The organism is Actinacidiphila epipremni, from assembly GCF_012034175.1.
GTDB classification, from domain to species: Bacteria; Actinomycetota; Actinomycetes; order Streptomycetales; family Streptomycetaceae; genus Actinacidiphila; species Actinacidiphila epipremni.
In genome coordinates, this window is the sequence record NZ_JAATEJ010000018.1 from 57,672 (window position 1) to 114,701 (window position 57,030).

The 57,030-nt window shown below is 72.3% G+C and carries 51 protein-coding genes and 1 pseudogene (2 of these 52 running past the window's edge); 14 read left to right on the top strand and 38 right to left on the bottom strand.

Annotation, left to right across the window (positions count from 1 at the left end):
- The 3 genes from uca to HCN08_RS21315 form a co-directional block, all read left to right on the top strand.
- Positions 1–1,889 carry the 3' portion of an urea carboxylase gene (uca, locus tag HCN08_RS21305; RefSeq protein WP_167984781.1) on the top strand. The gene continues 1,672 nt to the left of window position 1, outside the view, so the window shows 1,889 of its 3,561 coding nt (coding positions 1,673–3,561); its start codon lies beyond the left edge, outside the window; the stop codon is at positions 1,887–1,889.
- 49 nt (positions 1,890–1,938) lie between these two features.
- Positions 1,939–3,570, top strand: a complete 1,632-nt coding sequence (locus HCN08_RS21310; protein ID WP_167984782.1) for an allophanate hydrolase — start codon at positions 1,939–1,941, stop codon at positions 3,568–3,570.
- A gap of 92 nt (positions 3,571–3,662) precedes the next feature.
- Positions 3,663–4,244 (top strand): hypothetical protein, encoded by a 582-nt coding sequence (locus HCN08_RS21315; protein ID WP_167984783.1) that lies wholly within the window; start codon positions 3,663–3,665, stop codon positions 4,242–4,244.
- 74 nt (positions 4,245–4,318) lie between these two features.
- On the opposite strand, the gene HCN08_RS21320 is transcribed toward HCN08_RS21315, so the two are convergent.
- The 12 genes from HCN08_RS21320 to HCN08_RS21375 all read right to left on the bottom strand — a co-directional run bounded on the left by HCN08_RS21320 (position 4,319) and on the right by HCN08_RS21375 (position 16,587).
- Entirely contained in the window at positions 4,319–7,147 is a 2,829-nt protein-coding gene (locus HCN08_RS21320) for a DEAD/DEAH box helicase (RefSeq protein ID WP_167984784.1), read from the bottom strand.
- 58 nt (positions 7,148–7,205) lie between these two features.
- Positions 7,206–8,093 carry a diacylglycerol kinase gene (locus HCN08_RS21325; RefSeq protein WP_167984785.1) on the bottom strand — a complete coding sequence of 296 codons (888 nt, stop codon included), beginning with the start codon at positions 8,091–8,093 and terminating at the stop codon, positions 7,206–7,208.
- A gap of 46 nt (positions 8,094–8,139) precedes the next feature.
- A complete protein-coding gene (gene tatC / locus HCN08_RS21330; protein WP_167984786.1) occupies positions 8,140–9,075 on the bottom strand; it encodes a twin-arginine translocase subunit TatC in 936 nt (311 codons plus the stop codon).
- Positions 9,076–9,146: 71 nt separating this feature from the next.
- Positions 9,147–9,425 carry a Sec-independent protein translocase subunit TatA gene (gene tatA / locus HCN08_RS21335; protein ID WP_167984787.1) on the bottom strand — a complete coding sequence of 93 codons (279 nt, stop codon included), beginning with the start codon at positions 9,423–9,425 and terminating at the stop codon, positions 9,147–9,149.
- A gap of 236 nt (positions 9,426–9,661) precedes the next feature.
- Positions 9,662–9,865: a hypothetical protein gene (locus tag HCN08_RS21340; protein ID WP_167984788.1), complete on the bottom strand. Its 204-nt coding sequence runs from the start codon at positions 9,863–9,865 to the stop codon at positions 9,662–9,664.
- Positions 9,866–9,876: 11 nt separating this feature from the next.
- Positions 9,877–10,137 carry a phage terminase large subunit family protein gene (locus HCN08_RS21345; RefSeq protein WP_240970298.1) on the bottom strand — a complete coding sequence of 87 codons (261 nt, stop codon included), beginning with the start codon at positions 10,135–10,137 and terminating at the stop codon, positions 9,877–9,879.
- Positions 10,138–10,211: 74 nt separating this feature from the next.
- A complete protein-coding gene (locus HCN08_RS21350; RefSeq protein WP_167984790.1) occupies positions 10,212–11,168 on the bottom strand; it encodes a helix-turn-helix transcriptional regulator in 957 nt (318 codons plus the stop codon).
- A 97-nt stretch (positions 11,169–11,265) separates the two neighbouring features.
- Positions 11,266–12,204: a helix-turn-helix transcriptional regulator gene (locus HCN08_RS21355; protein ID WP_167984791.1), complete on the bottom strand. Its 939-nt coding sequence runs from the start codon at positions 12,202–12,204 to the stop codon at positions 11,266–11,268.
- Between the two features lie 166 nt (positions 12,205–12,370).
- The gene (locus tag HCN08_RS21360; RefSeq protein WP_167984792.1) at positions 12,371–12,739 is read right to left on the bottom strand and encodes an FKBP-type peptidyl-prolyl cis-trans isomerase; all 369 of its coding nucleotides are present in this window, start codon (positions 12,737–12,739) and stop codon (positions 12,371–12,373) included.
- A 67-nt stretch (positions 12,740–12,806) separates the two neighbouring features.
- On the bottom strand, positions 12,807–13,811 hold the full coding sequence (locus HCN08_RS21365) for an FKBP-type peptidyl-prolyl cis-trans isomerase (RefSeq protein WP_167984793.1): 1,005 nt from the start codon (positions 13,809–13,811) through the stop codon (positions 12,807–12,809).
- Positions 13,812–13,968: 157 nt separating this feature from the next.
- Complete coding sequence (pafA, locus tag HCN08_RS21370; RefSeq protein WP_167984794.1) at positions 13,969–15,330, bottom strand: Pup--protein ligase; 1,362 nt, start codon at positions 15,328–15,330, stop codon at positions 13,969–13,971.
- A 9-nt stretch (positions 15,331–15,339) separates the two neighbouring features.
- Positions 15,340–16,587 carry an MFS transporter gene (locus HCN08_RS21375; RefSeq protein WP_167984883.1) on the bottom strand — a complete coding sequence of 416 codons (1,248 nt, stop codon included), beginning with the start codon at positions 16,585–16,587 and terminating at the stop codon, positions 15,340–15,342.
- A gap of 55 nt (positions 16,588–16,642) precedes the next feature.
- On the opposite strand from HCN08_RS21375, the gene HCN08_RS21380 reads away from it, so the two are divergent.
- Positions 16,643–17,758, top strand: a complete 1,116-nt coding sequence (locus HCN08_RS21380) for a LacI family DNA-binding transcriptional regulator (RefSeq protein ID WP_167984795.1) — start codon at positions 16,643–16,645, stop codon at positions 17,756–17,758.
- Between the two features lie 54 nt (positions 17,759–17,812).
- On the opposite strand, the gene prcA is transcribed toward HCN08_RS21380, so the two are convergent.
- From prcA to arc, 6 genes are all read right to left on the bottom strand, one after another.
- Complete coding sequence (gene prcA, locus HCN08_RS21385) at positions 17,813–18,607, bottom strand: proteasome subunit alpha (RefSeq protein ID WP_167984796.1); 795 nt, start codon at positions 18,605–18,607, stop codon at positions 17,813–17,815.
- A gap of 65 nt (positions 18,608–18,672) precedes the next feature.
- Entirely contained in the window at positions 18,673–19,518 is an 846-nt protein-coding gene (gene prcB, locus HCN08_RS21390) for a proteasome subunit beta (RefSeq protein WP_167984797.1), read from the bottom strand.
- Positions 19,470–19,736 carry an endonuclease domain-containing protein gene (locus HCN08_RS36645; RefSeq protein WP_322974597.1) on the bottom strand — a complete coding sequence of 89 codons (267 nt, stop codon included), beginning with the start codon at positions 19,734–19,736 and terminating at the stop codon, positions 19,470–19,472. Before HCN08_RS36645 ends, prcB begins: the two co-directional genes overlap by 49 nt.
- Before the next feature lie 27 nt (positions 19,737–19,763).
- Positions 19,764–19,982 (bottom strand): ubiquitin-like protein Pup, encoded by a 219-nt coding sequence (locus tag HCN08_RS21400; RefSeq protein ID WP_167984798.1) that lies wholly within the window; start codon positions 19,980–19,982, stop codon positions 19,764–19,766.
- Between the two features lie 145 nt (positions 19,983–20,127).
- Positions 20,128–21,639: a depupylase/deamidase Dop gene (gene dop / locus HCN08_RS21405; protein ID WP_167984799.1), complete on the bottom strand. Its 1,512-nt coding sequence runs from the start codon at positions 21,637–21,639 to the stop codon at positions 20,128–20,130.
- Positions 21,640–21,732: 93 nt separating this feature from the next.
- The gene (gene arc, locus HCN08_RS21410; protein WP_167984800.1) at positions 21,733–23,499 is read right to left on the bottom strand and encodes a proteasome ATPase; all 1,767 of its coding nucleotides are present in this window, start codon (positions 23,497–23,499) and stop codon (positions 21,733–21,735) included.
- A gap of 241 nt (positions 23,500–23,740) precedes the next feature.
- Here arc and HCN08_RS21415 point away from each other — a divergent pair, with 241 nt between their 5' ends.
- Entirely contained in the window at positions 23,741–24,040 is a 300-nt protein-coding gene (locus HCN08_RS21415) for a ferredoxin (RefSeq protein ID WP_167984801.1), read from the top strand.
- A 22-nt stretch (positions 24,041–24,062) separates the two neighbouring features.
- On the opposite strand, the gene HCN08_RS21420 is transcribed toward HCN08_RS21415, so the two are convergent.
- From HCN08_RS21420 to HCN08_RS21430, 3 genes are all read right to left on the bottom strand, one after another.
- Positions 24,063–24,656 (bottom strand): hypothetical protein, encoded by a 594-nt coding sequence (locus HCN08_RS21420; RefSeq protein WP_167984802.1) that lies wholly within the window; start codon positions 24,654–24,656, stop codon positions 24,063–24,065.
- Positions 24,657–24,863: 207 nt separating this feature from the next.
- Positions 24,864–25,772, bottom strand: a complete 909-nt coding sequence (locus HCN08_RS21425; protein WP_167984803.1) for a tRNA (adenine-N1)-methyltransferase — start codon at positions 25,770–25,772, stop codon at positions 24,864–24,866.
- Positions 25,773–25,884: 112 nt separating this feature from the next.
- A complete protein-coding gene (locus HCN08_RS21430) occupies positions 25,885–27,102 on the bottom strand; it encodes a site-2 protease family protein (protein WP_167984804.1) in 1,218 nt (405 codons plus the stop codon).
- Positions 27,103–27,231: 129 nt separating this feature from the next.
- On the opposite strand from HCN08_RS21430, the gene HCN08_RS21435 reads away from it, so the two are divergent.
- Positions 27,232–28,122, top strand: coding sequence for a RecB family exonuclease (locus HCN08_RS21435; RefSeq protein WP_167984805.1), 891 nt, complete (start codon positions 27,232–27,234; stop codon positions 28,120–28,122).
- Positions 28,123–28,140: 18 nt separating this feature from the next.
- On the top strand, positions 28,141–28,812 hold the full coding sequence (locus tag HCN08_RS21440) for a response regulator (protein WP_167984806.1): 672 nt from the start codon (positions 28,141–28,143) through the stop codon (positions 28,810–28,812).
- A gap of 57 nt (positions 28,813–28,869) precedes the next feature.
- Here the strand turns inward: HCN08_RS21440 and HCN08_RS21445 are convergent, their stop codons facing one another.
- From HCN08_RS21445 to metH, 8 genes are all read right to left on the bottom strand, one after another.
- Entirely contained in the window at positions 28,870–30,459 is a 1,590-nt protein-coding gene (locus tag HCN08_RS21445) for an ABC transporter substrate-binding protein (protein WP_167984807.1), read from the bottom strand.
- Between the two features lie 114 nt (positions 30,460–30,573).
- Positions 30,574–31,929 (bottom strand): oligopeptide/dipeptide ABC transporter ATP-binding protein, encoded by a 1,356-nt coding sequence (locus HCN08_RS21450; RefSeq protein WP_167984808.1) that lies wholly within the window; start codon positions 31,927–31,929, stop codon positions 30,574–30,576.
- Complete coding sequence (locus HCN08_RS21455) at positions 31,913–32,974, bottom strand: ABC transporter ATP-binding protein (protein ID WP_167984809.1); 1,062 nt, start codon at positions 32,972–32,974, stop codon at positions 31,913–31,915. Before HCN08_RS21455 ends, HCN08_RS21450 begins: the two co-directional genes overlap by 17 nt.
- Positions 32,971–34,038, bottom strand: a complete 1,068-nt coding sequence (locus HCN08_RS21460; RefSeq protein ID WP_167984810.1) for an ABC transporter permease — start codon at positions 34,036–34,038, stop codon at positions 32,971–32,973. The genes HCN08_RS21455 and HCN08_RS21460 overlap by 4 nt, the downstream gene beginning before the upstream one ends.
- Positions 34,038–35,057, bottom strand: a complete 1,020-nt coding sequence (locus HCN08_RS21465) for an ABC transporter permease (protein ID WP_167984811.1) — start codon at positions 35,055–35,057, stop codon at positions 34,038–34,040. Before HCN08_RS21465 ends, HCN08_RS21460 begins: the two co-directional genes overlap by 1 nt.
- Positions 35,058–35,180: 123 nt before the next feature.
- Complete coding sequence (locus HCN08_RS21470) at positions 35,181–36,626, bottom strand: ABC transporter substrate-binding protein (protein WP_322974598.1); 1,446 nt, start codon at positions 36,624–36,626, stop codon at positions 35,181–35,183.
- A 447-nt stretch (positions 36,627–37,073) separates the two neighbouring features.
- Complete coding sequence (locus HCN08_RS21475) at positions 37,074–37,790, bottom strand: HAD family hydrolase (RefSeq protein ID WP_167984812.1); 717 nt, start codon at positions 37,788–37,790, stop codon at positions 37,074–37,076.
- A 226-nt stretch (positions 37,791–38,016) separates the two neighbouring features.
- Positions 38,017–41,535: a methionine synthase gene (metH, locus tag HCN08_RS21480; protein ID WP_167984813.1), complete on the bottom strand. Its 3,519-nt coding sequence runs from the start codon at positions 41,533–41,535 to the stop codon at positions 38,017–38,019.
- Between the two features lie 239 nt (positions 41,536–41,774).
- Here metH and HCN08_RS21485 point away from each other — a divergent pair, with 239 nt between their 5' ends.
- From HCN08_RS21485 to glpK, 3 genes are all read left to right on the top strand, one after another.
- A complete protein-coding gene (locus HCN08_RS21485) occupies positions 41,775–42,491 on the top strand; it encodes an IclR family transcriptional regulator (RefSeq protein ID WP_167984814.1) in 717 nt (238 codons plus the stop codon).
- Positions 42,492–42,613: 122 nt separating this feature from the next.
- Positions 42,614–43,402, top strand: coding sequence for an MIP/aquaporin family protein (locus HCN08_RS21490; RefSeq protein WP_167984815.1), 789 nt, complete (start codon positions 42,614–42,616; stop codon positions 43,400–43,402).
- A gap of 88 nt (positions 43,403–43,490) precedes the next feature.
- Positions 43,491–45,041, top strand: a complete 1,551-nt coding sequence (gene glpK / locus HCN08_RS21495; RefSeq protein ID WP_167984816.1) for a glycerol kinase GlpK — start codon at positions 43,491–43,493, stop codon at positions 45,039–45,041.
- On the opposite strand, the gene HCN08_RS21500 is transcribed toward glpK, so the two are convergent.
- Together HCN08_RS21500 and HCN08_RS21505 are read right to left on the bottom strand one after the other, a co-directional pair.
- On the bottom strand, positions 44,998–45,801 hold the full coding sequence (locus HCN08_RS21500; protein ID WP_167984817.1) for a nucleotidyltransferase domain-containing protein: 804 nt from the start codon (positions 45,799–45,801) through the stop codon (positions 44,998–45,000). The genes glpK and HCN08_RS21500 overlap by 44 nt on opposite strands.
- The gene (locus tag HCN08_RS21505) at positions 45,798–46,361 is read right to left on the bottom strand and encodes a TIGR03086 family metal-binding protein (RefSeq protein WP_167984818.1); all 564 of its coding nucleotides are present in this window, start codon (positions 46,359–46,361) and stop codon (positions 45,798–45,800) included. The genes HCN08_RS21500 and HCN08_RS21505 overlap by 4 nt, the downstream gene beginning before the upstream one ends.
- A 63-nt stretch (positions 46,362–46,424) precedes the next feature.
- Here HCN08_RS21505 and HCN08_RS21510 point away from each other — a divergent pair.
- Together HCN08_RS21510 and HCN08_RS21515 are read left to right on the top strand one after the other, a co-directional pair.
- Positions 46,425–46,574 (top strand): annotated as a pseudogene (locus HCN08_RS21510) (AraC family transcriptional regulator); the annotation flags it as partial.
- 99 nt (positions 46,575–46,673) lie between these two features.
- Positions 46,674–47,345: a FadR/GntR family transcriptional regulator gene (locus HCN08_RS21515; RefSeq protein ID WP_167984819.1), complete on the top strand. Its 672-nt coding sequence runs from the start codon at positions 46,674–46,676 to the stop codon at positions 47,343–47,345.
- 148 nt (positions 47,346–47,493) lie between these two features.
- On the opposite strand, the gene HCN08_RS21520 is transcribed toward HCN08_RS21515, so the two are convergent.
- The 7 genes from HCN08_RS21520 to HCN08_RS21550 all read right to left on the bottom strand — a co-directional run bounded on the left by HCN08_RS21520 (position 47,494) and on the right by HCN08_RS21550 (position 55,359).
- Positions 47,494–48,339, bottom strand: coding sequence for an amidohydrolase family protein (locus HCN08_RS21520; protein ID WP_167984820.1), 846 nt, complete (start codon positions 48,337–48,339; stop codon positions 47,494–47,496).
- 2 nt (positions 48,340–48,341) lie between these two features.
- A complete protein-coding gene (locus HCN08_RS21525; protein ID WP_167984821.1) occupies positions 48,342–49,355 on the bottom strand; it encodes an aldo/keto reductase in 1,014 nt (337 codons plus the stop codon).
- 111 nt (positions 49,356–49,466) lie between these two features.
- A complete protein-coding gene (locus HCN08_RS21530) occupies positions 49,467–50,504 on the bottom strand; it encodes an ABC transporter permease (RefSeq protein WP_167984822.1) in 1,038 nt (345 codons plus the stop codon).
- On the bottom strand, positions 50,501–52,069 hold the full coding sequence (locus HCN08_RS21535; RefSeq protein ID WP_167984823.1) for a sugar ABC transporter ATP-binding protein: 1,569 nt from the start codon (positions 52,067–52,069) through the stop codon (positions 50,501–50,503). The genes HCN08_RS21530 and HCN08_RS21535 overlap by 4 nt, the downstream gene beginning before the upstream one ends.
- Before the next feature lie 6 nt (positions 52,070–52,075).
- A complete protein-coding gene (locus HCN08_RS21540; protein ID WP_167984824.1) occupies positions 52,076–53,113 on the bottom strand; it encodes a sugar ABC transporter substrate-binding protein in 1,038 nt (345 codons plus the stop codon).
- Positions 53,114–53,233: 120 nt separating this feature from the next.
- The gene (locus tag HCN08_RS21545) at positions 53,234–54,037 is read right to left on the bottom strand and encodes an SDR family NAD(P)-dependent oxidoreductase (RefSeq protein ID WP_167984825.1); all 804 of its coding nucleotides are present in this window, start codon (positions 54,035–54,037) and stop codon (positions 53,234–53,236) included.
- On the bottom strand, positions 54,034–55,359 hold the full coding sequence (locus HCN08_RS21550; protein WP_167984826.1) for an L-fuconate dehydratase: 1,326 nt from the start codon (positions 55,357–55,359) through the stop codon (positions 54,034–54,036). Before HCN08_RS21550 ends, HCN08_RS21545 begins: the two co-directional genes overlap by 4 nt.
- Positions 55,360–55,545: 186 nt before the next feature.
- Between HCN08_RS21550 and HCN08_RS21555 the strand changes: the two genes are divergently transcribed.
- On the top strand, positions 55,546–56,505 hold the full coding sequence (locus HCN08_RS21555) for a hypothetical protein (RefSeq protein WP_322974599.1): 960 nt from the start codon (positions 55,546–55,548) through the stop codon (positions 56,503–56,505).
- A gap of 86 nt (positions 56,506–56,591) precedes the next feature.
- Positions 56,592–57,030: the 5' end (the start) of a PAC2 family protein gene (locus tag HCN08_RS21560; protein WP_167984828.1), read on the top strand. Its footprint extends 623 nt past the window's final position; only the first 439 of its 1,062 coding nucleotides appear in the window; its start codon is at positions 56,592–56,594; its stop codon lies off the right edge, out of view.

The following is a 57,030-nucleotide window of genomic DNA, read 5'->3' on the forward strand; positions in this document are numbered from 1 at the left end:
GCACGTACGTCCTGGTCGCCGGCGGGCTCGACGTGCCGCCGTACCTGGGCAGCGCCGCGACCTTCACGCTCGGGAAGTTCGGCGGCCACGGCGGGCGGGCGCTGCGTACCGCGGACGTCCTGCACGGCGGCACCACCACCGCCGCGGGCGCCCCCGTGCCGCCCGCCCGGCGCCCGGCCATCGGCGCCGCGTGGCAGATCGGCGCGGTCGAAGGACCGCACGCGGCACCGGAGTTCTTCACCGAGGACGACATCAGGGACTTCTACGCGGCCTCCTGGAGCGTGCACTTCAACTCCGCCCGCACCGGCGTGCGGCTCGTCGGCCCCAAACCGCGCTGGGCGCGCGCCGACGGCGGCGAGGCGGGCCTGCACCCCTCCAACATCCACGACACGCCCTACGCCGTCGGCGCCGTCGACTTCACCGGCGACATGCCGGTGCTGCTCGGCCCCGACGGGCCCTCGCTCGGCGGCTTCGTGTGCCCCGCGACCGTCGTGACCGGACAGCGCTGGAAACTCGGCCAGTTGCGGCCCGGCGACACCGTGCGCTTCGTGCCCGTCACCGAGGACGCCGCCGCGGCCCTGCGCGCCGCGCCCGCCACCCCGCCCGTCGCAAGCCGTCCAATGCTCGGCGACGGCGGCGTCCTCGGCCGCGCCGAACCCACCGGCGAGCGGCCCGCGGTGACCTACCGGCGCAGCGGCGACGACAACCTGCTCGTCGAATACGGGCCCATGCACCTCGACCTGGCCCTGCGGATGCGGGTGCACGCCCTCGCCGAGCACCTCGCCGCCCGCCGGCTGCCCGGTGTCGTCGACCTCACCCCGGGCATCCGCTCGCTCCAGATCCATGTCGACCCCGAACGGCTGCCCACCGGCAAGCTGCTGGACCTGGTGCGCGAGGCGGAGGAGCAACTGCCGCCCACCGAGCACCTGGTGGTGCCGAGCCGTACCGTGCACCTGCCGCTGTCCTGGGACGACCCGGCCACCCGCGAGGCCATCGCCCGCTACATGGCGGGCGTACGGGACGACGCGCCCTGGTGCCCGTGGAACATCGAGTTCATCCGCCGCGTCAACGGCCTGGACAGCGTGGACGACGTGCACCGCACCGTCTTCGACGCCGAATACCTCGTCCTCGGCCTCGGCGACGTCTACCTCGGCGCGCCCGTCGCCACCCCGCTGGACCCGCGGCACCGCCTGGTCACCACCAAGTACAACCCGGCGCGCACCTGGACTGCGGAGAATTCCGTCGGCATCGGCGGCGCCTACCTGTGCGTCTACGGCATGGAGGGGCCCGGCGGCTACCAGTTCGTCGGGCGGACGGTGCAGGTGTGGTCGGCGCGGAACGCCGCCGCGGGCGTACGGCAGCCGTGGCGCCTGCGGTTCTTCGACCGCATCCGGTGGTATCCGGTGGGCGCGGACGAACTCCTCGACCTGCGTGCCGACATGGCGGCCGGGCGGCTCGAACTCCACGTCGAAGAAGGCGAATTCGCGCTCGCCGACCACCAGCGCTTCCTCGCCGAGAACGCCGGGCCGATCGCCCGGTTCCGCGCCCGGCAGGCCGCCGCCTTCGCCGCCGAGCGCACCGCGTGGGAGGCGGCCGGCGAGTTCGCCCGCGCCGAGTCCGCGGCCCCCGGCGCCGCGCCCGCCCCCGACGCGGTGCCCGTGCCGCCCGGCGGCTGCGCGGTCGAGGCGGAGTTCGCGGCGGGCGTGTGGCGGCTCGCGGTGCGCCCCGGGGACACCGTCGCCGCGGGGCAGCACCTGCTCACCCTGGAGGCGATGAAGATGGAGTCCCCGGTGACCGCCCCTGTCGCCGGCCGCGTCGCCGGCATCCATGTCGCGCCCGGCGACCAGGTCTCCCCCGGCACGACCCTGCTCACCCTGGCCCCGCGCTGACGGCGGCCCCCGCCGCAGGCAGCCCGGCCCCTCGACGAACGGAAGCAGCATGACCAGAGCCCAGCAGCGGGTACGGGCGGCGTACGAGGCGATCGCCCGGGCCGGCCGGCCCGAGGTGTGGATCACCCTGCGCGACGAGCACGACGTCACCGCCGAGGCACGGCAGGTGGACGCGAGGGCCGCCGCCGGGCACGCGCTGCCGCTCGCCGGCACCCTGCTCGCCGTCAAGGGCAACATCGACGTCGCCGGGCTGCCGACCACCGCCGGCTGCCCCTCCTACGCCTACCGGCCGGCCCGCGACGCCCCCGCGGTGGCCGCCCTGCGGGCCGCCGGCGCGATCGTGCTGGGCACCACCGCCATGGACCAGTTCGCCACCGGCCTGACCGGCACCCGCAGCCCGCACGGAGCCGTCGCCAGCGCCCTCGCCCCGGACCGGATCGGCGGCGGCTCCAGCTCCGGCTCCGCGGCGGCCGTCGCGCTCGGCCTCGCCGACCTCGCCCTCGGCACCGACACCGCCGGCTCAGGACGCGTCCCCGCCGCCTTCCAGGGCGTCGTCGGCCTCAAGCCCGCCCCCGGCCTGATCCCCACCGAGGGCGTCGTCCCGGCGTGCGCGAGCCTGGACTGCGTGAGCGTCTTCGCCCGCACCCTCCCCGAGGCCCGCCGCGCCCTCACCCTGCTGGCCTCCCCCACCGCCCCGCCGCGCCGCCCCGGCCCCTGGCGGATCGCCGTGCCGCCCACCGCGCAGCTCGGCGAACTCGACGACGGCTGGGCCGCCGCGTACGAGGCCGCCGCGCGGCGCCTCGCCGCCGCCGGGGCCGAGCTGCGCCCGCTCGACCTCACGCCCTTCACCGAGACCGCCGAGCTGCTGTACGGCGGCGCGTTCGTCGCCGAGCGGTACGCCGCCGTAGGCGCGTTCGTCGACCGCGGCGGCCCCGACCTCGACCCGACCGTCGCCGGCATCATCCGGGCCGCCCGCGACATCCCCGCGCACCGGCTGGCCGCCGACCGCGAGCGGCTCGCGGTGCTGCGCGGGCGCGCCGCGGCGGAGCTGGGCGACGCGGACGCGCTGCTGCTGCCCACCACGCCGGGCCACCCCACGCTCGCCGAGGTCGCCGCGGACCCGGTCGGGACCAGCACCCGGCTCGGCCGTTTCACCAACAGCGCCAACCTCCTCGGCCTGTGCGCGGCGGCGGTCCCCGGCGGCAGCGTGGCCGGCCGGCCCTTCGGGGTGATGCTGCTGGGCCCGGCCGGCACCGACGAGCGCATCGCCGGGATCGCCGCGCTGCTGGAGCCGCCGCTGCGGCTCGCCGTGGTCGGCGCGCACCTGTCGGGCCAGCCGCTCAACCCGCAGCTGCTGGCCCTGGGCGCCCGGCTTGCGGCCACCACGGCGACGGCCCCGGCGTACCGCCTGTTCGCCCTGGACACCGTGCCGGCCAAGCCGGCCCTGGTGCGGGTCGCCGAGGGCGGCGCGGCGATCGAGGCCGAGGTGTGGGAGCTGCCGCCCGCCGCCCTCGGCGCCTTCGCCGCGGCGCTCCCCCGCCCCATGGCGCTCGGCCCGGTGACGCTGCGCGACGGCACGCAGGTCACCGGCTTCCTGTGCGAGCCGGCCGCCCTCCCCGGCGCGGCGGACATCACCGCGTACGGCGGCTGGCGCGGCTACCTGGCCCGCGCGGGCGGCTGACGCCCGGGGCGGCCACCTGAACCGCGGGGTTCGCGCGCCCCCTCCGTACACTGGCGCGGACCACCGATACACGGGGAGAGGACACCGGCCTCATGCGCCACCACCGCACCGCACTCACCGCGTCCATACTCGGCGCGGCGCTCGCCGCCAGTGTGCTCAGCGGCTGCTCGTCGGACTCCTCCGGCAAGAAGTCCGACGACGCCGAGTCCACCGCGTCCGCGCCCGCCACAACCGGCGCCGCGGCCACCGGCGGCGCGACCACCGCGCCCGGCAGCGCCTCCGCCACGCCCGACAAGCCGGCCGGCAAGTCCTCGGGCCACCTCGACTACTCCGGTGCCGCCACCGGCGGCGCCGACTTCACCGGCGGGGTGGCCTGCGAGGTCAAGAGCGGCAAGCTCATCGGGGTGACCACGCCGGACGTGCTGGCCAAGAAGCAGATCTTCCCGTCCTTCATCGCCACGACCGGCGACAGCCCCACCCAGGTCGCGCTGTTCAACACCCCCGACGGTGTCTCCTACTCCGGCCGGACGTCGCAGTCGCAGGGCGTCACGGCGAAGAAGGACGGCGACACCTGGACGGTGACCGTCGACGGCCTGAAGATCGCCAAGGAGTTCGGCGGCACCGGCCCCGAGATCACCCTCAAGGGCTCGCTGACCTGCACCCACCTGACCTGACCCGGCCCCGCGGGGCCGGACCGGGGCCGGGCGAGGGCCCGAAGGTCCGGGGCTGCTCGGGCCCGGGGGCCCGGTCAGCCCACCGACGAGTACGCCACGACGCCCCGCAGCAGCCCGTCCACGGCCTTGCGGGCGGTGCGCCGCACGGGGCTGCCCTCCGGCGCGGCCTCGCTGATCTGGCCCAGTACGTCGATGAGCTGCTTGCACCAGCGCACGAAGTCCCCGGCGGGCATGTCGGCGTCGCTCAGCACCGAGTCCAGGCTCTGCCCCGAGGCCCAGCGGTAGGCCGCCCACGCGAAGCCGAGGTCCGGCTCACGCTGGCCGACGCCCTCGGTCTGGTTGATCCGGTGGTCCTCCTCCAGCGCGTCCAGCCGGCCCCAGATCCGTACCATCTCGCCGAGCGCCGCCCGCGCGTTGCCGCTGGGCAGCTTGGGCGCGACCGCGTCGTCGGACTGCCGGGACTCGTAGACCAGCGCCGAGGCGCACGCGGCCAGCTCCGCGGGCCCCAGGCCGTCCCACACCCCGTCGCGCAGGCACTCGCTGGCCAGCAGGTCCAGCTCGCCGTAGAGCCGGGCGAGCCGGCGGCCGTCGGCGGTGACCTTGTCGCCTTCGAGATAGCCCAGCTCGGCCAGGACCGCGCACACCCGGTCGAAGGTGCGGGCGATGGTGTTGGTGCGGCCCTCGATGCGCCGCTCCAGCTGCTGGGTGTCGCGGCGCAGCCGCTGGTAGCGCTCGGCCCAGCGGGCGTGATCCTCGCGGTCGTCGCAGCCGTGGCAGGGGTGTGCACGGATGGCGGCGCGCAACCGCATGATCTCGGTGTCGTCGGCGGCGGCCGACCGCTCCTTGCGGCGGTGGTGCGTGGGCGCGGCCCAGCCGGCGGTGCCGGCCTTGGAGCGCATCGCCGAGGCGAGGTCGCGGCGGGACTGCGGGCTGCGCGGGTTGAACGACTTGGGGATGCGCATCCGGTCCAGCGCCTCGACCGGCACCGGGAAGTCCAGCTGGGCGAGCCGCTTGACCTGCCGCTCGGCGGTCAGCACCAGCGGGCGCGGCCCGTCGTGGTACTCGCCGTCGCGCGGGTGGCGCCCGCCGGCCCGGCCGGCCGGCAGCCCCGGCTCCAGCACCAGCGCGAGGCCCGCGTACTTGCCCGCGGGCACATGGATGATGTCGCCGGGCTTGAGCTTCTCCAGCGCGTCGGTCGCGGCGGCCCTGCGCTGGGCGGCGCCCTGCCGCGACAGGTTCGCCTCGCGGTCCTTCAGCTCGCGCCGCAGGTTCATGTACGCGTCGAAGTCGCCGAGGTGGCAGGTCATCGACGCGCGGTAGCCCTCCAGGCCCTCCTCGTTGCGCTGCACCTGCCGGGAGATCCCGACGACCGACCGGTCGGCCTGGAACTGCGCGAACGACGTCTCCAGCAGCTCGCGCGAGCGGTGCCGCCCGAACTGCCCCACGAGGTTGACCGCCATGTTGTACGACGGCTTGAACGACGACCGCAGCGGATACGTACGGGTGCCGGCCAGGCCCGCGACCGCGCCCGGGTCGAAGCCGCGCTGCCACAGCACGACGGCATGGCCCTCGACGTCGATGCCGCGGCGGCCGGCCCGGCCGGTGAGCTGGGTGTACTCGCCCGGGGTGATGTCGGCGTGCATCTCGCCGTTCCACTTCACGAGCTTTTCCAGTACCACCGAGCGGGCCGGCATGTTGATGCCGAGCGCCAGTGTCTCGGTGGCGAAGACCGCCTTGACCAGGCCGGCGGTGAACAGCTCCTCGACGACCTCCTTGAAGGCCGGCAGCATCCCCGCGTGGTGGGCGGCGATACCGCGCTCCAGGCCCTCCAGCCACTCGAAGTAGCCGAGGACGTGCAGGTCCTCGTCGGGGATGGCGCGGGTGCGCTCCTCGACGATCGCCCGCACCCGGGCGCGGGCCTCGTCGTTGTTGAGCCGCAGCCCGGCGTACAGGCACTGCTGGACGGCGGCCTCGCAGCCGGCGCGGCTGAAGATGAAGGTGATGGCGGGCAGCAGGCCCTCGTTGTCGAGCCGGTCGATGACCTCGGCGCGGCTGGGTGTCCACACCCGGCTGCGGGCCCGCCGCTCGCGCTCCCGGTCGGCCTCCCGGCCGCGCTTGGCCCGCGGGTGGTAGGTGCGCTGGTTCTCCATCCGGGCGAGCCGTTCGAGGTCGGCGTTGACCTCGCGGCGGCCCTGCGGGCCGGTGCCGTCGGCCTTCTCCTCGAACAGGTCGTACATCCGGCGGCCGGCGAGCACGTGCTGCCACAGCGGCACGGGCCGGTGCTCGGAGACGATGACGGCGGTGTCGCCGCGCACGGTGTCCAGCCAGTCGCCGAACTCCTCGGCGTTGGACACCGTCGCCGACAGCGAGACCAGCGTCACGGACTGCGGGAGGTGGATGATCACCTCTTCCCACACCGCGCCGCGGAAGCGGTCGGACAGGTAGTGGACCTCGTCCATGACCACGTAGCCGAGCCCGTCGAGGGCGGCGGAGCCGGCGTAGAGCATGTTGCGCAGCACCTCGGTGGTCATGACGATCACCGGCGCGTCCCCGTTGACGCTGTTGTCGCCGGTGAGCAGGCCGACCTTCGCCGCGCCGTACCGCTTGGCCAGGTCGCTGTACTTCTGGTTCGACAGGGCCTTGATGGGGGTGGTGTAGAAGCACTTGCGGCCCTCGGCGAGGGCGAGGTGGACGGCGAACTCGCCGACGATCGTCTTGCCGGAGCCGGTGGGCGCGGCGACCAGCACGCCGCTGCCGGCTTCCAGCGCCCGGCAGGCCTCTATCTGGAACGGGTCAAGCCCGAACTCGTACAGCTCGCGGAACTGTGCGAGTGCGGTGGCGTTCTCTGCGGCGCGGCGACGGCTGGCGGCGTAGCGTTCGGCCGGCGACATCTCATCTGTCATCTTGTCTCCGAGCCTACCCGGCGGCACCGACACACCGCGTGATCTTTATGCCCCGACCTCAGACCAGCAGCCGCAGCGCCCCGGGCACGGTCCGCGCGGTCAGCGGCAGCGGCCCGACCCGCTCGCCGTCGGCGTAGGCGGTCACGTCGGCCGCGGCCAGGCGCACCCGGGCGGCGCGGTGCACGGTGACGACCGGGTGGCGCGGGTGGGAGCCGCTGTAGACCAGCGGGAAGACCCGCAGCAGGGTGCGCCGGGTGCAGGGGCCGACGACGCAGATGTCGAACAGCCCGTCGTCCATCTCGGCGTCGGCGCACATCCGCATGCCGCCGCCGTACGAGGACCCGTTGCCGACCGCGATGAGGGTCGCGTCCAGCTCCCGCTCGGGAGCGTCGTCGAACTGCACCCGGTAGCGGATGGGGCGCAGCGCGGCGAGCTCGGCGAGCATGGCCATGTCGTAGCGGAAGCGGCCCTTGGGCCAGCGCATACGGTTGCCGCGGTCGTTGACGCGGGAGTCGAAGCCGGTGGCCATGACGGTGCAGAACCAGCGCTCGCCGATCCGGCCGAGGTCCAGCGCGCGGCTGCGTCCCTCGCGCAGCGCGCCGGCTATCGCGGTGCCGGCGGCGTGCGGGTCGCGCACCGGCAGCCCGCTGACCCGGGCGAAGTCGTTGCCGGTGCCGGCGGCGACCACGCCGAGCGGGGTGCCGGTGCCGGCGACGGCCTGCACGGCGAGCGAGACCATTCCGTCGCCGCCGACCGCGACCAGCGCGGCGGTCCCGCCGTCCACCGCCTTGCGGGCCTGCTCCAGCGCGTCGGCGGCGTCGGCGCCGACGACGGTACGGACGGTGTGCCCGGCCGCGCGCAGCGTGTCGGCGGCCGGGCGGGCGGCCCGGGCGCCCCGGCCGCGGCCGGAGACGGGGTTCACAAGGAGCGTGATGTCGCTGGTCACGGGCGGACCCTACCCCGCGTCACGGCCCCTGCGGTACGGCTGCGCGTCAGGTCGCGTCGTCGTAGCCGTCGCGCCCGGAGTCCTCGTCGTCCAGCGCCGAGGGGCCGCCGACCTGCTCGGGGATGTGGTCAAGGCTGGACGCCTCGTCGGGGTCGAGGCCGAAGTCCGGGTCGGCGGCGCGGCGGCGGGCCCGGCGGGCGTCGTTGAAGAAGCACACGCCCATCGCCAGGAAGTACAGCAGCACGATCGGCGAGGCCAGCAGCAGCATGGTGAGCGGGTCGCCGGTGGGCGTGGCGACGGCGGCGAAGACGGTGATGCCTATCACCATGCCGCGCCACCAGCCGAGCATCCGCTTGCCGCTGACCATCCCGGTGAAGTTCAGCAGCACCAGCACCAGGGGCAGTTCGAAGGCGAGGCCGAAGACGACGACGAGCCGGACGACGAGGTCGAGGAAGTCGTCGAGCGGCAGCAGGTTGGTGGTGTCGTCCGGCACGAAGCCGATCATGATCTTGGCGGTCTGCGGGAGGATCTCGTACGCCAGGACCGCGCCGCCCAGGAACAGCGGGACGCCCGCGCCGACGAAGCCGAGGGTGTAGCGCTTCTCGTTCTTGTGCAGGCCGGGGGCGAGGAATCCCCACAGCTGGTAGAGCCATACGGGCGAGGCGCCGACGATGCCGGCCATCAGCGAGACCTTCAGCGCGATGGAGAAGCCGCCCATCAGGCCGCTGACGGTCATCTGGGCGCACGCCTGCTTGTCCTCGGTGCCGGCGGCCCGGCCGGCCTTGGTCAGGCACTGCACGTCGTCCGGGATGCGCTGCTGCAGCAGGTGGATGATGTGCTTGTAGAAGAACGCTGCCACGATGGTGATGACGATGATCGCCAGCACCGACTTGAACAGCCGGTTGCGCAGCTCTCGCAGATGGTCCGCGAGCGGCATCCGCCCCTCGGGGTCCTTCTCCTGCTTGCGGGCAGTCTTGAGCACCCACGTCCTCGTCTCGTGCGGGCAGCCGTCGGCGGCGCGTGAAGGTCAGCCGGTAGCCGGCCGGTAGCCGGTCAGCCGGTGGTCGTGGTGCGGTCCTCGACCGGCCGGGCGCTGGCGGTGTCACCGGGCGCGGCCTGGATCGTACGGGCCGGCGCCTGCTCCTGGGCCGCGGTGCCGGACGGGGCCGGCGGCGTCGGGTCGTCGTTCTTCATCGCCTTGGCCTCGCTCTTGAGGATGCGGGCCGACTTGCCGAGCGACCGGGCCATGTCAGGCAGCTTCTTGGCGCCGAAGAGGAGGACGACGACGAGAAGGATCAGGAGGATCTCAAAGGGCTTGAGGTTGCCGAGCATGAGTGGTCTACCTTCTCACCGGGGGCGGCGTGGTCCGTGCGGTACGTCGTACGTGGCCGGTGGTCGGACGATTTCCGGCCATCACCCACGCAAGGATCGTAGCGTGCGGTGGTGAACGCCGGAATATGCCCCGGAATCCACCAGGTTGCGACGCCTGCCGCGGCCGTACCAGGTGGGGCGTGGCCGCGTCGGGTCGCCCGGGTCAGCGTACCTTCACCCGGCGCGCGGCGGCAGGTTCAGCGGCGGGTGATCTCGCCGGCGCGACCGGCCACCGGTGCCGCCGCGCGCTGCAGCCGGTCGCTCGCGGCGGCCAGCGCCCGATGGCTCGCGGCCACCTGCGCGGACAGCTCGCCGACCGCGCCGAACACCCGGGCGGCGAACACCGCGAGCACCAGCAGCCCGGCGGCGGCCAGGCCCACGCTCAGATAGATCCACCACATGGCCCGGCAGCCTACCGCTGGAGCCGCAGGGTGCGGACGCCGCCGCCGGTCAGCAGCTCCACGATCCGCTCGCCGGCGGGCTTGCGGACCGCCTCGCCGCACTCGGGGCAGGTGAAGGAGTAGAAGGTGGTGCGGGCGCTCGCGCCGACGGTCAGCCGCAGCTCGCCCGCGGCCAGCTCGAAGCTGGTGCGGCAGTGCGGGCAGCCGGCCCGGAAGACGGCCGGCCCGCCGCCGTCCGGGGCGCGGCCCACCGTCATGGGCGTCACCGGCATGGGCGCACCCTCGTACCCCGTGCCCGCACCCGCGCCTGCATGCGTACCCGCGTCCGCATGCGTACCCGTGCCCGTCATTCGCCGTATCCGGCCAGGGCCCGGGCCGCCGCGTCGCGCGCGTCGGCGGCCAGCGCCGCCGGCGCGACGATCCGGCCGTCGCGGCCCAGCCGCAGCGCGAGCCGGCGCAGCGACCCCGGGTCGGGGGTGCGCAGGGTGACCCGCAGCCCGCCGTCGGGCAGCTCCTCGGCGCTGTCGTGCGGGTAGTACTCGGCGACCCACCGCCCGCCGGGGCCGACCTCGACGACCACCTCGGGGTCGTCGCCGGCCGGCTGGACCAGGCCCTGCGACAGGTCGCGCGGCTCGATGCGCGGCGGGTCGGACGGCTCGTCCAGCAGCCGGATCTCGGCGACCCGGTCCAGCCGGAAGGTGCGCCGGTCCTCCGACAGCCGGCACCAGCCCTCGACGTAGGTGTGGCCCACCGCGAACAGCCGGATCGGGTCGACCTCGCGCTCGGTCAGCGCGTCGCGGGCCGGCGAGTAGTAGCGCATCCACAGCCGCCGCCGCTCGGTCAGGGCCCGGTCGACGGTGGCGAAGACGCTGCCCTCGGACTCGAACGTCACCGACATCTGGGCGCTGCCGCCGGCCGCCTCGCCCGCCGCGGCCTCCAGCTTCGCGCCGGCCCGCAGCAGCGCCTGCCGGTCGCTGTCGCGCAGGCCCGGCAGGTTCGCCACCGCGCGGGCCGCCACCAGCAGCGCGGTGGCCTCGTCGGCGGCCAGCCGCAGCGGCTGTGCGACGTCGTCGGCGGTGCCGGGGTTGTGCCACCAGATGCGCTCGCCGTCGGTGTCGATGTCGAGCAGGTCACCGCCGCGGAAGCTGGTCCCGCACAGCGGCAGTACGTTGAGGTCGCCGATCAGCTCGGCCTCGGTGACGCCGAAGGCCCGCGCCACCTCGCTGACCCGGGCCCCGGGCCGCTCGCGCAGATACGTCACCAGGGACAGCATCCTGCGGGTCTGGTCGATCGCGTTGCTCATGACGGCATCCTCTCCCCTGGCAGCCCCGCCGCCTCCGACGGCCCCGGCGCCCCTGGCACCTCTGGCACCCTTGCGGACCCTTCGCCCCTCGGCCCGCTCAGCCCTTGGCCACCGCGCGCAGCCGGTCCAGCACCTCGGAGCGCAGCTCCTCGGGCGCCAGCACGACCACGTCGGGGCCGAACTCGGCGAGCCAGGCGTCCAGGCCGTGCCCGTACGGGACCTCCAGCTCGTCCCAGTCGGCGTCGACCGGGGTGATGTCGACCGCGCGGGCCCGCAGCGGGTAGCCGCTGTCGCGCCGCAGCCGGATCGTCGCGGTGGTCGTCGCGCCCTCGCCGGCCCAGCGGGCGACGGTCTCGCGGACGTCCACATGCGCCGGGACCTCGGCGGTGAAGGCGCCGCGCGCCTTGACCCGGCCGCTGATCCGCGACAGCCGGAAGACCCGCACCGCACCGCGGTCCCGGTCGTAGCCGGCCAGGTACCAGTGGCCGCGCCAGCACTCCAGCGCCCACGGCTCGACCTGCCGGGGCTCGGGCCGCGCCGCGTTGGCCTTGCGGTAGTCGAAGCTGACCGCGCGCCGCTCCCGGGTGGCGAGCATGAGCGCCTCGAACGCCGGCTCCGGGGTGGGCACCCGCGGCTCCAGCGCGCTGTGCGCGTCCTCGTACGGCACGCCGGCCGCGCGCAGCTTCTGCAGCGCCCCGCTGGCGGCCTCGGCGAGCCTGGCCTGCTGCCACACCTTCGCCGCGAGCGCGAGGGCCGCGGCCTCCTCGGGGTCCAGCGCGATGTCGGGCAGCCGGTTGCGGTCCTGGCGGGCGAGGTAGCCGAAGTCGCCGTCCAGGTTCTCCACGGTGTCGATGACCAGGCCCAGCTCGCGCAGGTCGTCCTTGTCCCGCTCGAACATCCGGTTGAAGGAGTCGTCCGAGGTGACCTCGTGGTAGGCCTCGATGGACGCGCGCAGCTCGCGCTTGCTGAGCGGGCGGCGGGTGTTCATCAGGCACAGGGCCAGGTTCATCAGCCGTTCCGCTTTGGCGATAGCCATCGGTCACCCCCTGAAGTGTGTTCCCGCACCGTATCGCGTCGCCGGTGACGGAAGGTGGTCCCCCCTGCGCACCGCAGGGGGGACCACCGGGCGGTCCTGCCGGGCCCGCGCGCACGGGCCCGCATGCACGGGCCCCACGTGCTCGGGCCCCGTGTGCCGACCGCCGTCAGACCGAGACGAGGTCGCAGACGAAGATCAGCGTCTCGCCGGGCTTGATCGGGCCCGCGCCGCTGTCGCCGTAGGCCAGGCGCGCCGGGATGGTCAGCTGGCGGCGCCCGCCGACCTTCATGCCCTGCACGCCCTGGTCCCAGCCGGGGATGACCTGGCCGACGCCCAGCTGGAAGCGCAGCGGCGCGCCGCGGTTCCAGCTCGCGTCGAACTCCTCGCCGGAGGAGAAGGACACGCCGACGTAGTGGACGGAGACGGTGTCCCCGGCCTTGGCCTGCGGCCCGTCGCCCTCCCAGATGTCCTTGATCTCCAGGTCGGCCGGCGGCTCGCCGCCCGGGAAGTCGACCTCGGGCTTGTCGATGTTCACGTCCGTGCTCCTTGTGCGGTTGCAGGCAACCGGGACAGTCTTGCAGAGTCCGGCCGGAGCGGTCGGGCTAGAGCACCGCGATGATGTCGACGGTGAACACCAGCGTGGAGTTCGCCGGGATGGAGCCCTGCGCCTGGTCCTTGTAGGCCAGGTCCGGCGGGGTGACCAGCATGACCCGGCTGCCGACGTTCTTGCCGGTCAGGCCCTGCGTCCAGCCCGGGATGACACCGGTGAGCGGGAAGTCGGTGAGCTGCTTGCGGGAGTAGCTGGAGTCGAACTCCTTGCCGCCGTCCCACAGCACGCCCTTGTACTGCACCAGCAGCGTGTCGCTGCCCTTGACCGCCGGGCCGTCGCCCTTGATGACGTAGTTCGACACCAGCTTGGTGGGCGCCTTGCCCTTGGGCACGGTGATCGACGGGGCGAGCCCGTCGACGTTCGTGCCGACCTTGGGCAGGCTCGCGTCGGTCTGCGGCTGCGTCGTGCCCATGGCCGAGGAGCGGCCGGTGTAGACCTTCAGCACGTCGACGACGAAGACGAGCGTGTCGGTCGCGCCGATGCCCGCCTGCGGGTTGCCCGAGGGGCCGTAGCCCAGGGCCGGCGGGATGCCCAGCATGACCCTGCTGTTCGCCTTGGCGCCGATCAGGCCCTGGTCCCAGCCGGGGATGACCTTCTGCGCGCCGATCTGCGTGGTGTACGGCTGCTTGCCGAAGGAGGTGTCGAAGACCTTCGCGGTGTTCCACACCTGGCCCAGGTAATTCACCTGAACGTAGTCACCCGAGGCGACCGCGGGGCCGCTGCCGGGGATGAGCGTCTTGACGGCCAGGTCCGTGGAGGGGGTGCCGGTGCCCTTGGCGATCGTCGGCTTGGTGTTGAACTTCGTGCCCGCGGTGACGGCCGGCAGCGGCCCGTCGGTGGTCTTCGGGGTGGGCGTGCCGGTGGCCGACGCCGTCGGCGAATCCGAGGCCGAGGGGGATTTCGATGCCGCGGAGTCGCTGTTCTTGGAATCGTCGCCGCAGCCGGCGGCGGTGAGCAGAAGAGCGGGCACGGCGAGCAGGACGGAGCGTCGGCGCACGGATTCCTCGTTCGGGTCGGGGTGTGGGGGTCGTCAGGCACGGGGGTTGCCGCCCCACACCCTACGGTGTGCCACAGGCCCCGTACGAGTTCCGTACGGGGCCTGTGAGCCGTCTGTGCCGGGCGGGAACACGGTCCCCGCGGGTCCTGCATTCCGGCTACATTCCGGCGATCAGCTTTTCCACCCGGTCGTCCACCGACCGGAACGGGTCCTTGCACAGCACGGTGCGCTGCGCCTGGTCGTTGAGCTTGAGATGCACCCAGTCGACGGTGAAGTCGCGGCGCTGCTCCTGGGCGCGGCGGATGAAGTCGCCGCGCAGCCTGGCCCTGGTGGTCTGCGGCGGGACCGACTTGGCCTCGAAGATCCGCAGGTCGTCGCACACCCTGGCCGCCTGGCCCTTGCGCTCCAGCAGGTAGTACAGGCCGCGGCGGCGGTGGATGTCGTGGTAGGCGAGGTCTATCTGCGCGACCCGCGGATGCGACATGGTGATGTTGTCGCGGCTGCGGTAGCGCTCGATGAGCTGGTACTTCATGACCCAGTCGATCTCGGTGCCGATCCGGCCCAGGTCCCCGCTGCCGATCGACTCCAGGGCGCGGCCCCACAGCTCCAGGGCCTGCTCGGTCACGCCGCTGCGGATGCCGCGGCGCTCGCAGAACTCGACGGCCTTGGAGTAGTACTCCTGCTGGATGTCCAGCGCGGAGGCCTCGCGACCGGACGCGAGGCGGACCTTGCGCCGTCCCGTTATGTCATGGCTGACCTCGCGGATCGCCCGGATCGGGTTCTCCAGGGTGAGGTCGCGCATGACCGTGCCGGCCTCGATCATCCGCAGCACCAGGTCGGTGGCGCCGACCTTGAGCAGCATCGTCGTCTCCGACATGTTCGAGTCGCCGACGATGACGTGCAGCCTGCGGTAGCGCTCGGCGTCGGCGTGCGGCTCGTCGCGGGTGTTGATGATCGGCCGGGAGCGGGTGGTGGCCGAGCTCACCCCCTCCCAGATGTGCTCGGCGCGCTGGCTCACGCAGAACACGGCGCCGCGCGGGGTCTGCAGCACCTTGCCCGCGCCGCACAGCAGCTGCCGGGTGACGAGGAAGGGAATGAGGATGTCGGCCAGCCGGGAGAATTCCCCGTGCCGGGCCACCAGGTAATTCTCGTGGCATCCGTAGGAGTTGCCGGCGGAGTCCGTGTTGTTCTTGAACAGGTACACATCCCCGGCGATGCCCTCTTCGTGCAGCCGCCGTTCGGCGTCCACCAGAAGGCCTTCGAGGATCCGTTCACCGGCCTTGTCGTGCGTGACGAGTTCGGTGACGTTGTCGCACTCGGGAGTGGCGTACTCCGGGTGCGAGCCCACGTCGAGGTAGAGGCGGGCGCCATTGCGGAGGAAAACGTTGCTGCTCCGGCCCCATGACACGACACGGCGGAAGAGGTACCGCGCCACCTCGTCCGGGGACAGGCGTCGCTGTCCCCGGAACGTGCATGTGACGCCGTACTCGTTCTCCAGCCCGAAAATGCGGCGGTCCATGTCTGAACATTACGCCTGATGCGTGGTGCTGAAACGGGGTTCGACGGCACGGTTTGGATCTTTTTCCGCGGGTGAATCGAGGTTTGAGCCCGTCAGGAAACGCCCGGTCGCGAGCAGTACGGCCGTCGCGACCGCGCAACCGGCCGCCACCACGCCGAAACCGGCCGTGGCGCCGCCGTGCTGGGCGGCGGCGCCGGCCGCCGCGGTGCCGAGCGCGCCGCCCACGCCCACCGCCGTCACCACCCACGAGAAGGCCTCCGTCACGGTGCCCGCCGGGGCGTGCCGGTCCACGACCACGAAGCCGCAGGCCAGCGCCGGCGCCAGGAACACCCCCGAGAGCGCCGCCAGGGCCAGCATCCACGGCACCGAGGGGACAAGCAGCAGCGGCAGGTAGCAGGCCGCGAGCACCACCGCGAGCACCCGCAGCCGCCGCTCCGGCGCGCCCGGCCAGCTCCGCGAGCCGTAGGCGAGGCCGCCGGCGAGCGCGCCCACCCCGTTGGCGGCCAGCACGTACGAGGCGACCGGGCCGCCGCCGTGCGCGTCGCCGTACGCCACCGCGGCGAGCGCCAGGGCGCCCAGCGTGATGCCGAGGAAGAAGAAGGAGACCAGCAGCGCCGCGAGCCCCGCCGAGCGCAGCGCGCCGAGCCAGTGCGCCTCGCGCGCGGCGGCCCGCCAGCGCCGCGAGGGCGCCGACGTCACGACCACGGCGGTGCCGGCCACGCCCAGCAGCCCGGTGACGACCACCGCCGCCGCCCGGGAGGCCACCGCGACGACCAGCGTCACCAGCAGCGGCCCGACCACGAACAGCACCTCCTGCGCCGCCGCGTCCAGGGCGTAGACGCGCTGCACGCGGTCGCCGCCGCCCAGCACGTCCGGCCACAGCGCCCGCAGCCCGCCCTCCAGCGGCGGCGTCGCAAGCCCCGCGACCACCACCGCAGCCGCCGCCACCGGCAGCGGGTCGGGCCCGGCCAGCGCCAGCACCGCGAAGCCGGCCGCCGACACCAGCGCCGCCGCCGCCATCACCCGCGGCTGCCCCCGCCGGTCCACCGCCCGCCCCAGCATCGGCTGGCCCACCGCGACCGCGCAGCCGTACGCCGCCGACAGCGCGCCCGCGAGCCCGTAGCCGGCGCCCTCGTCCCGCAGGAACAGCAGGATCGCGAGCGCCGCCATGGCGTTCGGCAACCGCCCGAGCAGGGTCCCGCCGAGCAGCCGCCCCACGTGCGGCGTCCGCAGCAGATCCGTGTAGCCGCCCGCCATGCCGTCCCCTCCCACCACCGCCGTGTTACGTATAACGTCCGGGGTCATACGTACCATGGCGCCACCCGCCCGGTCCATCCACCCGAAAGGGCCCGCTCGCGTGCACTCCCCCGACACACCGCAGGCGCACCCCGGCGCGCGGCCGGCGGCCCGTACCGCCGGGCGCGGCACCGCCGCCCGGGTCACCTCCCGGGACGTCGCGCGCGCCGCCGGGGTGTCGCAGGCCACCGTGTCGCTGGTCCTCGGCGGGAAATGGCGCGGACGCGTCTCCGAGCCGACGGTACGGGCGGTACGCGAGGCCGCCCGCGCGCTGGACTACCGGCCCAACCTGGCCGCCCGCAGCCTGCGGCTCGGCGCCACCAGGACCGCGATGCTCGTCGTCCCCGCCCTCACCCACGAATACTTCGCCCGGGTCTACACCGGCGCCGCCCAGGTCGCCGCCCGGCACGGCTTCGGCGTCGTCCTCTACCCCTCACCCGCCGGCATCGGCCCCGCCCGCGACCCCTTCGGCTCGGCCCGCACCGCCATCGACGGCGTCATCGCCTCGTCCATGGCCGCCGACGCGCTCACCGCCATCGGCGACGGCGGGCTGCCCCTGGTCATGCTCGACAGCGACCCCGGTACGCCGAAGGGCCCGCCCACCGTGAACCTCGCCGTCGCCGACGGCATCCGCCAGGTCGCCCGGCACCTGCTCGGCCTCGGCCACCGCCGGATCGCCCACATCGCCGCCGACGTCGACACCTGGACCTTCCGGGCCCGCGCCCGGGCCGTCGAGGAGGCGCTCGCCGCCGCCGGGCTGCCCGCCGCGCCGCGGCACCCCTGCGCGCTGGACGTCGGCGCCGCCAAGGACGCCGCCGTGGCCGCCCTCACCGCGCCCGGGCCGCGCCCCACCGCGCTGCTGTGCGACGACGACATCCTGGCCGCCGGCGCCTGCAAGGGGGTGCGCTCGCTGGGCCTGGCCGTCCCCGGCGACGTCTCCGTCACCGGCTTCGACGACCTCTCCCTCGCCGCCGCCCTCGACCCGGAGCTGACCACCGTACGGCTGCCCGCCGAGGCCATCGGCGAGCACGGCATGCGGGCGCTGCTGCGGCTCCTGGACGGCGAGGACGCGCCCGCGGTCGAACTGCCCCTCACCCTGGTCCCGCGCGGCTCCACCGCGCCACCGCGCTGAAGGGCGGGGCCGCGTACGACCCCGCCCTTCAGCGCCCGTCGGCGGACTGCTCTGCTACTCGTCGTCGAGCGGCGGCGCCGTCGGCGCCGGACCGTCCGAGGAGTCCGAGGACGGCGCGGACTCCTCCGCGGCCCCGGAGGACTCCGCCGGCTCCGTCGCCAGCAGCCGGCTGAGCTGCGAGCCCAGGATGCGCTTGAACTTCCGCTGCTGCGGTCGCGTGCGGTCCAGCACCGCGACCTCCAGCTGCTCCGCCGTGATCTGCCGGTCGCTGCCGTTGGTGTCGCGCTTGAGCGACTCCACCGCGAGCTCCAGCGCCTCGGCGAGCGTCATGCCGTCGCGGTGCCGCTGGTCGAGGTAGCTGCCGATCTGGTCGGAGTTGCCGCCCACCGCGACCGCGCCGTGCTCGTCCACGATGGAGCCGTCGTGCGGCAGCCGGTAGATCTGGTCGTCCTCGGGCCCCGCGCCGACCTCCGCGACGATCAGCTCCACCTCGTACGGCTTCTCGCCGACGCTGGAGAAGATCGTGCCCAGCGTCTGGGCGTAGACGTTGGCCAGGCCGCGGGCCGTCACATCGTCCCGGTCGTAGGTGTATCCGCGCAGGTCGGCGTAGCGGACACCGCCGATCCGCAGGTTCTCGAACTCGTTGTACTTGCCGACCGCCGCGAAGGCGATCCGGTCGTAGATCTCACTGACCTTGTGCAGGGCGCGCGAGGGGTTCTCCGCGACGAAGACGATGCCGTCGGCGTATTGCAGCACCACCACGCTGCGACCGCGCGCGATGCCCTTGCGGGCGTATTCGGCGCGGTCCGCCATGGCCTGCTGGGGCGAGACGTAAAAGGGCGTGGACACCGGCTAACCGTGCCTTTCTGCGGTCGGCGCTGGGACAGCGCGGAGGGACGTCGGCTGACCTGGGGTCACAGCACCGGGGCCTGCGGGCCGTCGGGGCGCTCGCGGCGCGCGTCGACCACCTCGCGGGCGATCGGGCCGACCTCGGAGTCCGGCAGCAGGCGGAAGCCCTCGTCCGTCATCACGGTGACGATCGGGAAGACCTGCCGGATCAGGTCGGGGCCGCCGGTCGCCGAGTCCTCCTCGGCCGCGTCGTAGATCGCCTGCACCACGGCCGTCACCATCTGCCGCTCCGTCAGGTCCGAGCGGTACAGCTTCTTGAGGGTGCTGCGGGCGTACACCGAGCCGGAGCCGGTGGCGGCGAAGCCCTTCTCCTCGCTGCGACCGCCGGTCACGTCGTAGGAGAAGATCCGGCCCCGGCCGCGGTCGGTGTCGTAACCGGCGAAGATCGGCACGACGGCCAGGCCCTGGAGCGCCATGCCCAGATTGCCGCGGATCATCGTCGACAGCCGGTTGGCCTTGCCTTCGAGGGAGAGCGTGGCGCCCTCGATCTTCTCGTAGTGCTCCAGCTCCAGCTGGAAGAGCTTGACCATCTCCACGGCCAGGCCCGCCGTGCCGGCGATGCCGACCGCCGAATACTCGTCCGCCGGGAAGACCTTCTCCATGTCGCGCTGCGCGATGACGTTCCCCATCGTCGCCCGCCGGTCACCCGCGAGGATGACGCCCCCGTCGAAGACCGCGGACACGATCGTCGTCCCGTGCGGCAGCTCCACCGCTCCCTTGAGCGGCGGCAGCGTCCGGTTCCCGGGCAGCTGCTCCGGCGCGTGCTCGCCCAGGAAGTCCCAGAAGGACGACGAACCGGGCGTCAGGAAGGCAGCTGGTAGACGCCCGGTGCTACGAGAATTGGTCTCCACGCGTTTCCCTCCAGATAAACGATCGCCCGCCGCGCAGTGCCGGGATCGTCTCCCAACTTGCCGATGGCGGAATTGCAGTTGAAGCACAGTACGCCCCGGACCCTACCCGTTTCGCGGCAGTGATCCACATGAACCGGCGGCCCTCGGGCACCCGGCCGCGCGGACGGTCCCGCCGGCCGCGCGCCGGCTGCCGCTGCCGGTGGTGGGGCGCCGTGCACTCACGGCAGCGCCGTTCACATCCGTGACTACTGTCCGCCCTTCTGGACGAAGGACCGGACGAAGTCCTCGGCGTTCTCTTCGAGGACGTCGTCGATCTCGTCCAGGACGGAGTCCACGTCGTCCGAGAGCTTCTCGTGGCGCTCCTTGAGGTCATCGGCGGCCTTGGTGTCCTCCTGGACTTCCTCGACCTCGTCCGTGGAACGCGTCGCCTTCTGCTGCCCGCCGTCGGTGTCCTTGGTTGCCATGTCCCTCACCCCGCTCGGTTGCGTGCCCTACAAGATCAGACCCTACAAGGAGGGTCTGATCTTGGCTCTCGATTAGTCAACGTCCGAGTGCTACCCCGTTGATTCCCGGTTCTGGCCCGTTTCAGCCGCGCGAGCGCCGGGCGGTTCAGCCGCCGGAGAGGATGCGGACCAGCTCCTCGGCCGTGCGGCAGCGGTCCAGCAGCTCCTTGACGTGCTTGCGGGTGCCGCGCAGCGGCTCCAGGGTGGGGACGCGCTGGAGCGAGTCGCGGCCGGGCAGGTCGAAGATGACCGAGTCCCAGGAGGCCGCGGCCACGTCGTCGGCGTACTGCTCCAGGCAGCGGCCCCGGAAGTAGGCCCTGGTGTCCTCCGGGGGCTGTGTGACAGCCCTGGCGGTCTCCTCCTCGTCCAGCAGCCGCTTGATGCGCCCGCGGGCCACCAGGCGGTTGTAGAGGCCCTTGTCGGGGCGTACGTCCGCGTACTGCAGGTCGACGAGCTGCAGGCGGGCGGCGTCCCAGCCGAGGCCGTCGCGGCGCCGGTAGCCCTCCAGGACCTCCAGCTTGGCGACCCAGTCCAGCTCGCCGGCCAGGCTCATCGGATCGCCCTCCAGCCGGTTGAGCACGTCCTCCCAGCGGGCCAGTACGTCCTTGGTCTGCGCGTCGGCGTCCGAGCCGTAGCGCTCCTCGGTGTATTTGCGGGCGAGCTCGTAATACTCCATCTGGAGCTGTACCGCGGTGAGTGTCCGGCCGTTGCGCAGCGTGATCAGCCGGCGCAGGCCCGGGTCGTGGGAGACCTCGTGCAGGGTGCGGACCGGCTGGTCGACGGCGAGGTCGACCTTGATGAAGCCGTCCTCGATCATCGACAGCACCAGCGCGGTGGTGCCGAGCTTGAGGTAGGTGGAGATCTCCGAGAGGTTGGCGTCGCCGATGATCACATGCAGGCGGCGGTATTTCTCGGCGTCGGAGTGCGGCTCGTCCCGGGTGTTGATGATGGGCCGTTTGAGGGTGGTCTCCAGGCCGACCTCGACCTCGAAGTAGTCGGCGCGCTGGCTGAGCTGGAAGCCGTGCCCGCGGCCGTCCTGGCCGATGCCGACCCGGCCGGCGCCGGTGACGACCTGGCGGGAGACGAAGAAGGGCGTCAGGTGCCGGACGATGTCGGAGAACGGGGTCTCCCGGCGCATGAGGTAGTTCTCGTGCGTGCCGTAGGAGGCGCCCTTGTTGTCGGTGTTGTTCTTGTACAGGTGGATCGGCTGGGCGCTGGGGAGCTGGGCGGCGCGCATCGCGGCCTCGGCCATGATGCGCTCGCCGGCCTTGTCCCACAGCACCGCGTCGCGCGGGTTGGTGATCTCGGGGGACGAGTACTCCGGGTGGGCGTGGTCGACGTAGAGCCGGGCGCCGTTGGTGAGGATGACGTTGGCCAGGCCGATGTCCTCGTCGGTCAGCTGGCTGGTGTCCGCCGCGTCGCGTGCCAGGTCAAAGCCGCGGGCGTCCCGCAGCGGGTTCTCCTCCTCGAAGTCCCAGCGGGCGCGGCGCGCCCGGTGCATCGCCGCCGCGTAGGCGTTGACGATCTGGGACGAGGTGAGCATGGCATTGGCGTTCGGGTGGCCGGGGACGGAGATCCCGTACTCCGTCTCGATGCCCATTACTCGCCGTACGGTCATGCGGCCCTCCTTGCCCGGCTCCGGCCCGTGCGGGCCGGGAAACACACCGGCTGCGGGTACCCGCTGTCGGGACCCGCAGCCGGAGGGTAGTGCTTACAGATACTGTCCGGTGTTCGCCACGGTGTCGATGGAGCGACCCGTGTCGGCGCCCTGCTTTCCGGTCACCAGGGTGCGGATGAAGACGATCCGCTCGCCCTTCTTGCCGGAGATGCGGGCCCAGTCGTCGGGGTTGGTGGTGTTGGGCAGGTCCTCGTTCTCCTTGAACTCGTCCACGCAGGCGGCGAGCAGGTGGGAGACCCGCATACCGCGCTGGTCGTGGTCGAGGAAGGCCTTGATCGCCATCTTCTTGGCCCGGTCGACGATGTTCTGGATCATCGCTCCGGAGTTGAAGTCCTTGAAGTAGAGGACTTCCTTGTCACCGTTGGCGTAGGTGACCTCCAGGAAGCGGTTCTCCTCGCTCTCGGAGTACATCCGCTCGACCACGGACTGGATCATGGCGTCCACGGTGCCGGCCCGCGAGCCGCCGTGCTCGGCGAGGTCGTCGGCGTGCAGCGGGAGGGTGTCGACGAGGTACTTGGAGAAGATGTCCTTGGCCGCCTCGGCGTCGGGCCGCTCGATCTTGATCTTCACATCGAGCCGGCCGGGGCGCAGGATGGCCGGGTCGATCATGTCCTCGCGGTTGGACGCGCCGATCACGATCACGTTCTCCAGGCCCTCGACGCCGTCGATCTCGGCGAGGAGCTGGGGGACGATGGTGTTCTCCACGTCGGAGCTGACGCCGCTGCCGCGGGTGCGGAACAGCGACTCCATCTCGTCGAAGAACACGATGACCGGGGTGCCCTCGCTGGCCTTCTCGCGGGCGCGCTGGAAGACCAGGCGGATCTGCCGCTCGGTCTCGCCCACGTACTTGTTGAGCAGCTCGGGGCCCTTGATGTTCAGGAAGTAGCTCTTGCCCTGCGGCTGGCCGGTGACCTCGGCGACCTTCTTGGCCAGCGAGTTGGCGACGGCCTTGGCGATGAGCGTCTTGCCGCAGCCGGGGGGGCCGTAGAGCAGGACGCCCTTGGGCGGGCGCAGTTCGTATTCCTTGAACAGGTCGGCGTGCAGGTAGGGCAGTTCCACCGCGTCGCGGATCTGCTCGATCTGGTTGCCGAGGCCGCCGATCTGGCGGTAGTCGATGTCGGGGACCTCTTCGAGTACGAGCTCCTCGACCTCGCTCTTGGGCACGCGTTCGTAGACGTACCCGGAGCGGGGTTCGAGCAGCAGTGCGTCACCGGTGCGCAGGGTGCCGTCGAGGAGGGGTTCGGCGAGCCGGACGACCCTTTCCTCGTCGGTGTGCCCGATGACCAGGGCGCGCTCGCCGTCCTCCAGGATCTCCTTGAGGGTGACGATGTCGCCGACGCGTTCGAACTCCATGGCGTCGACCACGTTGAGCGCCTCGTTGAGGAGCAGTTCCTGGCCGCGCCGGAGCTCGTCGAGGTCGACGGAGGGGCTGACGTTCACCCGGAGCTTGCGCCCGCCGGTGAAGATGTCGGCCGTGCCGTCGTCGTTGGCCTGCAGGAAGACGCCGAAGCCCGCGGGGGGCTGGGCGAGCCGGTCGACCTCCTCCTTCAGGGCCACGATCTGGTCGCGGGCCTCGCGCAGGGTGCTCGCCAGCCGTTCGTTCTGCGCGGATACGCCGGACAGGTTGGTCTGCAGCTCGACGATCCGCTCCTCGAGAATCCTCGTGTGCCGCGGAGAGTCGGCGAGCTTGCGTCGCAGGACGGCGATCTCCTGCTCAAGAAAGGCGACCTCGCTCTTGGGGTCTTCCGAACCCCGAGCGGGTCGGCCGCCACGGTTGATGTCGTCGTCGTGGGCCGCCACGGTCCTCACCTCCTCCAAGGGGAGCTGGACGTTTCCAGACCCTACCTGGGCTGGTGGGGGTTGAAACCCCTAGATCACAAAGACGATCGCGGTGTGTCCGATCTTCACCCTTGCGCACGTCCCTCCGCCACTGAGATACCCACCGAGCCCGGCACGAAAGCCGCCGGTTGTATCGTCGATTCGGTCAACAGCCGGACAGGGCGGTTGCTTCCCGAACGATCGACGGCAGGGATGAGTTTCCGTGAGCAACGAGACGGTGGATACGGCCGAGGCGCTTGAGGTCTGGATCGACCAGGACCTGTGCACCGGTGACGGCATCTGCGTGCAGTACGCGCCCGAGGTCTTCGAGCTGGACATCGACGGCCTGGCCTATGTGAAGGACGCGGCCGACGAGCTGGTGCAGACCCCTGGGGCCACCGTACCGGTTCCGCTGCCTTTGCTGCGGGATGTGGTGGATTCGGCGCGGGAGTGCCCGGGCGAGTGCATCCATGTGCGGCGGGCGGCCGACCGGGTCGAGGTGTACGGGCCGGACGCGCCGTAGCGGGCCCCCGGGGCGCTGCGGGTCAGGCGGCGGTGCCGGCGGGGCCGGGGAGGGCGACGTAGCGGTCGCCCCGCCATTCCCAGGAGTAGCTGCGGCTGAGGTCGGGGCAGCACTGCGGGACGCTGTCGGAGGAGAAGCCGAGGACGGTGGCCTTGACGGTGCGGCCTTCGAGCCGGAAGTCCTGGATCTGCCGGTTGTCCTGGGGCTTGACCAGGGTGACGGCGATGACCGGGGCGCCGCCGGGCTCGGCGGGCGCGTGCAGGACGTAGACGCCGCTGGGCGGGGTGCCGGTGTCGGAGTGGCAGCGGACGACGACGGCGGTCTCCGGGCGGCCGTCGCCGTCGAGGTCGCCGGAGACCCGGCTGATGACGTCGGTGCGGACGCCGCCGGGGCAGTTCAGCGGGTACGTGGCGGCGGTCGGGTCGGGTGCGGTGACCGGGGCCGTGGGGGCGGCGGGGGTCGCGGGCGCCGCGGTGGTGTGCTTGCCGGACGAGGCGTCGGCGGTGGGGACGAGGGCCATGGCGGCGACGACGGCGCCGAGGGCGGCGGCCGTGCTGATCCAGTGGACGCCGCGCGCGTGGGTGTGCGGGTGGTCCTGGCCTGCGGACGGCTGCACTCGCCTGTCTCCTGGGGTCGTTCGGCGGGGGTGGCCAGCATCGTGCCATACGTCACACCGGGCGGGAACGGCGGGGGCGGGCCCGGGGAGCCCGGGCCGGGAACGCGACAGCCGGTCCGTCCTGGGCGGGCGGACCGGCGGTGCAGGGGGGTGAAGTTGGCCGGAATTCGGCGGGGCCGCGGGGGGGCGGCGCGGCGGCCGGGCGGTTCAGCTGTCGGCGGCGGGGCCGCTCGGGCTGCCGGGGCCGGCGTAGTCCTCGCCGTAGGCGCCCTTGGCGGGCCGGCGGCGGCGCAGCGGCGGCTCGACGCCGTCGGCGAGCCGGCGGGCGGTGAGCAGGAAGCCGGTGTGGCCGATCATGCGGTGGTCGGGCCGCACGGCCAGGCCCTCGACGTGCCAGGTGCGCACCATGGTCTCCCAGGCGGCGGGCTCGTTGAAGGTGCCGTGCTCGCGGATCGCCTCGACGGTGCGGGCCAGCTGGGTCGTGGTGGCGACGTAGGCGCACAGGATGCCGCCGGGCACGAGGGCCTTGGAGACGGCGTCCAGGCATTCCCAGGGGGCGAGCATGTCGAGGATGACCCGGTCGACGTCGGTGTCCGACAGGTGGTCCTGGAGGTCGCCGACGGTGAGCTGCCAGGCGGGGTGGGGGCCGCCGAAGTAGCGCTCGACGTTCTGGGCGGCGATCTCGGCGAAGTCGGCGCGCCGCTCGTAGCTGTGCAGCATGCCGTGGTCGCCGATGGCGCGCAGCAGGAAGGTGCTGAGCGATCCGGAGCCGACGCCGGCCTCGACCACCCGGGCGCCGGCGAAGATGTCGGCCATGGCCAGGATCTGCCCCGCGTCCTTGGGGTAGACCACGGCGGCCCCGCGGGGCATGGACAGGACGTAGTCGGGGAGCAGCGGGCGCAGCGCGAGGTAGGCGACGTTTCCGGTGGTACGGACGACACTGCCTTCGGGAGCACCGATCAGCTCGTCGTGCGGGAAGGCACCTTTGTGGGTGTGGAACTGCTTCCCGGCTTCGAGCGTGAAGGTGTAGTGGCGTCCCTTGGGGTCGGTGAGCTGGACCTGGTCCCCGACTCTGAAGGGCCCGCGACGGCGGGCGGCACCGGTCGGTTCGGACATGGGGATCACCTTATCGGGCTTTCCCGCCGCCCCTGACCGCCGCTGACCGGCCCGGGCCGCCCCGGTAACAGGCCGCAGGGTCAGGCCGCGGGGTCAGGCCGGGCGCGCGGGGTCAGGCCGGGCGGGACATGGCCGCGATGAAGGCCTTCTCGACGTCGGCGGTGGACAGGACGCCGTAGATCTCGCCGGTGGGCTCGATGACGAGGTATTCGGTGGACGGGGTGGCCCTGAGGGTGTCGAGGAGGTCCTCGCCGGCGAGCTCGGCGGAGACCCGCATACCGGGGGTGAGCTCCTGGGACAGGCCGCTGACCGCGACCCAGGGGCGGCGGTGCTCGGGGATGGAGACGATCGCGGACTCGCGGACCAGGGCCGTGGGGTCGCCGCGGCCGTCGACGACGACCAGGGCGCGGGCGCCGGCTTCGTCGGCGCGGCGCAGCGCCTCGGACAGCGGGGTGTCGGAGGCGACCGGGACGGCCCGCCGGGTCAGGGTGCGGGCGCGCAGCTCCGGCAGGGCCTCGCGCAGCCGGGCCATCCGCAGGCTGTTGCCGGCGCCGGTCCAGATGATGGCGGCCAGGATCGCGGCGAGCAGCGCGTCGGTGAGGGAGTCGACGCCGGTGGTGGAGCCGCTGCCGCGCCCGTAGGACAGCAGGGGCAGGCCGATGAGCACGGCGAGCGCCAGGGCACGGCCGACCCAGGCGGCGGCGATGGTGCCGGTCATGGCGCGGCCACTGATCTTCCACACGACGGCGCGCAGCATGCGACCGCCGTCCAGCGGCAGGCCGGGCAGGAAGTTGAAGATCGCAACGATGAGGTTGCTGACCATGAGCCCGGCGAGCAGCACCCCGGGCACGGTGCCGGATTCCACGAGCTGCATGCCGCCGAAGAAGATCCCGGCCAGGACGAGGGAGAGCAGGGGGCCGACGAAGGCCAGCACGAATTCCCGGCCGGGGGTGTCGGACTCCTTCTCGATCTCGGAGACGCCGCCGAAGAACTGGAGCTGGATGCGCCGTACGGGCAGCTTGAAGCGCAGCGCGGCGACGGTGTGGGCGAGCTCGTGGACCAGCACGGAGGCGTAGAAGGCGACGGCGAAGAAGAGCGAGACGAGGTAGCGGACGCCGCCGAGGTGGGGCAGTACGGTGTCGAGCTGGTCGCCGAAGACCCAGGTGATCAGGGCGGCGACCAGGAACCAGCTGGGGGCGACGTAGATGGGGACGCCGAAGAAGCGGCCGACGGGGATCCCGCCGCCGGGCCCTCGTGGGGCCGTGCCGGGGTCTGCGCCGTGGCCAGGGGCGTCGTTCTTTCCGGACGGCGGCCCACCGCTCTCGCTCACTGCTTCCCCTCGTTCGGCTGTCCGACCTGGTACCGATCATGCGGGACGCAGGCCTCACCAGCCATGCTATTGCGCCGTTACGCCCGGCGGGCACCGGCTTGTCAGTGGCAGGCCGTAGGGTCGTCTGCCATGGGGAGCAATATCGAGAGCACCGACCGCGCCACCGTCCCGCCGCCGCGACCGCCGTCGTCGCTGTCGCCGTCGCGGGCGTCCGACTTCATGCGCTGCCCGCTGCTGTACCGGCTGCGGGTGATCGACAAGCTCCCGGAGAAGCCGAGCCTGGCGGCGACGCGCGGGACGGTGGTGCACGCGGTGCTGGAGCGGCTGTTCGACGCGCCGGCGGCCGAGCGGACCGCGGAGCGGGCCCGGGGCCTGGTGCCGGGCGAGTGGGAGCGGCTGCTGGCGGCCCGGCCGGAGCTGGCGTCGCTGTTCGACGCGGCGCAGCCGGCGGCGCTCGCGGAGTGGCTGGAGAGCGCCCGCGCCCTGGTGGACCGCTGGTTCACCCTGGAGGACCCGACGCGGCTGGAGCCGGCCGAGCGGGAGATGTACGTGGAGACGGTGCTGGAGTCGGGGCTGACGCTGCGCGGGTATGTGGACCGGCTGGATGTGGCGCCGGCCAGTGGTGATCTGCGGGTGGTGGACTACAAGACGGGCAAGGCGCCGCGCCCGGAGTACGCCGACGAGGCGCTGTTCCAGATGTCGTTCTACGCGCTGGTGCTGTGGCGGCTGCGGGGGGTGGTGCCGCGGCGGCTGCAGCTGGTGTATCTGGGCAGCGGGGATGTGCTGACGTTCGATCCGTCGCCGGCGGATCTGCTGCGCACCGAGCGCAAGCTGCTGGCGCTGTGGCAGGCGATCCGCGCGGCCACGGCGAGCGGGGACTGGCGCCCGCGGCGGACTCCGCTGTGCGGGTGGTGCGACCACCAGGCGGTCTGTCCGGAATTCGGGGGGACTCCCCCGCCCTATCCGCTGGCGGTGACCGCGGGGGCGGTGCCGGCGGTGGGCGAGAATGATCCGGTATAGCGAAGACGGAGGATGATCGTGGCGATCCGCGTTCTGCTGGTGGACGACCAGCCCCTGCTGCGTACCGGTTTCCGGATGATCCTGGAGGCCGAGCCGGACATCGCGGTGGTCGGCGAGGCCGGTGACGGCCAGCAGGCGCTGGACCAGGTGCGGGCACTGCAGCCCGATGTGGTGCTGATGGACATCCGGATGCCCCGGATGGACGGGGTGGAGGCGACCCGGCAGATCACCGGTCCTGACCGGTCGGGGCCGGCGAAGGTGCTGGTGCTCACCACCTTCGACCTGGACGAGTACGTGGTGGAGGCGCTGCGTGCCGGGGCGAGCGGGTTCCTGCTGAAGGACGCGCCGGCGGCGGAGCTGGTGCAGGCCATCCGGGTGGTGGCGGCCGGTGAGGCGATGCTGGCGCCGAGCATCACCCGGCGGCTGCTCGACAAGTACGCGGGGCGGCTGCCGTCGGGGGACGAGTCGGTGCCGCCGCCGCTGCACACGCTGACCGAGCGCGAGGTGGAGGTGCTCAAGCTGGTGGCGCGGGGGCTGTCGAACGCGGAGATCGCCGCGGAGCTGTTCGTGTCGGAGACGACCGTCAAGACGCATGTGGGGCATGTGCTGACGAAGCTGGGGCTGCGCGACCGGGTGCAGGCGGCGGTGTACGCGTACGAGAGCGGGCTGGTGCGCCCCGGGGCGGGCTGAGGGGCCCGGCGCCGGGGCGGCCCCGGGTGCGCCCGGTGGCGCACCCGGGCGGGCGGGTCAGCTGCTGCGGCCGAGCTCCCAGAACTGCGTGGTGGTGGAGGAGTTCAGGGCCCATTCGGCGCCGGTGATGTCCTTGCGGGCGGCGATGAACTGCTTGCCCTGCCACAGCGGCAGCATCGGCACGTCGTCGGCGATGAGGTCCTGGGCCTTGGTGAAGTCCGCGACGGTGGAGCCGCGTTCGGCGAGCTTGCGGGTCTTGGGCAGCAGGTCGTCCTGGATGGTGGTGTTGTTGTAGGCGAGGTTGAGGAAGTTGTCCTTGTCGAAGAACGGCGCGATGTAGTTGTCGGGGTCGGGGAAGTCCGGGAGCCAGCTGAGCGCGAAGACCTGGTAGTCGCGCTGGGACGCCTTCTTCAGGAAGGTGTTCCACTGCTCGCTCTTGGTGGTGACGGTGAACAGCCCGCTGGCGTTGAGCTGCTGGGCGATCTCCTTGGCCTCGGCCTCGTTCATCGTGCCGCCGGTGTCGCGGCGGAAGTTGATGGTCAGCGACACCTTGTCGGTGATGCCGGCGGTGTGCAGCAGCTGCTTGGCCTTGGGCACCGACGGGTCGCCGTAGCGGTTGTAGAAGGAGTTGGTGTGCGAGGTGATGCCCTGCGGGATGACCGAGTACAGCGGGTCCGCGGTGCGCTTGTAGACGTCGCGGGTGATCGCCTGCCGGTCCAGGATCTGGGCCATCGCGCGCCGGACGGCCAGCGACTTCAGGTCCGGTGAGGCGGTGTTGAGGAACAGGAAGCGGGCCTCGCCGCCGGCCGACTCGGTGATCTTGATGTCGGGGTCGGTGCTGCTCTGCAGCGAGCCGATCTGGTCGGGGCTGAGGGTGCGGGCCATCACGTCGATGCCGCCGGACTTCAGGGCGGCCTGCATGGCGTGGGAGTCGGAGAACAGCTTGAGCTCGACGCCGTTGTTGTTGGTCTTCAGGGTGCCGCTGTAGCGGCCGTTCTTGCTGAAGACGCCGTGCTTGGCCTGCACGAAGGAGTCCAGCGTGTAGGGGCCGGAGCCGACGAGCTTGAAGCCGTCGTAGGGCTTGTCGGCGGCGTAGACCTTGTGGTCGACGATCGCGGCGGCCGGGGTGGCGAGCTTGGCCGGGAAGGTGGTGTCGGCGGCCTTGAGGTGGAAGATGACCGTCCTGTCGTCGGGGGCGTCGACGGACTTCACCCCGGATATCAGCGACGCGGGACCGGTCGGCCAGTTGATCTTCTGCATGCGGTCGACCGAGAACTTCACGTCCTGCGCGGTCAGCGGGTCGCCGTTGGAGAACTTCTGGTCGCCGGGCAGCGTGCACTGGTAGGTGAGCACCGTGGCGTCGGTGTAGTGGCACTCCTTGGCCGCGTCGGGGCTCGGGGTGGTGCTGCCGCGCTGGTAGGTCAGCAGCATCTGGAAGGTGTTGTAGAAGATGTTCCAGGTGGCGCTGTCGTACGAGGTGGCCGGGTCGAGCGGGGCCGGGTTGTCGTCGGTCAGCTCGATGCTGTCGGTGGTGCCCACGACGATGGCCTTTCCGCCGCCGCCTCCCGCGTCGGTGCTGCCGCACCCGGCGAGCAGGGGCGACATCGCGCCCAGCAGGGCGGGCAGCACCAGAAGCTTGCGGTTCATCGTGGTCGTTCTCCTCTTGCTTCTTGGGGTCGCGCGGGCGTGCGTTGTTCGCAGGCCCCGCGAGTGTGCGGGCTCCGCGTGATGGGCGGCGCCCGCGGGGTCACGCGGGCGTGCTCATGCGCCGGTGGAGCTCGGACCGGTCTCACGCAGATGGCAGGCGACCCGGACGTCGGTGGCCGGAATCAGGCTCAGGATCGGGTCGCGCGGCGCGCTGAACTCCACGACGGCCCGGCCCTGTTCGCTGCGCAACTCCGCGACGCCGCGCCACAGTGGCTCCTGTGGCTCGGTGTCGGACGCGTCGTCGCGCAACTGCCGGAGATATTCCAGCACGTCCTCGGGGGTGTGCCCGCGCCCGGGTGCAATCTTGGCGGTACTCAGGCCCGGTTCGGTCAGCGATTCGACGTCGGCGAACAACGCCCGCTCCCGTTCGGCCACTTCGGGGGCGAGTTCCAGCCACCGGTTCTCCAGCAGCGTCCGCAGGTCCCGGGCCTCCCAGCCGCAGGCGCTCACGGCGACCGGGCAGCGCGGGTGGAAGGAGCAGCCGAGCGGCGGCCGGGCGGCGTCCGGGATCTCGCCGCGCGGCAGTTCGCGCGGCACGGCCCGCTCCGGGTCGGGCTCGGGGATCGCGGCGAGCAGCGCCTCGGTGTAGGGGTGCTGCGGGTTGGCGAAGACGTCGGCGGTGGGCCCGTACTCCACGATCCGGCCGAGGTACATGATCGCGATGGTGTCGCAGAAGAACTTCGCGCTGGCCAGGTCGTGCGTGACGTAGACGTAGGTGAGGTCCAGGTCGCGCTTGAGGTCCAGCATGAGCTGGAGGATCTTGGCGCGGACGCTCATGTCGAGCATGGAGATCGGCTCGTCGGCGACGAGGAGTTCCGGCTCGGCGATGATGGCGCGGGCCAGCACGGCGCGCTGCTTCTGGCCGCCGGACAGGTCGCCGGGGAATTTGCCGAGGAAGCGCTCGGGCGGGGTCAGGCCCACGCGCTCCAGTGCGTCGACGACCCGGGCCTCGTACTCGGCGTCGCTGGAGACCAGGTCGTGGATGCGCAAGGGGTGGCCCACGGCGGTGCGGATGTCCATGGCCGGGTTGAGGGAGGCGTGCGGGTCCTGGAAGACCATCTGCAGCCGGCGGCGCAGCGGGCGCAGCTGGCGCTCGCCGAGGCCGGTGATGTCCTGGCCGCGGTAGCGGACGCTGCCGGCGGTGGCGCGGGTCAGGCCGATCAGGGTGCGGCCCAGCGTGGTCTTGCCGGAGCCGGACTCGCCGACCAGGCCGAGTACCTCGCCCTTGCGCAGGGTGAGGTCGATGCCGTCGACGGCGCGGACGGCGCCGGCGGTGCGGCCGGTGAAGCGGCCGAGCAGGTTGCCGCGCAGGCCGAAGTGGACCTCCAGGCCGGTGGCCTCGACGAGCGGTTCACCGGAGGGGGTGGGGGCCGGCTCGCCGGACGGGTCGGTGTCAGGCTTCGTCAGCAACGCTGATCTCCTCTACGGCGTGGAGCGGTTCGCGCCCGTCCGGCCCGAACTCCTCGACGAGGGACGGGTCGGCGGGCAGCGCCTGCTGCCAGCAGGCGCTGGTGACGCCGGTGGGCAGCAGGACCTCGGGCGGCTCGATCTCGGCGCAGCCGCGCATGGCGACCGGGCAGCGCGGGTGGAAGCGGCAGCCCCGGGGGGGTTCGACGAGGTCCGGCGGGCTGCCGGGGATGAAGTGCAGCCCGGTGGTGGCCAGCGAGATGGTCGAGCGCAGCAGCTCCCGGGTGTAGGGGTGCTGGGGGTTGGCGAACACCTCGCGGGCGTCGCCCTGCTCGACGATGTGCCCGGCGTACATCACGGCGACCCGGTCGCACGCCTCGGCGACGATGCCGAGGTTGTGGGTGATGAGCACGAGCGAGGTGTCGAAGTTCTTGCGCAGGTCGGCGAGGATCTTGATGATCTGCGCCTCGACCAGCACGTCCAGGGCGGTGGTGGGTTCGTCGGCGACGATGAAGGCGGGGCGCAGCACGAGGGCGAGGGCGATCATGATGCGCTGCCGCATGCCGCCGGAGAACTCGTGCGGGTAGCTGGTGTAGCGGCTCTCGGGGATGCCCATGCCGCGCAGCGCCTCCAGGGCGCGGGCGCGGATCTCCTTCTTGGGCAGGCCCTTGTGGTGGGCGCGCAGCGCTTCCTCGAAGTGCTGGGAGATCCGCATGAGCGGGTTGAGCCGGGTCATCGGCTCCTGGAAGATCAGGCCGAGGTCGGGGCCGCGCAGCTTCTGCAGTTCCCTGGCGGGCAGGCCGACGAGGTTGCGGCCGGCGCCGCCGGGGCTGCGCAGCACGACCTCGCCGTCGGTGGCGGCGGCCGGCGGGGTCAGGCCGAGGACGCCGCGGCCGAGGGTGGACTTGCCGCAGCCGGACTCGCCGACCAGGCCGAGGGTCTCGCCGGGCCGTACGTCGAAGCTGACGCCGTCCACGGCGCGTACCGGGCCGCGGTCGGTGCCGTACCAGACGCGCAGGTCGCGGACGGACAGGACGGGTTCGGTCACTTGACGGCCTCGCCTTCGGTGGCGCCGGGGGCCTCGGGCAGCGCGGAGGCGGTGACGGTGCGGCGCCGGGTGTGGTCGGGGAGCAGCACCTTGCCGAGCCTGCGGCGGCGCATGGTCGGGTTGAGCACGTCGTTGAGGCCCTCGCCGAGCAGGGTGAAGCCGAGGATGGCGATGACCATGGCCAGGCCCGGGTAGAGGGTGGTCCACCACATGCCGGCGTTGACGTCGTCGATGGCGCGTTCCAGGTCGTAGCCCCATTCGGCGGCTTCGGTGGGCTGGATGCCCAGGCCCAGGAAGCCGAGCCCGGCCAGGGTGCCGATGGCGTCGGCGGCGTTCATGGTGGTGATGACCGGTACGGACTGGATGACGTTGCCGAACAGGTACTTGCGGATGACGACGGAGGGCTTGGCGCCCATGGCGCGGGCGGCCTCGACGAAGGTGGCCTCGCGGGCGGACAGGGCCGAGGCGCGGACCACCCGGTAGTACTGGGGGATGTAGACCACGGTGATGGACAGGGCCGCGGTGACGACGCCGCCGCCGGAGACGCCGGAGAAGACGAAGCCGGCGACGATGGCCAGCAGCAGGTAGGGGAAGGCGAACAGGGCGTCCATGACCAGCACCAGGATGCGGTCGAGCCAGCCGCCGAAGTAGCCGGAGACCAGGCCGAGCAGCACGCCGAGGATGAGGGAGAAGATGACCGCGAGGACCATCACCTCCAGGGCGGTGCGGGCGCCGTAGATGGTGCGGGAGAGCACGTCGAGGCTCTGCACGGTGGTGCCGAACCAGTGGTCGCCGTCGGGTGAGCCCTGCTTGGGGAAGTTGGTGCCGCCGGCCCGGTAGGTGTCGAAGCTGTAGGGCGCGATGAGCGGTGCGAACACCGCGGTGATCACGAACAGCGCGGTGATGACGGCGCCGGTCCACAGCATGAACTTCGGTACGCCGTGGGCCTCGCGGACCGCGGTGGTGATGCGGCGCAGGCCGCCGAAGCGGGAGGACGCGGCGGTGCCGGCCGCGGGGGTCGCGTCGGGCTCGATGGGCCCGGTGGGCAGGGTCGTCGTGGCCATCAGTAGCGCACCCTCGGGTCGATCAGCGCGTTGACGAAGTCGATCAGCAGGCTGATCACGACGACGACGAGGGCGAAGACGGTGACGATGCCCTGGACGGCGACGTAGTCGCGCTGGTTGATGTAGTCGATCAACTGGCGGCCGATGCCGGGCCAGTTGAAGATCTTCTCGGTCAGGACGGCGCCGCCGAGCAGCATGGCGACCTGCAGGCCCAGCACGGTGATCACCGGGACCAGGGCGTTGCGGAAGCCGTGCCGGGCGACGACATGGCGTTCGCGGACGCCGCGGGCGCGGGCGGCCTCGATGTAGTCGCCCTGGAGCGACTGGATGAGGTTGATGCGGATCATCCGGATGAAGACGCCGACGATGAGCAGGCCGAGGGCGATGGACGGCAGCAGCAGGTGCTGGAGGATGTCGGTGACCGCGTCCCAGTCGCCGTCCAGTGCCGCGTCGACGATGAGGATGTGCGTCTGGGTGGGCACGTTGAGCTGGATGAGCGGTGAGGCCTGGCCCGAGGTGGTGCCGAACGCGAGCATGAGCAGCGGGGCGGTGACGAAGACCGGGGAGGCGTAGCTGATGGTGCTGGCCAGCCGGCTGAGGACGTCGACGGGGCGGTCGCGGTAGCGGCCGGCGAGCAGCCCGACGGGGATGCCGATGACCGCGGCGAAGACCAGCGCGCCGGCGGTCAGGGTGAGGGTGGCGCCGCCGTTCTCGATGATGATGTCGCGCACGCTGCGGCGGTCGGAGAAGGTGGTGCCGAAGTTCAGCGTGACGACGGACTTCAGGTAGTCCCAGAACTGCTGGTACAGCGGGGCGTCGAAGCCCGCCGCGTGCCGCCGTGCGGCCAGTTCCGTGGCGTTGAGCTTGCCGCCCTGGGAGGAGGAGATGGGGTCGCCTGGCGCCACCCGCATCATGACGAAGACCAGGATCAGCAGGATCAGGACCATGGGCACGGCCAGCGCGATCCGGGTGAGGATGTAGCGGCGCAGCGAGCCCGACTGCTTGCTCGTGTTGCTCATGCGGTGACTTTCCGGTGGCTGCCGGGTGGGGGCCCGGACCGTGGACGACGGGGGCGCGGCGGGGGGTGCCGTGTGCCGGGCCGGCCCGCGGGGCAGGTCACTGCTCCGCGGGCCGGCCGCCGGTCACTTGGTGCCGAGTTCGTAGAACCGGAACATCGTCGGGTCGAGTGCCTTGTCGGCGCCCGTGACGCCGTCGCGGATCACGACGGTCTGCTTGCCCTGCCACAGCGGGATGATCGGGACGTCCTCGGCCACGATCTTCTGGATGTCGGCGAAGGCCTGGTCGCGCACGGTCTTGTCGTCGGTGCCCTGCTCCTTGGAGAGCAGGTCCAGGATCTGCGGGTTGACGTAGCCGGTGCCCAGGAAGGGCTCCTTGGTCAGGAACGGGGCGACGTCGTTGTCGGGGTCCGGCAGGTCCGGGTACCAGCCGATCATGTACGAGGCGTACGTGTCGGACTTCTCGTCCTTCTGGTACTGCTGCCACTCGGTGTTGCTGAGGTTGACCTTGAACAGGCCGGTGGCCTCCAGCTGCCGCTTGATCGTGGTGGCCTCGTCGGCGGACGCGGCACCGTAGTGGCTGGGCGTCCAGGCGTAGGCGAGCGTCACCGGGGTCGTGATGCCGGCGGCGTCGAGCAGCGCCTTGGCCTTGGCGGTGTCGGGGGCGCCGTACTTGTCCTTGAAGGCCTCGGTGTGGCCCTCGATGCCGTTGCCGACCATGGAGTACAGCGGCGCGACGGTGTTGTCGTACGCCTCCTTGGCGATGCCCGCGCGGTCGATGACCTGGGCGACGGCCTGCCGGACGGCCTTCTGGTCGGCCGGCTTGACCTTGGCGTCGAAGACCATGTAGCGCTTCTCGGTGCCGGTGCCTTCGAGCACCTGGACGCCGGAGGTCTTCTTCAGGTCCTCGGTGTCGGTGGGCGACAGGCTGCGGAAGGCGGCGGTCACGGTGCCGTCCTTGACGGCCTGCTTGAGCGCGGACGCCTCGGAGAAGTACTGCAGGACGACCTGGCTGTTGTTGAGCTTGTTGGTGCCCTTGTACTTGGCGTTGGCCTTGAGCGAGGCCTGCTGCTTGGCCGTGTACTTGTCGAGGGTGTACGGGCCGGAGCCGACGACGGCGGAGCCGTCGAGGAGCTTGTCGGCCGGGAAGACCTTCTCGTCGACGATCGCGCCGGCGTCGGTGGCGAGCACCGAGGGGAAGGTCGAGTCGGGGTTCTTCAGGTGGAAGACGACCTGGTCGGCCCCGGTGGTCGTGGTGCTGTCCAGGTTGGCCAGCAGGCTCGACGGGCCGTTGGGGGCGGCGATCTTCAGCATCCGGTCGAAGGTGAACTTCACGGACGTCGCGGTGAGCGGGTCGCCGTTGGAGAACACCAGGCCGGGCTGCAGCTGGCAGGAGTACGTCTTGGGGTCGGTGAAGGAGCAGCTCTTGGCCGCGTCCGGGGCCGGGGTGGTGGCGCCGGTCGGGAAGTGCATGACCTTCTGGTAGACGCTGTCGATGATCTCCCAGGAGCCGTAGTCGTACGCTCCCGCGGGGTCCAGCGAGGACACCGAATCGGTGGTGCCGACGATCACGGCACCCTTGCCGCCACCGTTGCCACCGCCGCCATTGCCGGACGAATTATCCTTTTTGCCACCGCACGCTGCGGCACCGACGGCCAGGAAGGCCACGGCTGCTGCGGCGACGACACGCTTGTTTCGTGACATCCAGTGAATCCCCTTGCTCACATGCCGGAAGGTTGAGTCGGCATCGACCGCCACGGACACTAGCGGGATGGGCATCTCTCACTGGGACACGGAGTGATTGAGGGGGCATTACATACCGGTAACAGGACGTTCACCTCCGATATGCGAACGTGCGGGCTATCGATACACGGAGCGACAAACGGGACACTTCGCCCGGGTAAAGAACCGATAAGCGAAATCTCATCCAGCCGGGCGACCGGCTGTCGAGGACGCGTCGTGTGACAATCATCACACCGCGCGGATTCCACTTCGTGAGATTTTATTCAGCCTTCACCTTCAGTGAAGATCCGCGTTCACAGAGCGCCTGACCAGCGAGCGCAGGAAGGGCACGTCCACCCCGTCGAGCGAGCGCACGACGGTGCGCCGGGGGGCGGGCGGGATGGTCACGAGCGACGGCACCGCGACCACATGGCAGCCGGCCGCCTCGCCGGAGGCGACCCCGGTCAGGGTGTCCTCGACGACGACGCAGCGAGCCGGGTCGGCGCCGAGCCGGGCCGCCGCCGTCAGATACGGGTCCGGGTGCGGCTTGGTGCGGGCGATCTCATCACCTGCCAGGGTGAAGGAGAAGTTCTCGGCGCCCAGGGTGCGCAGCATCGCGTCGATCGTGCGCCGGTGCGAGGCGGACACCAGCGCGGTGGGCACCCCGTGCGCCGCGAGCTCGGTCAGCAGCCGCCGGGCGCCGGGCATCAGCGGGGCGCCGCGCTCGATCAGCTCCTCGAAGCGGGTGTCGATCGCGACCATCAGCTCGGCGAGCGTCGCCGTGGTGCCGGTGACCTCCATCAGATGGGTGACGCTGCGGGCCATCGGGCCGCCCACCACGACCTCCTTGTGCACCTCGTCGAGCACATGCCCGAGGTCGGCGAACACCCCCGTCTCGGCCGCCCACCAGATGCCCTCGGTGTCCACGAGGGTGCCGTCCATGTCCAGCAGTACGGCCTGGAGGTCCTGGCCGTGCCCCGTGAGGGTGGCGACGACGGGGATGCTGCTGGTCATAGGCTCACTCCTCGGCCCGGTGCGGACCCGGGCGCGGGACCGGCCGTCGGGCCGGTGCCGGCGCGCCCCCTCCCAGGGGGCACAAAGGCCGGTCGCCGCGTCCCGGGATCGGGAAGGGCAACCGGCCTCTGCCGGACCCACCAGTCTACGTCGCCTCTCCGGGACACGCCCGGAAGGGCCGCCGGGGGTGCGCTGCCGAGGGGTGCGCCGCCCTGCGCCGCCGGCGTCAGCGGGCGTTGAAGTACTTCGCCTCCGGGTGGTGGATCACGATCGCGTCGGTGGACTGCTCCGGGTGCAGCTGGAACTCCTCCGACAGCTTCACCCCGATCCGCTCCGGCTCCAGCAGCGCCGCGATCTTCGCCCGGTCCTCCAGGTCGGGGCAGGCGCCGTAGCCGAGCGAGAAGCGGGCGCCGCGGTACTTCAGCGCGAACATGTCCTCGATCTCGCCGGGGTCCTCGCCGCCGAAGCCCAGCTCGGCGCGCACCCGGGCGTGCCAGTATTCGGCGAGCGCCTCGGCGAGCTGCACCGACAGCCCGTGCAGCTCCAGGTAGTCGCGGTAGGAGTCGGACGCGAACAGCTCGTTGGTGGCCTCGGAGATCCTGCCGCCCATGGTGACCACCTGGAAGCCGACGACATCGGTCTGGCCGGACTCCTCGGGCCGGAAGTAGTCGGCCAGGCACAGCCGCCGCCCGCGGCGCTGCCGGGGGAAGGTGAAGCGGGTGCGCTCGGTGCCGTCCTCGTGCAGCACGATCAGGTCGTCGCCCTTGGACACGCACGGGAAGTAGCCGTAGACCACCGCGGCCTCCAGCAGGCCCTCCGACTGGAGCTTGGTCAGCAGCCCGCGCAGCCGCGGCCGGCCCTCGCTCTCGACCAGCTCCTCGTACGTCGGCCCGGTCGCGCGCGCCTGCTTCAGGCCCCACTGGCCCTTGAACAGCGCCCCCTCGTCCAGCCATGAGGCGTAGTCCGCCAGCGGGATGCCCTTGACGACCCGGCTGCCCCAGAACGGCGGGGCCGGCACCGGGTTGTCCACCGCGACGTCGGAGCGCACCGGGCCGCGCGAGTCGTCCAGGATCTCGTCCTCCTGCGGGCGGATCGGCACCCGGCGCTGCTTGAGCTCGGGCAGCTGCACGCCCGGCACCCCGCGCTTGACGCCGATGAGGGCGTCCATCAGCCGCAGCCCCTCGAAGGCGTCCCGGGCGTAGCGCACCTCGCCCAGGTACAGCTCGTGCAGGTCCTGCTCGACGTAGGCGCGGGTGAGGGCGGCGCCGCCGAGGATCACCGGGAACTCGGCGGCCAGTCCCCGCTGGTTGAGCTCTTCGAGGTTCTCCTTCATCACCACCGTGGACTTCACCAGCAGCCCCGACATGCCGATGACGTCGGCGCGGTGCTCCTGCGCGGCGTCCAGGATCGCCGAGACGGGCTGCTTGATGCCCAGGTTGACGACGTTGTAGCCGTTGTTGGACAAGATGATGTCGACCAGGTTCTTGCCGATGTCGTGGACGTCGCCGCGTACCGTCGCCAGCACGATGGTGCCCTTGCCGCCGCTGTCGTCGCTCTTCTCCATGTGCGGTTCGAGGTAGGCGACGGCGGTCTTCATCACCTCGGCGGACTGCAGCACGAACGGCAGCTGCATCTGCCCGGAGCCGAACAGCTCGCCGACGATCTTCATGCCGGCCAGCAGCGTCTCGTTGACGATGTCGAGTGCCGGGCGCTCGGCCAGCGCCGCGTCCAGGTCGTCGGTCAGGCCGTTCTTCTCGCCGTCCACGATGCGCCGCTGGAGCCGCTCGTCCAGCGGCAGCGCGGCCAGCTCCTCGGCCTTGCCGGCCTTGACCGACTTGGCGTCCACGCCCTCGAAGAGCGCCATGAGCTTCTGCAGCGGGTCGTAGCCCTCCCGCCGGTTGTCGTAGACCAGGTCGTACGCGGTCTGGCGCTGCTCCTCGGGGATGCGGGCGATCGGCACGATCTTGGCGGCGTGCACGATCGCGGAGTCCAGGCCGGCCTTGACGCACTCGTCGAGGAAGACCGAGTTGAGGACGACGCGGGCGGCCGGGTTCAGGCCGAAGGAGATGTTGGACAGGCCCAGCGTGGTCTGCACGTCGGGGTGGCGGCGCTTGAGCTCGCGGATCGCCTCGATGGTGGCGGCGCCGTCGCCGCGGGACTCCTCCTGGCCGGTGCAGATGGTGAAGGTCAGGCAGTCCACGAGGATGTCGGACTCGGCGATGCCCCAGTTGCCGGTGAGGTCGGCGATCAGCCGCTCGGCGATCTCGACCTTCTTCTCGGCGGTCCTGGCCTGGCCCTCCTCGTCGATGGTCAGCGCGATGAGCGCGGCGCCGTGCTCGCGGGCGAGCGCGGTGACCTTCGCGAAGCGCGACTCCGGGCCGTCGCCGTCCTCGTAGTTGACGGAGTTGAGCACCGCCCGGCCGCCGAGCTTCTCCAGGCCGGCCCGCAGCACCTCGACCTCGGTGGAGTCCAGCACGATGGGCAGCGTGGAGGCGGTCGCAAAGCGCCCGGCGATCTCGGCCATGTCGGCGACGCCGTCCCGGCCGACGTAGTCCACGCACAGGTCCAGCAGGTGGGCGCCCTCGCGGATCTGCTCGCGGGCGAGCTCGACGCAGTCCTCCCAGCGGCCCTCCAGCATCGCCTCGCGGAACTTCTTCGAGCCGTTGGCGTTGGTGCGCTCGCCGATCGCCAGGTAGGAGGTGTCCTGCCGGAACGGCACGGTCTGGTAGAGCGAGGAGGCGCCGGGCTCGGGGCGGGGGTTGCGCGGGGTGAGGTCGTGGCCGCCGATCCGCTCGACGAGCTGGCGCAGGTGCTCGGGGGTGGTGCCGCAGCAACCGCCGACCAGCGACAGGCCGTACTCGGCGGCGAACGTCTCATGCGCGTCGGCGAGCTCGGAGGGGCTGAGCGGGTAGTGCGCGCCGTCCTTGGTGAGCACCGGGAGCCCGGCGTTGGGCATGCAGGTCAGCGGGATGCGCGAGTGCCGGGCGAGGTAGCGCAGGTGCTCGCTCATCTCGGCCGGTCCGGTGGAGCAGTTCAGGCCGATCAGGTCGATGCCGAGCGGTTCCAGCGCGGTCAGGGCGGCGCCGATCTCCGAGCCGAGCAGCATCGTGCCGGTGGTCTCCACCGCGACCGAGCAGATCAGCGGCAGGTCCACGCCCGCCTCGGCCATCGCCTGCCGGGAGCCGATCAGTGCCGCCTTGACCTGGAGCAGGTCCTGCATGGTCTCCACCACCAGCGCGTCGGCGCCGCCGGCGATCAGGCCCGCGGCGTTGGCGTGGTAGCCGTCGCGCAGATGGGCGTAGGTGGTGTGGCCGAGGGTCGGCAGCTTGGTGCCGGGGCCGATGGAGCCGAGCACCCAGCGCGGCCGGCCGTCGGCGGCGAAGCCGTCGGCGACCTCGCGGGCGAGCCGGGCACCGGCCTCGGCGAGCTCGTAGATGCGGTCCTCGATGTCGTACTCGCTCATCGCGGTGGCGTTGGCGCCGAAGGTGTTGGTCTCGACGCAGTCCACGCCGGCCGCGAAGTACGCCTCGTGCACCGAGCGCACGATGTCGGGGCGGGTGATGTTGAGGATCTCGTTGCAGCCTTCGAGCTGCTGGAAGTCGTCCAGGGTCGGTTCCTGCGCCTGGAGCATGGTGCCCATGGCGCCGTCGGCGACGACGATGCGGGTGGCGAGCGCTTCGCGCAGTGCCGCTGCGCGGGCGTTGCTCGCGGCGGCGGGGGCGGGCGAGGGGGACGGCAAGGCCATGGAACTGCTCCCTGGGATGCGACGGCTGTCGGCTATGCGCCGGTCCGTCCCGCCAGGGGGCGGATCGCGCACGCGGCCAGCCTAGCCGTCCGGGCCGTTTCGGCTCGAAGGCATTCCGATGGGCGGACGAGTGGTGCCGCTCCCCCGCTCTGGGAGAATCGGGGCCGGCAATGCCGACCACCGGCCGGCCGCCGTCCGTTTCGTACGCCGGCGCCGGCCTTCCGCCCTGGGAGTGCGCGATGCCCGGTTCCATCCAGTCGCTGGAGCGGGCCGCCGCGATCCTGCGGCTGCTGGCCGGCGGCGAGCGGCGGCTCGGGCTGTCCGACGTGGCGTCGTCGCTGGGCCTGGCCAAGGGCACCGCGCACGGCCTGCTGCGCACCCTGCGCAGCGAGGGCCTGGTGGAGCAGGACGCGGCGTCGGGCAAGTACCAGCTGGGCGCGGAGCTGCTGCGGCTGGGCACCGGCTACCTGGACGGGCACCAGCTGCGGGCCCGCGCGCTGCGCTGGACCGACGACCTGGCCCGGGCCACCGGCGAGGCGGCGTACGTGGCGGTGCCGCACCGGGACGGGGTGCTGGTCGTCCACCACGTCCCGCGCCCCGGGGAGCCGCCGCGGACCGGCGCGATGCTGCCGCTGCACGGCAGCGCGCTCGGCCGGGTGCTGTGCGCGTACGACCCGGTCACCCGCGCCGAGCCGGCCGGTGGGCCCGGGTTCGAGGCGGAGCTGGCGGCGACCCGGGCCCGCGGCTTCGCGGTGGACCTGGAGCCGGCCGGCGGGGGGACGGCGTCGGTGGCGGCGCTGGTACGGGACGGGCGGCGGATGCCGGTGGGGGCGGTGGGCGTCACCGGCGCGGCGGAGCGGATGTGCGACGCGGGCGGGGTCCTGGCCGGCGTGGTCGCGGCGGTACAGGACTGCGCGCGGGGCATCTCCGGCGACCTGGGCGCCGGGCGCGCCTGACGCGTACCGGCGTGCGCCGCCGACCCGTACACCTCTCTTGACCTGTTCAGCGCAAGGGGAGAACACTCTCGTCCTGCGATCGACAATGTCGAACACCAAGAGTGTGGGACTAGGGAGTCGCTGTGTCCAACGGTCATATCGTCATCGGCGAGATCTTCGGTACCGCTGTGCTCATCCTGCTCGGCTGCGGCGTCTGCGCCGCGGTGACACTCAAACGGTCCAAGGCCAGGGACGCGGGCTGGCTGGCGATCACCTTCGGCTGGGGCTTCGGCGTGCTGGGCGGCGCGTACATAGCCAACGGCTACTCGGGGGGCCATCTCAACCCCGCGGTCACCCTCGGCATAGCCATCAAGACCGGCCAGTGGTCGAAAGTGCCGTACTACCTGATAGGACAGCTCGTGGGCGCCGTGATCGGCGCCCTTTTGGTGTGGGTGGCCTACTACGGGCAGTTCCAGGCGCATCTGAGCGACCCGGCGGACTTCGCCGGCCCCGAGGCCGATCCTGCCGGGCCCACGACGGGCGACCCCACGCTGCCGGGCGGGCCGGTGCTGGGGATCTTCTCCACCGGCCCGGAGATCCGCAATCCGCTGCTGAACCTGCTCACCGAGGCGGTCGCGACGCTGGTCCTGGTGCTGTTCATCCTCACGCAGGGCATGACCGACGGTCTGGCGGAGAATGGAATGGGCATCCTGCTCACCGCGCTGATCGTGGTCGGCATCGGCCTGTCGCTGGGCGGGCCGACCGGGTACGCGATCAACCCGTTCCGGGACCTCGGCCCGCGGATCGTGCACGCCCTGCTGCCGCTGCCGCACAAGGGCGGATCCGACTGGGGCTACGCGTGGATACCGGTCGTCGGCCCGCTGGCCGGCGCCGCCATCGCGGGCGGACTTTACCGGCTCGCGTTCACATAGAGGTGAGGCCCATCCGACGACACCATTCCTGCCGGTGAAACCGTCGTCACCCGTAACCACCGGGCGGACATCCGACGAGGAGCACACCATGACCGACACGTCCACCAGCACCAACGCCTCGGGACCCTTCATCGCGGCCATCGACCAGGGCACGACGTCCAGCCGCTGCATCATCTTCGACCGCGACGGGCGGATCGTCGCGGTCGACCAGAAGGAGCACGAGCAGATCTTCCCCAAGCCCGGCTGGGTGGAGCACGACGCCAACGAGATCTGGGCGAACGTCCAGGCGGTGGTCGCGGGCGCGATCGCCAACGCCGGGCGCGACGTCGCCGGATTCACTCCTTCGGACGTCAAGGCGATCGGGATCACCAACCAGCGCGAGACCACCATGATGTGGGACAAGAACACCGGTGAGCCGGTGTACCACGCGATCGTCTGGCAGGACACCCGCACCGACGCGCTGTGTCGTGAGCTCGGCCGCAACGTCGGGCAGGACCGCTTCCGGCGGCAGACCGGCCTGCCGCTCGCGTCGTACTTCGCCGGGCCGAAGGTGCGCTGGCTGCTGGACAACGTCGAGGGCCTGCGCGAGCGCGCCGAGCGCGGCGACGTCGTGTTCGGCACGATGGACTCCTGGGTGATCTGGAACCTCACCGGCGGGGTGGACGGCGGGGTGCACGTCACCGACGTCACCAACGCCTCCCGCACCCTGCTGATGGACCTCAAGACCCTCCAGTGGGACGAGAAGATCTGCGCGTCGATCGGCGTGCCGACCGCGGTGCTGCCGGAGATCAGGTCGTCCTCGGAGGTCTACGGCACCACCAGCGTCGGCGGGCTGACCGCGGTGCCGGTGGCCTCGGCGCTCGGCGACCAGCAGGCTGCGCTGTTCGGCCAGACGTGCTTCGCGGTGGGCGAGGCGAAGTCGACGTACGGCACGGGTACGTTCATGCTGATGAACACCGGGGAGACCCCGGTGAACTCCTACGCGGGCCTGATCACCACGGTGGGCTACCGCATCGGCAGCGACAAGCCCGTCTACGCGCTGGAGGGCTCCATCGCGGTGACCGGCTCGCTGGTGCAGTGGATGCGCGACCAGATGGGGCTGATCAAGACCGCCGCGGAGATCGAGGAGCTGGCCGCGTCGGTGGACGACAACGGCGGCGCGTACTTCGTGCCGGCGTTCTCCGGGCTGTTCGCGCCCTACTGGCGCTCCGACGCGCGCGGGGTGATCGCGGGCCTGACGCGGTACGTCACCAAGGCGCACATCGCGCGCGCCGTCCTGGAGGCGACCGCCTGGCAGACCCGGGAGATCGCCGACGCGATGCTCAAGGACTCCGGCACCGAGGTCAGCACGCTGAAGGTCGACGGCGGCATGACCGCGAACAACCTGCTCATGCAGACCCTCTCGGACTTCCTGGACGTGCCCGTGGTGCGCCCGATGGTCGCCGAGACCACCTGCCTGGGCGCGGCCTACGCGGCGGGCCTGGCGATCGGCTTCTGGCCGGACACCGAGGCGCTGCGGGCGAACTGGAAGCGGGCCGCGGAGTGGACGCCGCGGATGGACGCGGCCGAGCGCGACAAGGAGTACAAGCAGTGGCTCAAGGCCGTCCAGGCGACCATGGGCTGGCTGGACGAGCAGTAGCGGCGGCGGCGAGCCGGTCCAGCTCGGCGAACAGCGCCGCGGGCGGCTCGCCGCCGGTGCGGGCCGCGAGCTCCCGCCAGCGCTCGCGGCCCTCCTCCCACAGGGCCGCGAGCGTGCCGGCGCCGGCCGCCGCGACCGTACGGGCCGGCAGCTCGGCCTCGGCGGCGCGCGAGGGGGTCAGGTAGTGGGCGGTGCTGCCCTCGGCGACCCTGGCCATCCACAGCAGGTGCCGGGCGGCGTGCGCGAGCGCGTCCTGCGCGCGCAGGTGCTCGCCGCGGGCGGTGACGTGCGCGGCGAGCACCAGCCAGTTCGCGAACCGCCCGCACAGGTCGGCGATCTCGGCCGGGCTCCGCGGGACGGCGGGCCGCTCGGGCAGCGCCCGCAGCACCGGGGTGAGCGCGCCGTCCCGGTCGACGACGACCATCGCCTCGACGGCGGCGCCGCGCGCGGGCCAGCCGGCGACCGAGGCGATGTCGGCAGTGGTGGCGAAGTGGAACTCGCCGCGCACCGGGCCGGGGAAGAGCGCGACATGCGTGCCGAACTCGTTCTCCAGCACCAGGTTCACCGGCGCGACGGCGGCGCACCAGGCCGCCGGGTCCAGCGCGGCGCGGGCGGCCGGGGTCAGGAAGAGCCAGAACTCGACGTCGCTGTGCGCGTCGCCCTCCCCCGCCGCGAAGGAGCCGTACATCAGGGCCGCGCGGACGTCGCCGTCCGCGCGGCACCTCTCCCGTACCCGGGCGATGAGGTCGTGCTGGATCACGCGGCCCAGTATGGGTCGCGGCCCGACAGCGCGACAGCGGTTTTGAGCGGGCCCGCGTCCGCGGGGACGTCCGCGGGCTCGGCGAAGCCCTTGTAGTCGCGGTACATCTGCGCGACCTCGCGGACCTGGGCGAGCATCAGCTCCGCGGTGGCGTCGGGCAGCGTGAACTGCTGGCCGGTGGCTTTGGCGAGGTCCCAGCCGTGCAGGCACAGCTCCAGGAAGAGCATGGAGGCCATGGAGCCGGCCGGCATGGAGTTGATCTCGCCCTGCCAGACGGCCGGGTCGGCCCACGCGGCCACCGAGCGCTCCAGCTGCTCGGCGTACGCCTTCGCCCACTCGGGGTCGGCGGTGAAGTCGCGGGTGCCCAGGTCCGCGGGGTGCGGTTCGCGGCGGGCGCGCAGCTCCATGCCGATGCCGGTGTAGGCGACCAGGTGGTTGACCAGGGTGCGGGTGTCGTAGTCGGCGCAAGGGGTCGGGCCGGTCAGCTGCCCGGGGCTGACGCCCGCGGCGATCCGGGCGGCTTCCCGCGCGCTGTCGGCGATCTCAGAATGAAAGGTCATGCCCGCGACGCTACCGGCGGGCGCGCCCGCCGGTCTTGAACAAGCGCGACACCTTCTCAGCTGTTGCACGAGGCCGCGGCGCGGGCCGACGAGGGCGCGGGCGTCGACTGGGCGGCCCTCGCGGCGGATCTCGGCTATGCCGGCCAGGCCCATCTCACGCGGGACTTCGCCGCCGCGGTGGGGACGCCGCCGGGCAGGTACGCCGGGCGCTGATTTCCCGTTTCGTTAGGTAAACGCGCCGCGCGGGCACATAATGAGGCTATACATCGGAGGTCTGGCGGTCCGCGGGACCTGGACTAAGGGGAGGTCGCGGTGGCCGTCACCGACGAGGCGATCGAGAAGATCAAGGAGATGATCGTCTCCGGGGCGCTGCGGCCCGGCGACCGGCTCCCCAAGGAGAGCGAGCTGGCGGCCGAGCTGGGCCTGTCGCGCAACTCGCTGCGCGAGGCGGTGCGGGCGCTGTCCCTGATCCGCATCCTCGACGTCCGGCAGGGCGACGGCACGTACGTCACCAGCCTGGACCCGCAACTGCTGCTGGAGGCGCTGAGCTTCGTGGTGGACTTCCACCGCGACGACACAGTGCTCGAATTCCTGGCGGTGCGGCGCATCCTGGAGCCGGCGGCCACCGCGATGGCCGCGACGCGGATCCCGCAGGAGGAGCTGGAGGCGCTCCAGGGCAAGCTGGACGCGCTGGGGGCGCAGCCGTCGGTGGAGGAACTGGTCGCCTCCGACCTGGAGTTCCACCGCGGCATCGTCGCGGCGTCCGGCAACTCGGTCCTGTGCTCGCTGCTCGACGGCCTGTCCGGCCCGACGACCCGGGCCCGCGTCTGGCGCGGCCTCACCCAGGAGGACGCGGTGTCCCGCACGCTGCTGGAACACCGGGCGATCCTCGCCGCCCTCCGCGACCGCGACGCGGAGGCCGCGCGCTCCTGGGCGACCGTCCACGTCGCGAGCGTCGAACAATGGCTCCGCTCCACCCTCTGAGCTCCGCGCAGTTCCGCGCCCCTGATGGGTTGCCGTCAGGGGCGCGTGCCTGCCGCGCAGGGCAGCAAACCAGGGGCGCGGGGAACTGCGCGACCGGCCGGGGCGGCGGGAAGGTCCCGCGAAAGCCCCAGCCCGGCAGGGCGAGGGGCTAGCCCAGCCCGTAGACCGCGGCAGCGTTCGCGCCGAAGACCTGCGCGGACTCCGCCGGTGAGAGGTCCGAGGTCGCGGACCGCGCGAGGGCGAGCACCTCGCCGTAGGAAGCCGCAAGCGTGCAGACCGGCCAGTCGGAGCCGAAGAGCACCCGGTGCGGCCCGAAGGCCGCCAGGACGTGCCCGGCGTACGGAAGAAGGTCGGCCGGCGCCCAGCCGGACCAATCCGCCTCGGTCACCAGCCCCGACAGCTTGCACACCACATTGGGCAGCGCGGCCATCGCACCGACCTGCGCGGCCCACGGCTCCCAACCGCCGGAGGCGACGGGCGGCTTGGCCGCGTGGTCGAGGACGAAGCGCAGCTCGGGCAGCGCCGCCGCCGTCTCCAGCGCCGCAGGCAGCTCGCGGGGCGTGACGAGCAGGTCGTACGCCAGGCCCGCCGCGGCGACCGTGGCCAGGCCGCGGCGGACGGCGGCGCGGGCCAGCCACCAGGGGTCGGCCTCGTCCTGGACCTGGTGGCGGATGCCGACGAGCGGGCCGGTGAGCGAGGCCAGCACGTCGGCAAGGCCGGGGTCGGTGAGGTCGGCCCAGCCGACGACGCCGGCGATCCGGCCGCCGGAGCCCGCGGCGACCTCCAGCAGCTCGCGGGTCTCGTCCAGCGAGGAGCTGGACTGCACGACCACCGTCGCGTCGACGCCGTGCGCGTCCAGCAGCGGCTCCAGCTCGGCCAGGGCGAAGCTGCGGTCGATGGGGGCGAGCCGGGGCCCGGTCAGCCAGGGCTGCGGGCGCCGGGTGAGGTCCCACAGGTGGTGGTGCGCGTCGATCCGCCGTGCCGGCTCGGTCATCGTCACGCCCCCGCCGCCGGGTCCGCGCCCGGACCGGCGGCCGGGCCGCCGGTCAGCGGCAGCGGCACGTCCGGGTCGAGCAGTCCCTCGCCGACCAGGGCATGCCACATCGCGTCGGGGATGTCGTGGCCGAACATCGCCTCGTTGTCGCGTACCTCGTCCGCGCTCGCGGCGCCGACGAGCGCGGAGACGACGCTCGGGTGCGCGAACGGGTAGCGCAGCGCGGCGGCCCGCAGCGGGACGCCGAACTCGCCGCACACCCTGGCCATCGCCAGCGCCCGGTCGAGCAGCTCCTGCGGGGCCGCCGCGTAGTCGTAGGGCGCCCCGGGCCGGGGGTCGGCCAGCAGCCCGGAGTTGTAGACGCCGCCGACGACGACCTTGGTGCCGCGGCGCTCGCACACCGGCAGCAGGTCGTCGTAGGCGGTGCGCTCCAGCAGCGTCCAGCGGCCCGCGCACAGCACGACGTCGACGTCGAGGTCGGCGACGAGCCGGGCCAGGACGCCGCTGACGTTCATGCCGAAGCCGATGGCCTTGACCACGCCCTGGTCGCGCAGGTCCGCGAGCGCGGCGAACCCGGTGGCGTACACCTCGGGCAGGTGGTCCTCGACGTCGTGGAGGTAGACGATGTCGACGGCGTCCACGCCGAGCCGCTCCAGGGAGCCCTCCAGCGTGGCGCGGATGCCGTCGGCGGTGAAGTCCCAGACCCGGGCCCGGCCGGGGACGTCGGTGAAGCCCTGGCCCTCGGGCGCCTCGCCCGGCGCCAGGTCGCGCAGCCGGCGGCCGACCTTGGTGGACAGCACGTACGACGCGCGGTCCCGGCCGGCCAGCGCCCGGCCCAGCCGCTCCTCGGAGCGGCCGAGCCCGTAGTGCGGGGCGGTGTCGAGGTAGGTGACGGGCCGCCCCGCGTCGAAGGCGGCGGCCACGGTGGCCTCCGCCTGCTCGTCGGTGATGGCGCGGTAGAGGTTGGCCAGCGGCGCGCAGCCGAGGCCGAGCCGGGGCAGTGCCGGTAGGGGCATACGTGGTGTCTTTCTGCTGGGCTTGGCGGTCGGCTGCGGCCGGTGGCCGTACGGTCGGGGTCGGGGTCGGGGTCGGCGCCCGGTGACGGCGCCGGGGGTCGGTGCCCGGGGTCAGTCCTGCTTCTCGCCGCTGGCGAAGCGGGAGATGATCAGGGCGACGATGATGATGGCACCGTAGAGGAACTTGTCCCACAGCGGCGGCACTCCGCCGAGGGTGGTGACGTTGACGACCAGTTGCAGGCTGACGACACCGGTGAGCGCGCCGAACAGCGTGCCGCGGCCACCGTTGAGGCTGACCCCGCCGATGACGGTGGCGGCGAAGACCTGGAAGATCCAGCCGTCGCCCTGGGTGGCGGAGATCGCGCCGTAGTGCCCGGTGTACAGGACACCGGCGAAGGCGGCGATGAGGCCGCCGAGCGCCAGCACGATCCAGGTGATCCGGTCGACCCGGATGCCGGCGGCCCTGGCGGCCCCGGTGTTGCCGCCGATGGCGTAGAGGGCGCGGCCGTGCCGCAGGTAGCCCAGGGCCAGGCCGCCGATGACGAACAGCAGCAGGCAGATCCACACCGCGGCGGGCGCCCCGAGCCATTCGGCCTTGCCGAGGTAGGAGAAGGACGCCGGGACCGCGACGATGGACTTGCCCTGCGCGACGCCGTCCTGGAGGCCGCGCAGCATGGTCAGCATGCCGAGGGTCGCGATGAAGCCGTTGACGCGCAGCTTCAGGATCAGGAAGCCGTTGATCGCGCCGATCAGCAGGCCGACGACCAGGCACACCGGGATCGAGGTCCAGGTCGGGAAGAGCCCGATGCCGTGGAAGGTCGCCGGGCCGCTGCTGGGCAGCACCAGCCACATCGCGATGACCGGTGCGACGCCGATGGTGGATTCCAGCGACAGGTCCATCCGGCCGCATATCAGGATCATCGCCTCGGCGAGCACCAGCAGGCTCAGCTCGCTGCTCTGCTGGAGCACGCCGATGAGGTTGTCCGAGGTCAGGAAGACCGGCGAGACGATGAAGCCGATCACACCGAGGACGAAGATCACCGGGATCAGCGAGAGGTCGCGGTAGCGGGCGAGCTGGAAGCGCGGCGGGGCCGCCGCCTTCTTGCCGGACACCGCGGCGTCGGCGGTCAACTGGGTGGTCTCACTCATTCCTGGTCTCCCTTGTCGCCGCCCGCACCCGCGGGCAGCCCTTCCATTGCCGAGACCAGGTCCCGGTCGCTCCATCCGCTGCCGAACTCCGCGATCACCCGCCCGTGGAAGAGGGCGATCACCCGGTCGCAGACCCGCAGGTCGTCGAGTTCGTCGGAGACGATGACGGCCGCGTCGCCCCGGTCGGCGACCCCGCGGACCACGCCGAGCAGCGAGTCCTTGGACTTGACGTCGACGCCCGCGGTGGGCCGGACGGCCACCAGCACCCGCGGGTCGCGGGCCATGGCCCGGGCGATGACGACCTTCTGCTGGTTGCCGCCGGACAGGTCCGCGACCGGCTGGGCCGGGCCCGAGGTCTTGATGTCCAGCGAGTCGATCATGCGCTGGGCGAAGGCCCGGGTCTTCGACGGCAGCACCGTGCCGTACGGGCCGAGCTGGTCGGTCACCGTGAGGGTGGCGTTCTCGGCGACGCTGCGGCCCAGCACCAGGCCCTGCCGGTGCCGGTCCTCGGGGACGTAGCCGATGCCGGCGTTCAGGGCGTGCGGCACGCTGCCGGGCCGTACCGGCTGCCCGGCGACCGTGGTGCGACCGCCGGTGGCCTTCCGCAGGCCCACCAGCGTCTCGCCGAGCGCGGTGTTGCCGCTGGCGGTGGCGCCGGCCAGGCCCAGGACCTCGCCGGGGCGTACGGCGAAGTCGATGGGGTCGAACGCCCCGTCCAGGGCGAGCTGCTCGGCCCGCAGGACGGGTTCGGTGCCGCCGTCACCCTTCCTGGTGACGGCGGCGGCGTGCCAGGAGCTCGCGGTCTGGGTGGCCTCGCCGGTCATGGCCGCCACCAGGTCCGCCTTGCCGAGGTCGGCGACGGGCGAGGTGAGGATGTGCCGGGCGTCGCGGTAGACCGTGACGGTGCTGCACAGGTCGTAGACCTCCTGCAGGTGGTGGGAGATGAACAGGAACGCCACGCCCTGCTGCTGGAGTTCGCGCAGCTTGGTGAACAGCCGGTCGATGCCGGCCGCGTCGAGCTGCGCGGTGGGTTCGTCGAGGATGATGAAGCGGGCGCCGAAGGACAGCGCCCGGGCGATCTCCACGAACTGGCCCTGCTCCACGGTGAGGTCGGCGGCCCGGGTGGCGGGGTCGACGTCGACGCCGTATTCGGCGAGCAGGTCGCGGGCGGCGGCCCGCAGTTTGCTCCAGCGGATCCGGCCGGGCCCGAACCGGTTGAGGAACAGGTTCTCGGCGACCGTGAGTTCCGGGACGACCATGGACTTCTGGTAGACGCAGGCGACCCTGGCCTGCCAGGCGGCGGTGTCACCCGCCGCGGGCGCGGGTTCGCCGAGGAAGGCGACCCGGCCCGCGTCGGGTGCGTGCAGCCCGGTCAGCACCGACACCAGCGTGGACTTGCCGGCACCGTTGCGGCCGACCAGCGCGTGCGAGTCGCCCACGCCCACGGTGATGCCCACCCGGTCCAGCGCGACGGTCGGGCCGAAGCGCTTGACGATGCCCTCGGCCTGGACCGCGGGCGGCGGGGACGGCGAAGCTGCGGAAGAAGGCGTCCGACCGTTGCTCATCTGCGCTCAGCTCTTTCCGAGCTGGTTGGCCCACAGGCTCGGGTCGTCGACGTTGTCCTTGGTCACCAGCGGGGCGGGCAGCTGGTCCTCCAGGCCGTTGGGGATGGCGACGATGGTGGAGTCGTGGTCGGTCGGGCCGGGCTTGAAGGTCTGCCCGGCGAGCGCGGCCTTGGCGTAGTACAGCGCGTACTTGGCGTAGAGGTCGGCCGGCTGGGAGATCGTGGCGTCGATCTGGCCCGCCTTGATCGCCTTGAACTCGTCCGGGATGCCGTCGTTGGAGATGATGGTGATGTGGCCCGGCGTGCCCGGCGGCTTGAGCAGGTGCTTCTGCTCCAGCAGGGCGAGGGTGGGCTGCAGGAAGACACCGCCGGCCTGCATGTAGATGCCGTTGATGTCGGGGTCGGAGGCCAGCGTGGTCTGGAGCTTGGCCGAGGCGACGTCGCCCTTCCAGTCGGTGGCCAGCGCGATGACCTTGATGCCGGGGAACTTGGTCTTCATGCAGGACGCGAACGCCTCGGAGCGGTCGCGGCCGTTGATGGAGTCCAGCGCGCCCTCGAACTCCACGACCTTGCCCTTGCCGCCGAGCTGCTTGCCGAGGTAGTCGCAGGCGTTGCTGCCGTACGCCTTGTTGTCGGCGCGTACGACCATGTAGACCTTGCCCTTGTCGGGGCGGGTGTCGACGCTGATGACCGGGATGTTCTTGCCGGCGAGCTTGTCGAGGGTGGAGGCGACGGCGCCGGTGTCCTGGGGGGCCATGACGATGGCCTTGGCGCCCTGGTCGGTGAAGGTCTGGACGTTGGCGACCAGCTTGCCGATGTCGTTCTGCGAGTTGGTGCGGGGCAGCGCGGAGACGCCGTCGGACTTGAGGTCCTTTTCTATGTAGTTGTTGTACGAGTTCCAGAAGTCGCTGTCGGAGCGCGGCAGGTCGATGCCCACCTTGCCGGAGCTGCCCGCCTTGTCGTCGCTGCCTCTGTTGCAGCCGGCGAGCGCGCTGACCGCGAGGATCGCCGCGACGGCGGCGACGGTCGTGTGACGCAGTCTCATCGTCGAGTTCTGCCCTTCGGAAGTGTGTGTCGGCTCTGTGTGGTGCGGGGTGCTGCTGTGTGGTGCGGGGGTGGTGCCGGGGTGCTGCTGGGTGCTGCTGGGCTGTCGCGCGGGCGTGGGTCAGGGGGCGGGACGCAGGCGCAGGCCCTGCATTCCGCCGTCCACGGCGAGCGCGGTGCCGGTGACGCCGGCCGCGGCCGGGCTCGCCAGGTAGGCGATCGCGGCGGCGACCTCGTCCGCGGTGACCAGCCGGCCCATCGGCTGCCGGGCGTCGAGTGCGGCCCGCTCGGCGGCCGGGTCCTCGGCCTGGTCGAGCAGCCTGCCGATCCACGGGGTGTCGGCGGTCCCGGGATTGACGCAGTTGACGCGTACGCCTTCGCGTACGTGGTCGGCGGCCATCGCCAGGGTCAGCGAGAGGACCGCCCCCTTGCTCGCGCTGTACAGGGCACGCTGTGGCAGCCCCGCGGTCGCGGCGATGGAGCAGGTGTGGGTGATGGAGGCGCAGCCGGGCCGGTCGGCGGCGGCGGCGCGCAGATGGGGCAGGGCGGCGCGGGCGGTACGGACCATGCCGAGGACGTTGACGTCCAGCACCCGGGCCCATTCCTGGTCCGCGTTGTCCTCGACGGTGCCGATGGCGCCGATGCCGGCGTTGCTCACCAGGACGTGCAGGCCGCCGAGTTCGGCCACGGCCTGCTCGACGGCGGCGCGTACGGCCGCGTCGTCGGTGACGTCGGCGGCGACCGGGACGGTGCCCTCGGGGGCGCCGGCCGGATCGCGGTCCAGCACGGCGACACGGGCGCCGCGGGCGGTGAGCAGGGCGGCGGTGGCCGCGCCGATACCGGAGGCGCCGCCGGTGACCAGGGCGGTCAGGCCGGCGAAGTCCTGGAGCGGGGCGGGGGCGGGGACGGAGGCGGGGGTGGTCATCGGGTCAGCTCCTGTCGCTTCTCGCGCGCCTGCCACACCGGGCCGTCGGGGTAGCGGTAGTCGGCCAGCGTTCCGGGAACCATACGGGCGGAGAAACCGGGGGCCGAGGGGGCCTGGTAACGGCCGTTCTCCACCACGGCGGGGTCGGTGAAGTGCTCGTGGAGGTGCGGCACGTACTCGATGACCCGGCCCTCCAGGCTGCCGGAGACGGCGACGTAGTCGAACATCGCCAGGTGCTGGACCAGTTCGCACAGGCCCACGCCGCCGGCGTGCGGGCACACCGGGACGCCGAACTTCGCGGCGAGCAGCAGGATCGCCAGGTTCTCGTTGACGCCGGCGACGCGGGCGGCGTCGATCTGCACGAAGTCCACCGCGCCGGCCTGGAGCAGCTGCTTGAAGACGACCCGGTTGGCGACATGCTCGCCGGTGGCGACCCGGACCGGCTGCCCGGCGCGGACGGCGGCGTGCGCGAGGACGTCGTCGGGGCTGGTGGGCTCCTCGATCCAGTACGGGTCGTGCGGGGCGAGGGCGGCCATCCACTCCAGGGCCTCGGCGACGTCCCAGCGCTGGTTGGCGTCGACCGCTATCCGGATGTCGGGGCCGACCGCGGCCCGGGCCAGCCGCATACGGCGCAGGTCGTCCTGGAGGTCGGCGCCGACCTTGAGCTTGATCTGGGCGAAGCCGGCGGCGACCGCCTCCTTGGCCAGCCGGGTCAGCTTCTCGTCGGAGTAGCCGAGCCAGCCCGGCTCGGTGGTGTACGCCGGGTAGCCCTCCTTGCGCAGCCGCTCGGCGCGGGCGGCGCGGCCCGGTTCGGCGCGGCGCAGGATGTCCAGCGCCTCGTCGCGGGTGAGGGCGTCGCTGAGGTAGCGGAAGTCGACGAGGTCGACGAGCTGGTCGGGGCTCATCGAGGCCAGCAGCGCCCACACCGGCTTGCCGGCCTCGCGGGCGGCGAGGTCCCAGGCGGCGTTGACCACCGCGCCGGCCGCCATGTGCATCACGCCCTTCTCCGGGCCGAGCCAGCGCAGTTGCGAGTCATGGGTGAGCAGCCGGTAGAAGGCGCCAAGATCACCGGTGACACTGTCCACCGTCCGGCCGACCACGTAAGGTCGCAGCGTGCCGATCGCCGCGGCGACGACGTCGTTGCCGCGGCCGATCGTGAAGCACAGGCCGTACCCCGCGAGGCCGCCAGGGGCGTCGGTGCGGAGCACGACATAGGCGGCGGAGTAGTCGGGGTCGGGGTTCATGGCGTCCGAGCCGTCGAGCTGCTCCGAGGTCGGAAAGCGGATGTCGTACACGTCGACCTCGGTAATGGTCGGACTCATGCACACTCCCGTCGCGAGACATCGGATCTTTTCTTGATGATCCGATGTATAGCGGCGAGCCGGGGTGCCCGTCCAGGGGGGAGCACGAAGTTGTTGATAACAGATCGGATGTCTCGACGTCTCGCGTCGATGTCGGCCACACGGCGATTGACAGGGCTGCGACGTGCGGCAATAGGTGTGGCGGCAGTGGCGGTGCTCGCCGTGCTGGCCGCGACGACGGCGCTGCGGCTGGAGTACCAGGGCAGTCCGGCCGCCGGCGGGCGTACCCGCGGGCACGACGCGGTGTGGCTCGGCCACGCCTGGGTCGACGGCCGCCGCACCGCGGCGGACCTGGAGGACCTGCGCCGCCATGTGGCCGGCACCGGCATACACGACCTGTACGTGCACGCCGGCCCGCTGGAGCACGACGGCAGCCTGGACCCGGCGCTCTACCCGAAGGCCGCGGCGATGATCGCCGGCATCCACCGCGTCCTGCCGGGCGTACGCGTCCAGGCCTGGCTCGGCGACACCATCGCGCACGGCGGCACGCCCGGCCTGCACCTGTCGGAGCCGGCCGTACGCGACCGGATCCGGGCCTCGGCCGCGCAGATCCTGGACGCCGGCTTCCAGGGCGTCCACCTGGACCTGGAACCGGTCGCCGACGGCGACACCGGCTACCTGCGCACCCTGGACGAGGTGCACGCGCTGGCCGCCGCCCGCGGGGCGCCGCTGTCGGTCGCCGTGCCGCAGATCGACCCGCTGCCGCATCTGCACGCGGTGGCGTACCTGCCCTTCAGCCACCCCAAGTGGTGGTCGCAGGGCTACTTCGGGCAGGTCGCCCGGCGCTGCGACCAGATCGCCGTGATGGCGTACGACACCGCGATGCCGGCCTCGTCGCTCTTCGGCGGCTACATCGCCCAGCAGACCGCGCTCGCGCTTGAGGCCACCCCGCCGGGCACCGACCTGCTGATCGGGCTGCCGGGCTTCCACACCGAGGACATGGGCCACCACGGCTACGCCGAGACCGTCCCCGCCGCGGTGCGCGGGGTGCGGGTGGCGCTGGGCCGGCACGGCGGCGGGCGGCAGGGCGTCGGGGTGGCGCTCTATGTGGACTTCCACGCCACCGAGAGCGACTGGACCGCCTATCGGGAGGGTTGGGGCACGTAGGCTGGTGGCGCACGCACAAGGCCATGCAGAAGTCGAGCAGCGCCGGTCAGGGGCCGCCGCCCCCGCCGGCCGGAAGGAGGCGCCGGGTGATCGAGCTTGAGGGGGTACCCGAGCTGATCGATCCGGTCATGGTGGCGGCGTTCGAGGGCTGGAACGACGCCGGCGACGCGGCCTCCACCGCGGTCGAGCACATGGAGCGGGAGTTCAAGGGCGAGGTCTTCGCCGCCCTGGACGCCGAGGACTACTACGACTTCCAGGTCAACCGGCCCACCGTCTGGATGGAGGACGGCGTCCGCCGCATCACCTGGCCGACGACCCGCCTCTCGGTCGCCAGGATCCAGACGCGCAAGCCGCGCGACCTGGTGCTGGTGCGCGGCATCGAGCCCAGCATGCGCTGGCGGTCGTTCTGCAACGAGATCCTGGGCTTCGCGCACGAGCTGGGCGTGGAGATGGTGGTGGTGCTCGGCGCGCTGCTGGGCGACACCCCGCACACCCGCCCGGTCCCGGTCTCCGGCGTGACCTCCG

What these genes read in the sequence shown, in the direction of transcription:
- HCN08_RS21310 (WP_167984782.1), top strand. Translation starts at nt 1,939, where the DNA reads ATGACCAGAGCCCAGCAGCGGGTACGGGCGGCGTACGAGGCGATCGCC.
- HCN08_RS21315 (WP_167984783.1), top strand. Translation starts at nt 3,663, where the DNA reads ATGCGCCACCACCGCACCGCACTCACCGCGTCCATACTCGGCGCGGCG.
- HCN08_RS21320 (WP_167984784.1), bottom strand. Translation starts at nt 7,147, where the DNA reads ATGACAGATGAGATGTCGCCGGCCGAACGCTACGCCGCCAGCCGTCGC.
- tatA (WP_167984787.1), bottom strand. Translation starts at nt 9,425, where the DNA reads ATGCTCGGCAACCTCAAGCCCTTTGAGATCCTCCTGATCCTTCTCGTC.
- HCN08_RS21340 (WP_167984788.1), bottom strand. Translation starts at nt 9,865, where the DNA reads ATGTGGTGGATCTATCTGAGCGTGGGCCTGGCCGCCGCCGGGCTGCTG.
- HCN08_RS21345 (WP_240970298.1), bottom strand. Translation starts at nt 10,137, where the DNA reads ATGCCGGTGACGCCCATGACGGTGGGCCGCGCCCCGGACGGCGGCGGG.
- HCN08_RS21350 (WP_167984790.1), bottom strand. Translation starts at nt 11,168, where the DNA reads ATGAGCAACGCGATCGACCAGACCCGCAGGATGCTGTCCCTGGTGACG.
- HCN08_RS21355 (WP_167984791.1), bottom strand. Translation starts at nt 12,204, where the DNA reads ATGGCTATCGCCAAAGCGGAACGGCTGATGAACCTGGCCCTGTGCCTG.
- pafA (WP_167984794.1), bottom strand. Translation starts at nt 15,330, where the DNA reads ATGGACCGCCGCATTTTCGGGCTGGAGAACGAGTACGGCGTCACATGC.
- HCN08_RS21375 (WP_167984883.1), bottom strand. Translation starts at nt 16,587, where the DNA reads ATGGCGGGCGGCTACACGGATCTGCTGCGGACGCCGCACGTGGGGCGG.
- HCN08_RS21380 (WP_167984795.1), top strand. Translation starts at nt 16,643, where the DNA reads ATGGCGCCACCCGCCCGGTCCATCCACCCGAAAGGGCCCGCTCGCGTG.
- HCN08_RS21400 (WP_167984798.1), bottom strand. Translation starts at nt 19,982, where the DNA reads ATGGCAACCAAGGACACCGACGGCGGGCAGCAGAAGGCGACGCGTTCC.
- dop (WP_167984799.1), bottom strand. Translation starts at nt 21,639, where the DNA reads ATGACCGTACGGCGAGTAATGGGCATCGAGACGGAGTACGGGATCTCC.
- HCN08_RS21425 (WP_167984803.1), bottom strand. Translation starts at nt 25,772, where the DNA reads ATGTCCGAACCGACCGGTGCCGCCCGCCGTCGCGGGCCCTTCAGAGTC.
- HCN08_RS21435 (WP_167984805.1), top strand. Translation starts at nt 27,232, where the DNA reads ATGGGGAGCAATATCGAGAGCACCGACCGCGCCACCGTCCCGCCGCCG.
- HCN08_RS21445 (WP_167984807.1), bottom strand. Translation starts at nt 30,459, where the DNA reads ATGAACCGCAAGCTTCTGGTGCTGCCCGCCCTGCTGGGCGCGATGTCG.
- HCN08_RS21460 (WP_167984810.1), bottom strand. Translation starts at nt 34,038, where the DNA reads ATGGCCACGACGACCCTGCCCACCGGGCCCATCGAGCCCGACGCGACC.
- HCN08_RS21465 (WP_167984811.1), bottom strand. Translation starts at nt 35,057, where the DNA reads ATGAGCAACACGAGCAAGCAGTCGGGCTCGCTGCGCCGCTACATCCTC.
- HCN08_RS21475 (WP_167984812.1), bottom strand. Translation starts at nt 37,790, where the DNA reads ATGACCAGCAGCATCCCCGTCGTCGCCACCCTCACGGGGCACGGCCAG.
- metH (WP_167984813.1), bottom strand. Translation starts at nt 41,535, where the DNA reads ATGGCCTTGCCGTCCCCCTCGCCCGCCCCCGCCGCCGCGAGCAACGCC.
- HCN08_RS21485 (WP_167984814.1), top strand. Translation starts at nt 41,775, where the DNA reads ATGCCCGGTTCCATCCAGTCGCTGGAGCGGGCCGCCGCGATCCTGCGG.
- glpK (WP_167984816.1), top strand. Translation starts at nt 43,491, where the DNA reads ATGACCGACACGTCCACCAGCACCAACGCCTCGGGACCCTTCATCGCG.
- HCN08_RS21505 (WP_167984818.1), bottom strand. Translation starts at nt 46,361, where the DNA reads ATGACCTTTCATTCTGAGATCGCCGACAGCGCGCGGGAAGCCGCCCGG.
- HCN08_RS21520 (WP_167984820.1), bottom strand. Translation starts at nt 48,339, where the DNA reads ATGACCGAGCCGGCACGGCGGATCGACGCGCACCACCACCTGTGGGAC.
- HCN08_RS21525 (WP_167984821.1), bottom strand. Translation starts at nt 49,355, where the DNA reads ATGCCCCTACCGGCACTGCCCCGGCTCGGCCTCGGCTGCGCGCCGCTG.
- HCN08_RS21530 (WP_167984822.1), bottom strand. Translation starts at nt 50,504, where the DNA reads ATGAGTGAGACCACCCAGTTGACCGCCGACGCCGCGGTGTCCGGCAAG.
- HCN08_RS21535 (WP_167984823.1), bottom strand. Translation starts at nt 52,069, where the DNA reads ATGAGCAACGGTCGGACGCCTTCTTCCGCAGCTTCGCCGTCCCCGCCG.
- HCN08_RS21540 (WP_167984824.1), bottom strand. Translation starts at nt 53,113, where the DNA reads ATGAGACTGCGTCACACGACCGTCGCCGCCGTCGCGGCGATCCTCGCG.
- HCN08_RS21545 (WP_167984825.1), bottom strand. Translation starts at nt 54,037, where the DNA reads ATGACCACCCCCGCCTCCGTCCCCGCCCCCGCCCCGCTCCAGGACTTC.
- HCN08_RS21550 (WP_167984826.1), bottom strand. Translation starts at nt 55,359, where the DNA reads ATGAGTCCGACCATTACCGAGGTCGACGTGTACGACATCCGCTTTCCG.